Here is a 51,514-nt window from a genome sequence, read left to right as displayed (position 1 = left end):
ATTATTTTTATTTTAATTATCCCTTTTATAATCTATAATGGATTTAATATAAAGATTATTTTAGACAATATCTTTTTTTTAAATATTTTTAATTCAAGTTCAAGTATTGTCATTGTCACATGGTCATTGGTTTACGAAATATATTTTTATATTCTGGCAGGGATATTATATATTTTACTTCCAAATAAAATTACCACAAGTATTCTATTTCTGTCATTAATAAGCATATCAATCCTCTTAATTCATTTTTTTGTTAAACAGCATATCATAGAAGAGCCGATTAGATTTTTAGGTTTCTTTTTTGGCATTCTTTTAGCAAAGTATCATACAAAAATCAATCAATCTAAGTTTTTATTAAAATACAAAGAATTGATTGTTAGTATAGGTTTTTGTATCATCTTTTTTCAAATGTATGGTTGGCAAAACTTTAATTGGGTAGCATTTGTTACAACAAGTAAACTGCATAGTGCATTATTTTATATAACAGTTCAAATAGGTTTTTTCTTGATAATTCTTGGTAATTTAATAAAAGGAAATAGATTGGAATTTTTGCTAGTTAATAGCTTTATGCAATTATTAGGAATGGTTAGTTATTCTTTTTATATTATTCATTGTTTTATAATTACAAAACTAAATCTTACTTCTAAATTGATGATGTATTTAAATATATCTAGTTTTATTTCGATGCTTTTAGAATATGTAATATTATTTTCCTTTGCCGTTGTGTTGTCAATTTATATCTATAAATACTTAGAAAAACCATATTTTAATAAAATTAAAAAATGAGAATACCACTAATGCGAAAAGCATTTCTTAGAGAAGAACAAACTAAAAAAGCTTTGGCTGATTTCATCCTTAATGCAGACAGATTGAGTATGGATATTGAATGCAAAAAATTTGAAGATAAATTTGCTCAGTACCAAAAGTGTAAACATGCTGTGCTATATAATAGTGGCGGTAGCGCAAATCTAGCTATGCTGCAGGCGTTAAAGAATTTAGGAAAACTAAACGACGGTGACAAAGTAGCTTTTTCAGCATTAACCTGGTCGACTAATACAATGCCAATTATTCAATTAGGAATGATTCCTGTAGCTTTAGATTGTGAGCCTGATACATTGAATACCATGTCGTATCATCTTATCGAAAGATTAAAAACGACGGATTTGCAAGCTTTATTTATAACAAATATTTTAGGTTTTACAGGAGATATAGAGGTTATAAAAGAAATTTGTGAGGAAAGAAATATTATTTTAATTGAAGATAATTGCGAATCCTTAGGTACAGAACTCCCTCAGGGAACTACGGGCAATTTTGGAATTGGAGGAAGCTTTTCTTTTTTTGTTGCACACCACATGTCAACTATAGAAGGCGGAATGGTTTGCACCAGTGATGATGATTTTGCCGAAATGCTTAGAATTGTAAGAGCCAATGGATGGGATAGAAATCTTAGTACTGAGCAACAAGAAAAATGGAGAGGAAAATTTGATATTCAATCAGAATTTCAGGCCAAATATACCTTCTATGATTTAGGATATAATTTTAGACCTACAGAAATTACAGGTTTTCTGGGGCAATATCAAATGCAGTTTTTAGAAGAAAACATCAATAAAAGAGAGCAGAATTATTTACGTATAGAAAATATTATAAAAGAGAACTCAGATTTTGTATATCTAAAACACAATCATATCAATAGATTGTCTACGTTCGCATTTCCGTTTGTTTGCAAAACACCAGAATTAAGACAATATTATCTGGATAAATTTACACAGGCAGGAGTCGAAATAAGACCTATGATAGCCGGAAATATGCAGGAACAGCCTTTTTATAAAAAATATGTAAAAGAATTGTATGATATGCCAGGTGCAGATATGATGCATGCAAATGGTTTTTATTGCGGTAACTATCCAGAACTTCTTGAAGAAGATTTAGTAATCATTGAGAATTTATTGAAAAAATAAATGATTGTAGTTCAGCTAATAGGTGGTTTAGGAAATCAATTATTTCAATATGCAGCAGCTAAAGCTTTGGCATTAGAAACCAAGCAAAAGCTTTATCTTGATGTATCACAATTCGAAAGTTATAAATTACATAATTATGCTTTAAATCATTTTAATGTTATTTCAAAAGCATACAAAAAGCCCAATAGATATTTAAGAAAAATAAAAAGTTTCTATCAAAAAAAAACTTCTTATAAAGAAGTCGATTTTGGATACAACCCTGATTTGGTTATTTTAAAAGGAGATGCGATATTTCTGGAGGGTTATTTTCAGTCAGAGAAATATTTTATAAAACACGAAAAAGAAATCCGGAATGATTTTGAAGTACGAACACCATTTAAAAAAGAGACTATAGATGCAATTGAAAAAATTGAATCTGTAAATTCTGTTTCAATACACATCCGAAGAGGAGATTATTTAAGCAATGCATTACACAATACAAACAAAGACGAATATTATAACAAAGCACTTGAAATAATAGGAAGTAAGGTTATTAATCCTGTGTTTTTTATTTTTTCGGATGATATGGATTGGGTTAAAGCAAATTTTACAACAAACCATGAAATTGTCTTTATTGACTTTAATGATGCTTTTACAAATTTTGAAGATTTAATATTAATGTCAGCGTGTAAACATAATATTATCGCAAACAGTAGTTTTAGTTGGTGGGGCGCATGGCTTAATAACAATCCTGATAAAATTGTAATTGCTCCAAAACTTTGGTTTAATGACGATTCAATAAATACTAATGACATAATCCCGACAAGCTGGGTTAAAATATAAAAAATGAAAAAAGCATTAATAACCGGAGTTACAGGTCAGGACGGAGCTTATTTAGCAGAATTTTTATTAGAGAAAGGCTACGAAGTTCATGGTGTAAAAAGAAGAGCATCATCTTTTAATACACAACGTATAGATCATCTATTTAGAGATCTTCACGAAGAAAATGTTCGATTTATTCTTCATTACGGGGATTTATCTGACGCTACCAATTTAATAAGAATAATTCAGGAAGTACAACCAGACGAGATTTATAATTTAGGGGCAATGTCTCACGTAAAAGTTAGTTTTGATACCCCTGAATATGTTGCAAATGTTGATGGATTAGGAGCAATGAGATTATTAGAAGCCGTTAGAATCTTAGGTCTGGCAGAAAAAACCAGAGTTTATCAGGCTTCAACCTCAGAGTTATACGGCTTAGTACAAGAAGTACCACAAACCGAAAAAACACCATTTTATCCTCGTTCACCATATGGCGTGGCAAAAATTTATGCCTATTGGATCACCGTAAACTATCGTGAGGCATACAATATGTTTGCCTGCAACGGGATTTTATTTAACCATGAATCTCCTTTGCGAGGAGAAACATTTGTAACAAGAAAAATCACGATGGCAACGGCTAAAATTGCTTTAGGCTTGCAGGATACTTTATATATAGGAAATTTGAATTCACAACGAGATTGGGGACATGCAAAAGATTATATAGAAGCGATGTGGCTAATTTTGCAGCAGGACAAACCAGAAGATTTTGTTATTGCGACTGGTAAAACGACTCCCGTAAGAGAATTTGTTCGAATGGCATTTTTACAATGTGGTATTGAACTAGAATTTGAAGGAGAAAACGAAAACGAAGTTGGAAAAGTTAAATCATGTTCAAATCCAAAATATCAATTAGAAACAGACAGAGAAATTGTAAAAGTAGATCCCGCTTATTATAGACCAACAGAAGTTGATTTGTTAATAGGAGATTCTACAAAAGCAAGAACAGTTTTAGGATGGGAACCAAAATTTAATTTAGATGATATCGTAAAACAAATGGTTACAGCGGATATAGAATTATTTGAAAAAGAAATAAAATAATGTCTCCATCCCCCAAAATAACGGTTTTAATGCCAGTTTACAATTGCGAACTTTATGTAAAAGAAGCAATCGAGAGCATTTTAAATCAAACCTTTACAGATTTCGAATTTATATTAATAGACGATGCCTCTTCAGATTCGACAGTATCAATTATAAAAACATATCAGGATTCAAGAATACAGCTAATAGTTAAACCTCAAAATTCAGGTTACACCAATAGTTTAAATTACGGATTAAGTATTGCAAAAGGAGAATATATTGCAAGAATGGATGGTGATGATATAAGCTTGCCGGAACGTTTTGCAAAACAAGTTGCTTTTTTAGACACAAATCCTGAAACAGTACTCATTGGTACTTTCTTTAATATTATTGGCAGGGATAAAATTATTACCGTTCCGGAACATCATGATGCTATAAAATTAGCAATGCTTAAGGATTGCTGCATAGCACACCCAACGGTAATGATCAGGAAAAGTTATTTATATAAATTCTCTTTAATTTATGACGCAAAAAAAGAACCGGCAGAAGATTATGATCTTTGGACAAGATTATTAGCAGTAGGAAAATTACATAATTTACAAGAAGTTTTGCTTCATTATCGCGTTCATAGTTCGCAGGTATCTCATAAAAGGAATGAACAACAAAGAAATATCGCATTAGAAATAAAAATTAATTTATTGAATAATCTCGGTTTTGAAAAGAACGATCAGACACACGATTTTTTAAAGAAAATAATAGCACGAAGAGAATCCTTTTCTTTTATAGAAATGAATCAGTTTGAAGATTTAAAAAGCAAATTACTTTTAGCCAATCAAAAGTCCTTTTTTGAGCAACAAGGTTTTGAAAAATACCTGTTTGAGATTCAGAACAATCTATTTAAAGATTACTTTTTAAAAAGAGAAAGATATTCACCGATAATTTATTTTCAATATTTGAAAATTAAATACAATTGGCAAATTAAATTAAAGGCATTGCATGAAATTAAATTATTTGCGAAATCAATAATTTTCTACAGTAAAAAATGAAAGACGCAAAAGTTTCAATAATAGTTCCATGCTACAATCAGGCTCAATATCTTGATGAAGCTTTGCAATCTGTTTTAGATCAGACCTATAAAAACTGGGAATGTATTATTATTAACGATGGCAGTCCTGATAATACAATGGAAATTGCAGAAAATTGGATTGCAAAAGATAAAAGATTTAAATACTATTATCAAGAAAATGCAGGAGTTAGCAGTGCAAGAAATTTAGGTATTACAAATGCTCTTGGAGAATATATTCTTCCAATAGACGGAGATGATAAAATTGCTAAAGATTATATAAATCATGCAATAGAGGCTTTTGAAAAGGACATTTCGTTGAAAGTAGTTTATTGTAAAGCAGAAAAATTTGGAGACGAAAATGGCGAATGGAAATTGCCTCCCTTTTCACTCCAGTCATTAGCATTAGATAATATGATTTTTTGTTCTGCATTATATAAAAAAACAGATTGGGAACGAGTTGAGGGTTATGATAATCGTATGCTTGACGGACTCGAAGATTGGGAGTTCTGGATTGCAATATTAAAAAATGGAGGAAACGTTTTACGATTAGATATAACAGGTTTTTATTATAGAATAAAACTAATATCAAGACAAAAAAAATTAGAAGGTGCAATAAAAAAGAACCTGTTTAATTATTTAAGCATAAAACATGCTGATTTTTTTGTCGAACAATTAGGCTCTTTTGGAGCTCTAAATGATAATTTGAAAAAAGAAATAGACTGTTTTTATGCTAAACTAAAAAGCGAAAAATTTGTAATTGATTTGTTTTGTAAAACTTTTTTTGGATTTACAATTTTCGGAAAAATAAATAAGAAATAAATGTTGGCGATAGTTATACCATATTACAAATTGTTTTTTTTTGAAGAAACTTTAAAATCACTATCCAGCCAAACAGATAAAAGATTCAAAGTATACATAGGCAATGATGCCAGCCCTGAAAATCCGTCGTTGCTTTTAGAAAAATACACAGGCAAGTTTGATTTCTCTTATCAATCCTTTCAAAACAATTTAGGCAGCATATCATTATCGCAACATTGGGATAGATGTATTGCTTTTACGGGCGATGAAAAATGGATTATGATTTTGGGCGATGATGATTACTTAGATAAGAATATCGTAAAATTATGGTATGAAAATTTTGATGAATTCAACAACAAAACCCACATTGTAAGATATGCGACTAAAAGAGTAGGCGAAAGAAACAATAATAACACCAACTTTTATACTCATCCGGTATTGGAAAAAGCATCCGATTCTTATTTTAGAAGAGTAAGAGGAGAAACAAGAAGTTCCTTGTCTGAATATGTTTTTAGCAAAGAAAGTTATTCAAAATATGGATTTAAAAGTTATCCATTAGCTTGGCATAGTGATGATAAAGCATGGTTAGATTTTTCGGATAAAAAAAGTATTTACAGTATAAATGAAAGTAATGTTTTTGTTAGAATATCAGATTTTAGCATAAGCGGGAAAACAGATAATGAAGATTTAAAGCATAAGGCTTCAGAAGATTTTTATAAAGATATTTTAATTCAGAATTTAGATATTTTTGATAAAAATCAGCGTTTACATTTATTATTCATGTATGAAGTTGCAATAAAAAAAAATAGAAATCTAAAATTAAAAGATTGGTTATTTTTGATCAAATTGTATTTAAAAAACTTTAAAATTGTCCCGTTTTTTAAATGTATTAGAAGATTTTTAATTAGTGTCAAATAATGCAACCATTAGTCTCAATTATTATTCCAACCTATAATAGGGCAAGCCTTCTCAAAGATACAATTGATAGTGTCATGTCGCAAACCTATGACAATTGGGAGTGCATAATCGTCGATGATAGTTCTACAGATTCAACCAAAGAACTTGTAAATGAGTTCGTGATAAACGACAGTAGGTTTTTGTTTACTACAAAACCGGACGGAATTGTTAAAGGAGCCAGTAGTTCAAGAAATCTTGGACTACAATTGTCAAAAGGAGAATATATCCAGTTTCTTGATTCAGATGATATATTGGCTCCAAATAAAATAGAAAAACAAATTGCAGTTTTATCAGGCGAAAGCAACTTTACGATTTCAACCTGCAAATGGGGGAAATTTACTCAGCTTACTGATCCAATAAATTTATTTGAAAACAATCATGACTATAAAAGATTCAGTCATTCAAAGGAATACTTTGACTTGATAGGGCTACATGGAGGCTTTTTTCCATGTCATAGTTTTTTAATACATAAAGAATTAATAAATCTTTCTGGATACTGGAACGAAAATTTAACTATAAATGATGATGGTGAGTTTTTTTTTAGAGTAGTATTAAATTGCGATCAAATAATTTTTGAGCCTGAGACTTATGTTTTGTACAGGCAAAATATTTCTAATGACAATTTAAGTTCTTTAAAAACAGTAGATAAAGCTTTGAGTCTTGTTGATAGCTGGAAAATAATAGAAGCCTTGTATCATGCAAAATACAAAGATTTTAATTCAGCGTTTCTAAACAAAAAAAAGCTTAGTGTTTATTTTGAGATAAAAAGAACATTTCCTGAAATTATTTCAAAAAATAAAACTTTCTTTAAACAACAGATCAAGAATGATACGTTTGCTCTAAAACTAATGAAGCTAAAGAAAAGAGTTTTTCACAGACTAAAAATTATATTTAATAAATAAGATGCGAGTAGGTTTTAATCCACATAAAGATGAGCCACAACAAAATTCTGAGTTTACGCATCAGGTTATAATTCCTGTTTATATTCCAATTCAGGAAGGATATTTTAAAGATAGTTTTGCAATTTTAAAGATCTGTTTAGAATCTTTATTTGCTACAATTCATAAAAAAACATTTATTAGTATAGTTAATAATGGAAGTGATATAATTATTCGCGAATATTTAGATTTACTATTTAAACAAGGTAAAATACATGAAATAATTCATACCGGTAATATTGGTAAACTTAACTCGATATTAAAAGGTTTAGCAGGTAATACTATAGAACTGGTTACGATTTCAGATTCAGATGTATTGTTTTTATCCAATTGGCAAAGCGAAACAGTAAAAGTATTTTCTCATGTTTCTAATGCCGGAGTTGTGGGTATAGTTCCTCAATTTAAAATGTATGAACATTATTGTGGTAATATAATTTTTGATAATTTTTTCAATAAAAATCTAAAATTTATTCCTGTAAAAAATAGAGAAGCTTTAATCAAATTCTATGATAGTTTGGGTTGGGATAGAGACTATAATCAAGATTATTTGAACTATAACCTGGCATTGAAAATTAATGAGAATCTTAATGTTCTGCCAGGTTCCGGGCATTTTGTAGCAACTTATAAAAAAGAGATGTTTGGGGAATTACCATCTTATATAGGTTATAAAATGGGCGGAAATTCTGAGAGCTATCTTGATAAATTACCCCTTGATAAAGATTACTGGAGAGTTACAACTCAGGAAAATTATGCCTATCACATGGGAAATGTTATTGAAGATTGGATGCTAGAGAAATCCAATCAAACTGAAAGAGAAAATGTAGTTTTTAGACATGATTTTAAGAAAAGAAGAAAAACTAGCAAGATATTATATTTCATAAAAAACAGAGTATTTGTGAAAATTTTTTCAATTAAACGGATAATGAAAATATTTTTGGTTAATAAAAAATTGCCTAAACACATGATTAGAAACTATTAAATAAATGCAGGCTGAAAAAAGATTTTCTATCCTTATTACAACTAAAAACCGCAAAGATGATTTGGATTTTACACTACAAAAAATCCAGTATTTATTAGATCGGGAAGATGTAACGTGTATTATTTGTGACGACGGCTCGACAGATGAAACTTATTCATTTATTCAGGAGAATTATCCCGAAATTCAATTGATACAGAATAAAAGAAGCAAAGGATTAATTTATAGCCGAAATAGATTAATGGATTTAGTAACATCTGAGTTTGCCATTTCTATTGATGATGATTTACATTTTGTTACCAAAAATCCTTTAGAAATTTTAGAGAAAGCTTTTACTGAAAATTCTAAAGCAGGATTGTTCAGTTTTAGGATTTACTGGAATTTAGAAGAGCCAAAAACAACTAATTGTAATGAAGTTTTACATCAAACGAAAAGTTTTGCCGGTGGAGCAAATGTTTGGCGAATGTCGGCTTGGCGAGATATTCCAAATTATCCTGCATGGTTTGTTTTTTATGGTGAAGAAGATTTTGCTTCCTTTCAGATGTTTAAAAAGAAATGGAATGTATACTATTTACCTGAAATTTTAGTGAATCACAGAGTAGATTTAAAATCCAGAAAAAAAAATACAGATTATAGCTTGCGTTTACAAAGATCATTGCGTTCCGGCTGGTATCTGTATTTTTTGTTTTATCCACTTTCGGTTATTCCTAAAAAGTTAGGATATTCACTAATGGTACAATTTAAAACCAAAGTTTTAAAAGGAGACTTAAAAGCTTTAAAAGCTATCTTTTTTGCCTTGATAAATTTGTTTCTTTCTACTCCAAAAATCATTAAAAATACAAATAGATTATCAATGCAGGAATATAAGAAATATCAAAAATTAGAAGATACAAAATTATACTGGAAACCAGAAGATAAATAATTTATATGAAAACTATAGCTATTATTCCGGCTCGGGGAGAATCAAAACGATTGACTAATAAAAATGTACTTTTATTAGATCAGATTCCATTATTGGCACATAGTATTTTATATGCTAAAGCAAATAATAAGATGATAGACGAAGTATATGTCTCGACAAATGATAAAAAAATAAAAGAAGTTGCTTTAGCGTTTGGAGCAAAAGTTATTGATAGACCAGAGGAAATTTCAGGAGATTTTGAACCCACTATTTCCGCAGTGAAACATGTTCTTCAAAATATTGATTCAGATGTAGAAAATATAGTATTGCTTCAGCCTACCAATCCACTCCGGCCAAAAAACTTATTAAAAGAAACGTTTGACTTATACGAAAAAGAAAAGTATGAAAGCTTATTTACGGTTACGAGAAATCATAGGAAATTTGGAAAAATAATAGATCAGAAATTTGTTCCGTATAATTACGAAATAGGTCAAAGAAGCCAGGATCTTGATCCTCTGTATTTTGAAAACGGTTTATTATATATTGCAAAAGCCAGATTAGTTTTTGATGATATAATTATTTCTAAAAATGCTTTTCCTTTCGAAATAGATCATATTTTTGCCAATGTTGATATTGATACACAAGCCGATTTTGACTATACAGAATATTTATACCATAAACATTTAAAATCGTAAAATCTACTTTATGAATTCATATATAGAAATTGCAGGAAGAAAAATTGGACCGGATTTCCCTCCTTTAGTCATTGCCGAGATTGGGATTAATCATGAAGGCTCTTTGCAAGTTGCCAAAGAAATGGTTGATGCGGCAAAACGTGCAGGTGCTGAAGTAGTAAAACATCAAACACATATTGTAGAGGACGAGATGAGTGGAGCTGCAAAAAAAGTGATTCCCGGTAATTCTGATGTTTCTATTTACGAAATCATGGAGCGTTGTTCTCTAAATGAAAATGAAGAATTAGAACTTAAAAATTATGTCGAAAGTAAAGGGATGATTTTTATCTCGACACCATTTTCCCGTGCTGCAGCAGAACGATTAAAGAAATTTGATATTCCGGCCTATAAAATTGGTTCCGGAGAATGTAACAATTACCCGTTACTGGAACATATCGCTTCATTCGGGAAACCGGTAATTTTAAGCACTGGTATGAATACGATAGAAAGCGTTCAAAAAGCAGTTGCTATTTTCGACAAATATAATATTCCCGTAGCATTGTTGCATACGACAAACTTATACCCAACACCAATTCATTTAGTACGTTTTGGTGCAATGATAGAATTACACGAAGCATTTCCCGATAAAATATTTGGTTTAAGTGATCATACCTTAAACAATAATGCGTGTTTAGGTGCTGTAGCTTTAGGTGCAAGTATCTTAGAAAGGCATTTTACAGATCATATGCAAAGAAAAGGCCCTGATATTGTTTGCAGTATGGATGAAAAAGCTTGTAAGGAATTAATTGTATCATCTGCAGAAATTGCTTTAATGCGTGGTGGAACAAAAAAACCAGCTCTTGAAGAACAAGTTACTATCGATTTTGCATTTGCAACTGTTTGTACAATTAAAAACATAAAAAAAGGAGACGTTTTTACTAAAGATAATATCTGGGTGAAGCGCCCTGGAACTGGCGAAATTCTGGCAGAATATTTTAATGATTTGCTGGGAAAAGTGGCCTTAAAAGATATTGCAAACGATGAACAATTAACCAAGTCGCATTTTGAATAAAATATCTGTTGTAATTAGAAATAAAAATCAATCTGAAGCGTTGGAATTTTTACTTAAAAATTTGCGAGAGCGTTATCAGGAAGATATCGATGAGATAATTGTCATTGATAATATGTCTGATGATGATAGCGAAAAAGTAATCAATAAATACAATGCAAAGCTAGTACAGATTAAAAAATTTAGTTACGGAGGCAGTGCAAATTTAGCAGCAGAGTCTGCCTTAAATGATATTGTGGTCATTTTTAGTGCTCATGCTTATCCAGTTAGTCATGATTTTTTTAAATTGATAATAAAGAAATTTAACGAAAATAATAATTTAGCAGGATTGCGATGTTTGCATAATAAGAATGATTTTAAAAATTACATTAATTCTATTTCTTCAAAAACAGACCCAAATAAATCGGGTTTGATTTTTTGTGGTTCAGCATTCAATAAAGAAGTTTGGGAATTACATAAGTTTAAAGATGATATAACAACAATGGAGGATAAAGAATGGTCAGTGAGAGTTATCAAAAATGGTTTTGATATCGAGTTTTCACCTTCTATTTTTTGTTATGATATTGATAGAAGTCATAGACAAAATTTTTTTAGATTTAAAAATGAAACGATAGGAGGATATCAATTATGGAATACTTCTAATAGTTATAAAAGTGTGATCAAAGGCTTGATAGGATCAATTCTAAAATGGGGTAAAATATTTTTGGTAGAATCATTTTATGCTTTTAAAAGATTCTTTTTTTTGTTGAAATTTTTATCTAATAAACCTGAGAAATTTTGAGTAATTCAGTAAAAAAAGTTCTATTTCTTACTGGCACTCGTGCCGACTTTAGCAAAATAAAATCCCTAATTGAGACTCTTGAAAAGCAACAAGATTTTGAAGTCTATGTTTTCATTACCGGAATGCACTTGCAGGAAGTTTATGGTTATACATTAATTGAAATTGAAAGATGTAATTTTAAAAACATACATACTTTTAAAAACCATACACATGAAACGACAATGGATTTGACTTTGGCAAAAACAATCGAAGGATTGTCGATTTATTGCAAAGATGTAAAACCTGATATGATAGTTGTTCATGGTGATAGGGTCGAAACATTAGCAGGAGCCATTGTTGGATCATTAAATAATATTTTAGTGGCACACATAGAAGGGGGCGAAGTTTCAGGTACTGTGGATGAGTTAATTCGTCATAGTGTGAGTAAGTTGAGTCATATTCATTTTGTGTCGAACAAGCAAGCCCAAAAAAGATTGATACAAATGGGAGAAATAAAAGAATCAATCTTTACCATTGGTTCGCCAGATGTTGATATTATGTTTTCAAATCAATTACCTGATTTAGAAACTGTAAAGACTTATTACAAAATTGATTTTGAAAATTATGCAATAGGAATGTTTCATCCCGTTACGACTGAAATCAAGGAAATGAAACAACATGTCGAAAACTTTGTGACTTCGCTATTGCAAGACAATCATAATTACATTGTTATTTTTCCTAACAACGATTTAGGAAGCCAATTTATTCTTGACGAATACAAAAGATTAAAAGAAAATAAAAGATTCCGAATTTTTCCTTCGCTGCGTTTCGAATATTTTTTAACATTACTAAAAAATAGTCAATTCATTATAGGCAATAGCAGTGCAGGAATAAGAGAAGCACCATATTATGGCATTCCAATTATAAATATCGGGACGCGCCAGCAAAATAGAGCAGTTCATGCAGATATAATCAATACAGATTATTCTGAGCAAGGCATAAAAGAAGCACTTTCTGTTATCGATTCGCACAAAGTTCAAAATGTAGAAAATGATTTTGGCGAAGGAAATAGTAATTTATTATTTCTTGAATGTCTTCAAAAAGCAGATATTTGGCAATTGAACCACCAAAAACAATTTAGAGATTTATCTAATTAATGAAAACTAAACTTAAAACCATATATTACAAACTCAACAAAGCAAAACAACGGATTCTATCAGGAAAACCAGTTTTAGTGGTACTGTATCATAGAATAAGTAATGAGGTTAGAAATGAATTAAAATACTTAACAGTTGATCTGGTTAGTTTTGAACAGCAGCTTTGCTATTTCAAAAAAAACTATCAAATTCTTAGACTGTCAGATGATTGGAGTGCATTAAAAAAAACAGGAATAGTTATTACTTTTGATGACGGATATGCTGATAATTTACTAAATGCTTTGCCTCTTTTAGAAAAATATCAAATACCGGCAACTATTTTTGTAACTACATTAAATATAGATAGTAAAAAAGAGTTTTGGTGGGATCGTTTTGTATTTGACTATATGTATTGCGAACCTTTTTTTTATCTTCCGGATACTAAAGAAAAAGTATCAAAAAAAATGCATTCTTATGCCGATATTTCAAATTTTATCAGTAAACTAGCAACCGAGAAAAAGGAAAGATGGTTTTTAGAATTCGAAAAATTAAATAAAATCCCTTTTTTCGATAACGAACATTTTAGATCATTAAGTAATGAAGAACTTAAATATATCTCTAATCACCCATTAATAGATATTGGGATACATACACATAATCATTACCCTTTTAAGAATTTAAGTTATCAGGAACAGAAAGAGGAATTAAGATATTCAATCGAAAAATTAAATAAACTAATTACAAAACCAATATCATATTTGGCGTTACCTCATGGTTCATATAATGACCAGACACTTAAAGTTGTTGAAGAACTAAACTGTTTAGGAATGCTGCTAGCGAATAACAATTACTCAAATTATAGAAATAAATTAAGTAAAAAAATCAATCGGATTTTGATTACTAACATTAAAGGAAAAGAACTCGTAAAACATATGAACAGATTTGACTTTAAAATATGGTAATAAAAATAGAGCGTTATTTCAGTTATCCTGACCTCAAGAGACAGACACCCAATCATACTATGAAATGGGGTGAATATGCATTTACAGAAGATGTTATCGAAGAATGCGATTATCTGGTAATTTTAGAATATCCTAAAAATGATTTTTCTATACAAGTAAATAAAAACAATATTATACATATTTGTTTAGAACCGGCAAATGAGGTTTCTAAATATAGGCAGTATGCAAATAAAAATGTAAAGTGGATTTTTAACCAATTTGAAATAAAAAAAAATAATATTCTTTCTCATGGTGCATTGCCTTGGCATATCGACAAAGATTTTGATTTTCTTAAGGATTTAAAAGTTGAGAGCTTACAGAAAGAAAATAAGATTGTCTGGGTAACAAGTAATCAAAGAACATCAAAGGGACATAATAAAAGAATGGATTTTTTAGACACTATTAAGCCTTTGTCTTTTGTTCATCTCTATGGAAGAGGAATAAAACCTGTTAATGATAAATGGGACGTATTAAATACAGCTAAATATGCCATCGCTTACGAAAATTTTCAAAGTGATTATAATTGGACAGAAAAAATTACAGATTGTTTTTTAAGTTATACGATGCCATTGTATTTTGGCTGTAACAGAATTGAGGATTATTTTCCTGAAAATTCTTTTATTCAGATAGATCCTAATGATAAGCATATTGACTTATTTTTAAAAGAAACTGTAAACTCTAATAAATGGGAAGAAAATCTGGATGCGATCTCAAAAGCCAGAGATTTAGTTTTAAATGAATACCAATTATTTCCTTTTATAGTAAATCAGATAAAGACTTTAGGATTAGATAGACCAGATGCTGTAAAGGAAAAAAAAGACCTAATTCATTTTAAAGGAGGTAATGATTATTTTGATAATTATCCAATTATTATTACCATAGAAAAAGAGATCTTCAAATTTAAAAGAAAAATAGAAAAGTATATTCCAAAATTCTAATCACATTTTCTCAATTTGACTCCAACCATAATGAAATAATAGCCATCATTAATGCTCACCGTTAGTAACTACCATTATATAAGACCTGATTTTAAAACCAATTATCCCAGCATATTTGGGCAAACCCCCAATGAATTTAAAAAGCAGCTATTACTTTTAAAAAATCAGGGAGATTTTGTCAATACAATCGAACTAATAGACAATATTGATCAAATACTGGACTCAAAAGAGAATACTTTATTTATAACCTTTGATGATGGACTAAAAGAACAATTTGATCTTGCCCTGCCTATTTTAGAAGAGCTCGATATCCCGGCTATTTTTTTTGTAAACTCGATTAATCATGAAGAGAAAAAAGTAAGTACCGTTCATAAAATACATTTGTTAAGATCAATTATTTCTTCCGATGAATTTTTAAAGAAACTTGTAGATATTCCATTTTCAGATTTAGAAAAAAGAAATGCACAAGCCATTTATAGATATGATGATGAAAAAAGTGCCATCTTAAAATACATCTTAAATTTTAAACTCAATTTTAAACAGCAGGAACAAATTATAAAAGAATTATTTGATATTCATTTTGATGAAAATAATGTTTTGGAATCGCTTTACATGACGGAGCAAAATTTAAAAGATCTTGCCCAAAAAGGATATTTAGGAAGTCATACACACAATCATTATCCGCTGGGATTATTATCGGAAAACGGCATTAAATTTGAACTTCAAAAAACAAAAACATATTTAGAAAAACTTACCAATTCAAACATAAATGCCGTTTCGTATCCTTATGGTACACTAGAAACCTGTACAGATTTAGTTGTAGAATTTGCAAAGAAAGAAGGTTATAAAATAGGTTTTACAACCAGGAGAGGAATTAATATTTCAGGCGAAAATCCATTATTATTAAATAGATTTGATTGTAACGATTTAATAGGAGGAAAAAATTATAATAAAATATGATAACCAGAGAAGCAACCTTAGAAGATTGGGAAATTTTAGAATCTTTTTTTAAAATAATTTATAGAGAAAATCACCCACTTCACAACAAGGAATTTTGGGATTGGCAGTTTGGGGACAAAAATTATGGACGTTCTTTTATTTGCTTAAACGAGCAAGGAATAGTCGTAGGTCATGTTGGCGCCAATTTTGGAGGTGGACTTGCCTGGATAATCAATGTATTTCTTAATGAAGTATGCCGTGGAAAAGGGGTATTAGGCAAGCTATATGAATTAGCCCGAAATTATTATCCTCTTGCGGCAACTGCGGCAAATGAGGCTGGATTAGGACTGTATAAAAATATGCGTTGGGTAAGGTATTATGATTTAGTTCGCTATGTAAAAATAAATCCTAATCTTATTGAAGCCAGTTTCGATGCAGTTTGTAAAAAAGTTGAGGTAGATGTAGATCATTTAATTAAAAAAGACACGCATTATTTTCAACAGCCTTTTATAAGAGGAATAGTTTTAGAAGACGGATCCAGAGCTATAAGTCAGGAAAATGTTGGCGGACTGAGAATTACAGATATCGAAAATCTGGAAAATCTGGAAAAACAAGCTTGGAAATTAGGTTATTTATGGATAGATTATATTACATCCTGGAATGATTTGAAAACAAAACAATTAGAGAAAAACAACTGGACATTGGATCATAAAAATATCGTACCGTGGAGATTAAATCCTGTTGAGGAAAAATATTTTTGCGATATAACATTCCTTTCAGAAAAACCTCTCGATAATGAATTTATAGTGCATAGATCTTACTCGGATCATGGTAGAATAGGAAGTTTAAAATAAAATTGATGAAAAATTTAGGTGTTGTTATTACTGATGGAGTTGGATTTCGCAATTTTATATTAAGCGATTTTATTTATGAAGCAAAAGCTAATTTTGATGAAGTAATCATTTTTTCATGTTTGCCTAAAAAAGTTTATGATAATTTCAATTTAAACTCTAAAATTATAGAATTAGAAGTTTTTGAAGAATCATTCTATACTTGGTTTTTTAGAAAAGCCAAGGAAGTTACCCATTTACAAATGCATGCAAAAGGCAATTTTGGTATTGCTGATAATTTAAATATTACCCAATCAAAAGCCAAAAATCCAAGAGGTTATGCAACCCGATTTATTCATCAATATACCAAAATATTTCATTCTGAAAATTGGATTCTTCAATACAACAAATGGCAGCAAAAAACCTTTCGGTCTAATGCAATAACAAAGCAATACATAACGCTATTAAAAGAAAATAATATTTCATTATTGTTTTTTACACATCAGCGCCCACCATTTATAGCGCCGCTTATATACGCTGCAGAAAAAGTAAAAATAAAGACTTCCGCTTTTATTTTTAGTTGGGATAACCTTGCATCAAAAGGCAGAATGGCAGGTAATTTTGACTTTTATCTTGTTTGGAGCAATTTGATGAAACAAGAATTATTAAGTTTTTATCAATCTGTAAAGGAAAATCACATAATGGTTGTTGGAACACCACAATTCGAACCTTATGTTTTAAATAAGTACGGCTACAATAAAGATGTTTTTCAGAACAAATTTAGATTAAATCCAGATAAACCAACAATTTTTTTTACCTGTAATGATGCCAGTAGTGAAAATGACCCCATTTACTTAGAAATTTTGGCTGAATTTATAGCGCAAAAAAAATTGGCAAAGGAGGTTAATCTTATCGTGAGAACATCTCCTGCAGAAGAACCAACCCGATTTGAAAAATGTATTGAAAAATATCCTTTTATAGTATGGAATTTTCCAGACTGGAATATTAGTAGAGAAGGACATCAGGAATCTTGGACACAAAGAGTGCCATCTATTGCAGATCTCAACGATTTAAAATCGTTATTGCAACATTGCGACTTATCTATTAATGTTTTGTCAACGATAACATTAGATGCTTTTCTTTTTGATAAACCGGTGATAAATCCTGTTTTTGGAAATGAAACCAATGGATGGTTTGATGATCAAAAGTTTTTAAAATATGAACATTTGTCTAAACTGGTAGATTCAAATTCAACAGATATTGTAAAGAATGAAGAAGAATATCTCGAAGCAATCAATAAAATTTTAAATAATATTGATCTTAAAAAAATAGAAAGAGCCAAATTTATTGAATTGCAAATTGGGGGATTATTACAAAACACAAGTAAAAGAATTGCTGAAATTTTATGCACAATTTAAAACAAATAAATTCTAATAATAGAATAACTATTCTGGATGGCTTTAGAACATTAGCAATAATGTCAGTGATTTTATATCATTATTTTTATCGTTGGAATGACCCTGTGTACCCTTATTTTGGTGGAAACTATTTTCATTATGGCTTTAAGGGAGTTCCTTTTTTCTTCATAATAAGCGGATTTGTAATTTGTTATTCATTAGAAGGAACACAGGATTTTATATCTTTTTGGAAAAAGAGGTTCATTCGCCTATTCCCTTCTATATTGGTTGCTTCTGTATTAACATATTGTTTTTTACTAATATTTGATCATTATAATACATTTCCGGACAACCATTTTAGAAACTTAATGATTAGTATCACATTTTTACCTCCTAATCTTTATAATTTAATTTCAGGTATTCCAAATCACTTTAGCTATATCAACTATGATTACTGGAGTCTATGGCCGGAAATCCAGTTTTATACTTTTGCCAGTATTATTTACTTTTCAAGTAAACAAAATTTTAAAAGAAATTTTATTATAGCTTCTTTTGGAGCTATTTTTTTATATTATGCATTGCTTTTTTCTGGCTTTGATCAATTTGATTATTTTACTAAATTATTTAATCTATTCAACCTTATAAAGCATTTGGTCTTTTTTCTGTCTGGAGCATTGTTTTATATGCTCTATAAAAATAAAGAATACAAACTATACATATTTTTGCTAATAATGAGTTTTTTTATTATTAACTACAATTTTAATTTACCGGATTTTATATCAAGCATAATTATGTTTTTTCTTTTCTTTGGTTTTATATATTATCCTAAAACTTTACATTTTTTAGAAAACAGATTTATTACTAAAGTCGGTTTCTCATCTTACTTTCTTTACCTTATTCATGAATATATTGGAATTGTTTGGATTCGGAATATTGTTACTGTTTTTTATCCAAATAGCTTTATAGTACCAATCTTAATAATAATTGTAATGATTACTTTAAGTATTCTTTATACTCAAAAAATAGAAACTAAGATTAGTAAATACTTGCATAAACGTTTACTAAATAAAACTAATGAGTAAGATAGCCGTAATCTGTAATTATGAATTGCTTCCGGAAAGAGTGGGAGGCATGGATTATTTTTTCTGGGATTTTGATAAAAAATGCAAAGAAAATGGTTTTGAAGTAGATTGGTTTTTTCCTAACCAATGTAATCATGGGGAGTATTCAAAATTAACTATTTATGAGTGTCAAACAGAAAATAATTTTCTCTCTTTTTGCAAACTTAAAACTGAATATTCACATATCATTACTCATTTTGTAGAATTATGTACGCCTTTTTTTTATAAAGTCAAGCAACTTACAGATGCAAAGGTTATTGCAGTTGATCATAATCCAAGACCCTTATACGGATACCCATTCAAAAAAAGAATAAATAAGAGATTAAAAGGAATTTTGTTTTCAAGATACATTGATGTTTTTGTAGCGGTTTCAGAATCTACTAAAAAAGAACTTGTAAGAGATTTTGGATATCACTTAAGGGACAAAATAGAAATCATCTCAAATGGATTAGATTTTGCAAAATATACGAAGAAACAAAATTTTTCTACGTCTAATAAATTTATCGTAGTTTCTCATTTAAGAAAAGAAAAAGGGATTCAGGATTTAATTCTGGCAGTAAATGAAATGGAAGAAAGAAATAGTCTTGATTTTTCATTTGATATTTATGGTAAAGGATATTATAAGGAAGAACTAGAGGAAATGATTGAAAAATTCTCACTTCAAAAGTTCTTTAACTTTAAAGGAAGTGTCTCAAATTTAAATCAAATTTATTCTCATTACGATTTCTTAGTTCATCCTTCTCATGGTGAAACATTTTGTTATGTTGTTCTCGAAAGTTTAATATGCAATTTGCCAGTTGTTACAACTTTAAAAGAGGGAAATGTGCTAGGACTAATTAAAGAAAATGAAAACGGATTTTTATTTCAAGCGACTAAAACAGACCAATTGAAAAGAATTTTGAAAAACATTTTAAATCAAAAATATATTCTGGATAATAATTCAGATATTAATGATAATTTGCACGCTTTTTCATTATCTCAAATGGTTGACAACTATTTTGAGTTAATAATCTAAAATCCATAAATTTAATCTATTTAAAGTTAGACCTCAAATATGTTTTTTAATTCCTTAGCTTTTGCTATTTTTTTACCAATCGTTTTCTTCTTGTATTGGTTTGTATTCAATAAAACGAAAAGCACGCAAAATACTTTGTTAATTGTAGCCAGCTATTATTTTTATTCTTGTTGGGATTGGAGATTTTTGTTCTTACTGGTTTTTTCTACCTTTTTAGATTATTACACCGGAATTCAAATCGAAAAAGGAAAATCTCAAGCAAGCCGCAAGTTTTGGTTTTGGCTTAGTATTTCGGTAAATTTAGGTTTTTTAGGTGTTTTTAAATACTATAATTTTTTTGCAGCTTCCTTCTCAGATTTATTAAATTCAGTTGGCATTCAGGCAAGCCCAATTTTATTAAATGTTATTCTTCCTGTCGGAATTTCATTTTACACTTTCCACGGATTGTCTTATGTAATTGATATTTATCTGAAAAGAATAAAAGCCGAGTATAATTTTATAGATTATTCGTTGTTTGTAAGTTACTTTCCTCTTTTGGTTGCCGGCCCTATAGAAAGAGCAACACATTTGTTGCCTCAGGTAAAAGTCAAAAGAGAGTTTGATTTTGAAAAAGCCAAAGAAGGGATCTGTCAGATTATTTGGGGATTAGTAAAAAAAGTAGTCATTGCAGATACTTGTGCTACTTATGCTAATGCGATTTTCGACAACTATACTTCGATGAATTCTTTCTCACTTATTTTGGGAGCTATATATTTTGCATTTCAAATTTATGGAGACTTTTCAGGATATTCAGATATTGCTTTAGGAGTTTCAAAACTGTTCGGATTAGATTTACTTAGAAATTTCAATTACCCTTATTTTTCGAGAGATATTGCAGAGTTTTGGAGACGTTGGCATATTTCATTATCCTCTTGGTTTCGAGATTATTTGTATATCCCGTTAGGTGGGAGTAAAGGTGGAATCTGGATGAAGATTAGAAATACATTTATCATTTTTGTTGTAAGCGGATTTTGGCATGGCGCCAATTGGACTTATCTGGCTTGGGGATTTATAAATGCTATTTACTTTTTACCATTGCTTTTATCAAATAGTAACCGAAATAATATGGAAGCTATTCAGCTGAAATTTAATTTTAATTCGGCAAAAGTTATAATAAGTATTCTATATACTTTTTCGTTAACCTGTATAGCGTGGATTTTCTTTAGAGCCAAGACAATCACAGATGCGATTTTGTATTTAAAACGTATGATTTTAAGTAAAGATTTTAGTTTTCAATATTTAGATAATGAACGTTATAGCTATGAATTATTAATAATTCTTGGCATTTTTGTTTTGGTCGAATGGAATAATCGCACCAAAGTTGAACCGCTTTCAGGAAAAAGAAATATGCTAAAATTGGCTTTTGCGATAATAGCTATAATGGCATTCGGAACTTTTTCAGATTATAAAGAATTTATATATTTTCAATTTTAATGACACGTTTTTTAATTTATATAACTAAAATTATTGTGGTAATCACTTTGATTGCTGTTGCGCTTGATGGTCTTTACACAGCTATTTTTATGCAATCTAAAAATAGAGGAAAAATAGAAACTGTAATTAACTCAAAAGCACAAAAATATGATGTTATAGTTTTAGGCTCATCAAGAGCTAATAATCATTTTGTTTCTCAGATGTTTGAAAATGTTGGATTAAAAACTTTTAATTACGGTATGAGTGGAGGCCATTTGTTTGAATCGTCATTACTTTTGAAATTAATGATCGAAAGAAAATATAAAATAAAAAATATAATTCTTGAGGCTGATTTAAATCTTTCTAATGATCAGGAATCTGATGGAGTTTCTGCAAAATTTTTGCCTTATATACATAATTCAAACGTTATTAAAGAGCATTTTTCGGGTCAAAAAAATTTCAATGAACTATATTATATTCCGTTTTACAGATATATAAAGTACGATTCGAAAATTGGTTTTAGAGAAATTTTTAAAATTGAAAGTAAGGAAAAAACAAATGCTTTAGATAACTTAGGATTTTATCCATTAAAAAAGCATAAGAATGGCAATATGAAAAATAATATTGTTAATTTAAATCCCTTGCCACATAACAAGTACTATGAAGAAATTAAAAATATCTGTAAAGCTAATAATATCAATTTAATAACTGTAATGACTCCAATGTGTGAAAATGTCGTAGGGATGAATTATTTTGATAAAGTAAAAAAAACGTATCCGGAAATTCACAATTACGAACATGTAGTTGTAGAGAATAAATATTTTTCGTCTTGTGGGCACATGACAGACGCTGGAGCAAGAATATTTACAACTCGAGTCTTAAAAGATTTTTTTAACAAATAATATGAAGATAGCTTTTTTGACACCAGAGTATCCACATTCTGCTACAGGTAATTCTGGAGGAATAGGAACAAGTATTAAAAATCTGGCAATGGGATTGTTGGAGCAAGGAGCAGTGGTCAGAGTTCTTGTATACGGGCAAAAAGAAGATGGTGTTTTTGATGATGATGGTATCATTATTCAACAAATAAAAAATGTAAAAATCAAAGGGTTATCCTGGTTTTTGACTAGAAAAAAAATAGAACTAATCATTAATGATCTTTATAAAAGACAAGAAATTGATTTAGTAGAGGCTCCGGATTGGACAGGTATTACATCTTTTATTCAGCCAAAATCCTGTCCGATAATTATAAGATTGCATGGATCAGATACTTATTTCTGTCATTTAGATAATCGTCCTGTAAAATGGATTAATAGGTTTCATGAAAAAAGAGCATTGCAAAAAGCCGATGGATTTTTGTCTGTGAGTAAATATACAGCAGATACAACAAATAGTATTTTTGACCTTAATAAAAAATTTGTAATTATTGCAAATCCTATCGATACCAAATTGTTTCAGACAAATAATGAAGAACACTATAACGAGAAAACGATATTATATTTCGGAAGTTTAATTCGTAAAAAGGGACTTCTGCAATTACCTTTTATTTTTAATAAAGTCATTGAGGATAATCCTGCTGCTAAATTAATTTTAGTTGGTAAAGACGTCCGGGATATTGTTTCGGGAAGTCTTTCAACCTGGAAAATGATGCAGGAATTGTTTTCTAAGAAAGCTATTCAAAATGTACAATATTTGGGAAGTGTTCCTTATGATGCAATTAAAGAAAAAGTACAGCAGGCAACAGTTTGTGTATTCCCTTCGTTTGCAGAAGCTTTTCCGGTTTCTTGGTTGGAAGCGATGGCTATGGAAAAAGCAATAGTAGCATCAGATATTGGATGGGCTAGTGAAATGATTGATGATGGGGAAAATGGTTTTTTAGTAAATCCTAAAAATCATGTTCTTTTTGCAAAAAGGATAAATGATTTTTTAGAAGATGAAACTTTACGTTTAAAAACCGAAATTTTAGCAAGAAAAAAAGTAGAACAGTTTTTTGATATACAAGTCTTAGCAAAACAAAATATGGAGTTTTATAAATCATTTAATAGTTAAATTTTGATAGTATTATATCATAACGGAACCAGAGCTGTAAAGGTTATTTCAAATGAAAATAAAATTTTGTCTTATGATAAGAATGCAAAACTATCTGTTGTAATGTCTCAACTTGCTTTTCTATATCCCGATTCAAAAATTGTTTGGTGCAATGAAAGGTTCGAATCAAATTTAAATTTAGAAGATATAAACGCAATTTCTCATCATGATAAAATGATGCTGTCTTACAATCCTGGAAAAACTGAATTTTTAGGTCAAAAAATAGGTTATGTTGACGAATCTCCTTTTATCAAAATCAATAAAGATGTAAGTTATCCAACTTGGCAAATGAGTAGTTTAGTAGGGATTATCCATGCATCAGTGCTTTTAGAGATTAGTAAAAAAATAAAACTAGATTCTGACTTTGATTATTATTTAAATTCATTAGCTAAAGTATGTACATCTTTGGGGTTACTTTGTTATTCAGAACCAAAATTGTTATTAAAAAATGAATTGCGTTTAATTTTAAAACCTTCAAATTATACTCTTTTTAGATTCGTAAAACAACATTACAGAATGCGATGGATATTTTTGTTGTTTCTTAATTTTGCTATTTATGAATTTAGATTTCTACTTTTACCATTTTTATATAGCTTTTTTTTTAAGAATAGAAACAATAATAATATTAATCTGGATTTTATTAAGGTTTGTTCTTCGCTAAATGTAACTCATTCCGGAACTATTGATGTTATTATTCCGACTATTGGAAGAGAACAATATTTGTATGATGTACTAAAGGATTTATCTAGGCAAACGTATCTGCCTAAAAATGTTATAATTGTTGAGCAAAATCCCTTGCCGGGAAGCGTTTCAGTCTTAAATTATTTAACATCTGAAGATTGGCCTTTTGTTATTAAGCATACATTTACTCATCGGGCAGGAGCTTGCAATGCAAGAAATGTTGCACTTAATCAAGTAGAAAGTGAGTGGGTATTCCTGAATGATGATGATAATAGATTTGAAGCAAATTTATTAGAAGAAATATTTTTACAAATAAAACAATTTGGGACAAAGGTAGCTATGACTTCCTATCTTCAAAAGAATGAAATTTTAAAATATTGTAATATTCATCAATCTAGAATTTTTGGTTCAGGAAATAGTGTTTTAAAAGCTGAATTGTTAAAATTTGTTTCTTTTGATATGGCATTGGAATTTGGCTTTGGAGAAGATACGGATTATGGCATGCAGTTAAGAAATATTGGTGCGGATATTATTTACTTTCCTAGTCTTTCAATTTTACATTTAAAAGCTCCGGTTGGCGGTTTTAGAGTAAAACCAGTTTTAGCCTGGGAAAATGATTCTATTCAACCCAAGCCTAGTCCAACATTAATGCACATGAAAATGAAGCATAGTACTATAGAACAGCTGTTAAATTATAAAACGATTTTATTTCTAAAAACATTAAAAAACGAATCAATCAGCCATTATTTTATTTTTTTTAAAAAATTTAAACAGAGATGGGAATCAAGTACATATTGGGCAATTAAATTAAGAGATAATGATTAAAATTTTCACAGACAAAGCTTATGTTACAGAAAAATATAGAAAAATCATCTTTCCTTTATTACTTGATCTGTGTTATCTTAAAAATTTAGACATTTCTAAAAGTTATGTACTTGTAGATAAAATCGACGAGTCAGATATTGTGGTAGTACCAGTTGATATTAATTATTTTTTTAAAAACAAAGAAACCAATGTCCTGTTAGATTTCATTGAAAAAGGTAATGTAAATCATAAACAAGTGTGGCTATATAGTGGGGGTGATTTTGGTAAAACTCTAAAAAAAAATGTTTTTACTTTTCGTCTGGGAGGATTTGATAGTAAATTAAATATTCAAACATTTATATTTCCTTCATTTGTATCAGATCCTTATGTCGCATTGAATAAAGCATTTGAAGCTTTGCCAAAAACAAATTTGCCTACCATTGGTTTTGTTGGTCATGCAAATAACTCACCATTGAAATGGATTAAAGAATTATTGCTTTTTTTATTTCATAATCTTAATAGGTTTTTAAAAAGAGAGCATACAGATTACCAGTTTTTTTATCCTTCAGGAAGTAGACGATTTTATTTTTTAAAAAAAATAAAAAAGTCGCCTTTAATAATAACTAACTTTATTTTGAGAGATCAATACAGAGCTGGGGCTAAAACTATTGAAGAGAAAGAGGGAACAACCTTAGAATTTTTAAAAAATATAAATAATTCTCCTTATACTTTTTGTTTAAGAGGAGCAGGTAATTTTTCAGTACGTTTTTATGAAACGTTAGCAATGGGAAGAATTCCTGTAGTGGTAGATACTGATTTTAGGTTGCCTTTGAACGATCTAATTGATTGGAATAGTCATTGTTTAATCGTTTCGGGTAAAAATATTGTAAATGAGTTAATACAATTTCATGCGAATATAAATGAAAAAGATTTTATAAAGATGCAAATTTCAAATCGAAACTTATGGCTCAATACTTTAAATAGAGTTTCTTATTTTAAAATTTTTCATGATTTTTTTAAAAGCAATAGTTTCGTATGAAATTTTCTTTAATTATTTGTACTTACAAACGCCCTGAACCATTGTTGAAATTATTGCAATCAGTTAATAATCAATGTTTATATCCTGATGAAATTTTAATTATCGATGGATCTTTCGATAATAAAACGGAAATTATTTTAAATGAGAATCAATTTAAAAACTTAAAGTATTTTTTTGTTGATGATCAGAATCGCGGTCTTACAAAACAAAGAAATTTTGGAATTAAAAATGTAAAAAACAATATTGATATTGTTTGTTTTCTTGATGATGATACCATTCTCGAAGATAACTATTTTAAAGAATTAATAAAAACGTATGAAATTTATCCTGAAGCTTTAGGAGTTGGTGGTTATATTACTAATGAAACAAAATGGGAAAAGGTTAATGCTGATTATAAACCTTCAATATATGAGTTTTACTTTGACGGATGGAAACGCAAAGATGGCAGCAGGTTTGTTTTGCGTAAAAAACTTAACTTAGACAGTAATACTCCTCCGGGTTTTTCGCCTCTGTTTTCTCATGGCAGAAGTATTGGTTTTTTACCACCTAGTAATAAAATATATGAAGTAGAACAATTAATGGGTGGAGTTTCTTCTTTTAGAAAATTAATTTTTGAAACATTTTCGTTCTCAACTTATTTTGAAGGATACGGTTTGTATGAAGATGCAGATTTTACATTAAGAGTCGCAAAAACAGGTAAGTTATATCTAAATACAGCGGCAAAGTTAAGCCATTTTCATGCCAATTCCGGAAGACCAAATCAATATAAATATGGAAAAATGGTAGTTAAAAATGGCTGGTATGTTTGGCGTATTAAGAACCCAAACCCAATTTTTGAAGATCATTTAAAATGGAATTCGATTACGATTCTCTTAATTTTAATTCGTTTTACAAATGTTTTCACTGAGCAAAATAAAAAAGCTGCATTTACTGAAGCTTTAGGAAGAAGTATTGGTTATCTGAGTTTATTTATTGCCAAACCAAAAATGAGATAATGAGATTTGCAATAATTACGCATGTTAACCATCTTCAGTATGTAGATCAATATTTTGGTTATGCACCTTATGTCCGCGAAATGGACATTTGGTTTAAATATATTGATGAAGTAGTTATAGTTGCTCCATTAAAAAATACAAAACCAACAGAAATTGATATTCCTTATGATCGTAACAAGATTGATTTTCGCCCGGTTCCTGATTTCAATCTGACTAATTTTAAGAATGTTTTAGGTTCAGTTTTTAAATTACCAATAATTTTTTGGAAAGTATTTTTAGCAATCAAAAATGCTGATCATATTCATTTACGTTGCCCTGGCAATATGGGATTAATAGGTTGTTTGGTTCAGGTTTTATTTCCTAACAAAACAAAAACAGCAAAATACGCTGGAAATTGGGATTCTCAAAGTAAACAGCCTGTTACATATAAAGTGCAAAAATGGATTTTAAGCAATACTTTTTTAACACGAAATATGACTGTTTTGGTATATGGAGAATGGAAAAATCAATCTAAAAATATAAAACCTTTTTTTACTGCTACTTATTCAGATTCAGAAAAAGAAATTATATCAAAAACAGGTTTTGATAGCACGATTGACTTTATTTTTGTTGGTAGTTTGGTTTCAGGCAAAAATCCTCTTTACGCAATAAAAATAATGCAACATTTAATAGAAAAGGGATTTAATGTAGTTTTTAATTTATATGGAGAAGGCCCTGAAAGAAGTACTTTAGAAAACTATATTCAAAGAAATAAGCTCGAAAACTATATTGTTTTACACGGAAATCAAAATAAGGAAATCTTAAAGAAAGCGTATCAGGAAAGCCATTTTGTTATTTTACCTTCTAAAAGCGAAGGTTGGCCAAAAGCTATTGCCGAAGGAATGTTTTGGGGTTGCGTTCCTATTGCAACTAAAGTTTCTTGTTTACCAACTATGCTGGATTATGGTAATAGAGGTGTTTTGTTAGAAATGGATTTAGATAAAGATGTAAAAATGATAAAGGAAATAATAAGTGACGAACAAGCATTTTTAACTAAAAGTAGTTTAGCCATTCAATGGTCGCAAAATTACACGACAGATCTTTTTGAAACTGAAATCAAAAAACTATTGATCTAATGAGAATTGTACAAATTATAGATTCTTTAGAAACAGGTGGAGCGGAGCGTATGGCAGTAAATTATGCTAATGCATTATCTAAAAAAATAGAATTTTCAGGGTTAATTGCATCTCGTAAAGAAGGATTATTACTCAATCAGATTGATAAAGACGTTTCTTATCTGTTTTTGAAAAAAAAGAAAAAAATAGATTTTGTAGCAGTTTTTAGATTGCGAAAATATTTAAAAAATAATAATATTGATATAATTCATGCCCATAGTTCTTCATTTTTTATTGCAGTTTTAGTAAAAATGATTTTGCCAAAAATTAAAATTATTTGGCATGATCATTACGGGATCTCACAGGATTTATCTTCTAGGAAAAATATAAGTTTAAAAGTTAGCTCACTCTTTTTTACTGGAATTATTTCAGTAAATTCAGATTTAAAAAACTGGGCAAAGTCTTATTTATTGTGCTCCAATATTATTTATTTACCGAACTTCATACTGGATTCTTCTGTTTCAAGTGAAAAGGTACAACTAAATGGATTTGAGAGTAAAAGAATTATTTGTGTAGCAAATCTGCGTCTGCAAAAAAATCATATATTATTGATTGATGCTGCTAATGTTTTAAAAGACAAATTCCCGGATTGGACTTTTCATTTATTCGGAAAAGACTTTAATGATTCTTATTCTCATCAATTAAAGAAAAAAGTTAACGATTTACAACTTCAAAATACAGTATATTTTTACGGAACAACAAATAATATAAGTTCTTCATTATTACAATGTCAGATAGGTGTTTTGCCTTCTGTTTCAGAGGGACTTCCGCTTGCAATTCTAGAATATGGATTGAATAGACTGCCTGTAATTGCCACAAATGTAGGGGAAATTTCAAAGATTATTAGTTCTGAAAAAGAAGGGGTAATAATAGAATCCAACAACCTTAACGCGCTTGTTGCAGCGATTGAAAAATTGATTGAGTCAGAAAAATATAGAAATGAAATAGGTTTGAATTTATATAATAAAGTTCAAAAAGATTTTAGTGCTGAGACTATTGTTTCCAATTATCTTTTATGGTTGAAATCTTTAATTACTTTTACGGCTTAAAAAATATTAGATGAAGATGAAAAATACAAAATTGTCTTATAGCTTTCTGCTTGTACTTCATGCAGTAATTGCTTTGGCTGTTTTTGCAATACCTCTTTTGTCGAAATTATATGCGCTATTTATTCCAATTGCCGGTTTTTTTATTGTTTATAGAACAAAAAATGCAAATAACGAAGTACTTTATATCGCCGCTTATTTAGTTGGCGTGGAGGTTTTTTTACGAATGACGGGAGGTAATTTTAATAATGAATTTGTAAAAGTCAATGTTATTTTTTTCATGCTCTTAGGCATGATATATAGTAATTTTTCGACAAATGCATTTCTATATTGGTTCTTTCTGATTTTATTAATCCCGGGGATTTTAATTACAGCTACAGTTTTTAACCCTTCGATAGATATTAAAAAATCATTGGTTTTTAATTTGTCAGGTCCGTTTTGTTTAGCCATATCTTCTATATATATGTTTAAAAGAAGAATTCTATTTTCTGATTTACAAAATGTAGTAGTTGCGATGGGATTACCAATAGTGAGTACGACAGTATATTTGTTTTTATTCAATCCTAGTGTCAGAGATGTAGTGACAGGAACACAATCTAATTTTGAAACTTCAGGAGGATTTGGCCCAAATCAGGTTTCTACTGCATTAGGTTTAGGAATGTTTGTCTTTTTTACACAATTAGTACTGTTCTCAAAATCAAAAATGACAATTTTTATAAATAGCTTTTTACTACTCTTTATTACTTACAGAGGTATTGTTACTTTTTCAAGAGGAGGAATTATAACAGCAGTCGTTATGATTGTTTGTCTGTTGTTTTTGTTGTATAGATTTTCTAATGCAAAAGGGAAAAGTAAGTTTGTTTTGGTTTTTATTCTGACAGGTTTAATGGCAGTTGGAGTCTGGACCTATTCTTCGTTGCAAACTAATGGTCTTATAGAAAAACGTTATGCAAATCAGGATGCTGCAGGACGAGTAAAAAAAGACCGTTTAGGAGGAAGAGAAGGAATTATGAACGAAGAAATAGAACTTTTTTTTAAAAATCCTCTTTTAGGTGTTGGAGCAGGAATGGGAAAACAAATTAGAAAAGAAGCATTTGGAGAAGAGGTAGCTTCACATAATGAGATTACACGCATGTTTAGCGAACATGGTTTATTTGGTATTTTTGGTCTCCTAATACTTGTTGTAACCCCTTTTATTCTTTATATAAATAACAGACAACATTTGTATTTTTTGTCTTTTTTTGTTTTTTGGCTTTTAACAATAAATCATGCTGCAATGCGAACGGCTGCACCAGCTTTTGTATATGCATTATCACTTCTTTTGGTTCAGGTTAAAATTCCTGAAAAAGCAGAGAATTCGGTAGACTAATATCTGTTTTTTTATAATACATTTGCCTCAAGTTTAAGCCCCTAACAAACTTAATAAATGTTCTCTACTACTAAAATGCATTTCGAAATTTCGGAAAGAAGAATATTACTTCTTTTCTTTGATGCTGTTTTTATTTTATCGGCATTATATATATTAAGCCTAATATTTAATTATAATTACTTTGTATTTGATAGAAATAATTTTACAAGCATAATTTTACTTGTGAGTTATGTATACGTTTTCGGATTAATATTCGAAATGTATAATTTGCAGGTTGCAAGTAATCAATTGCAAATTCTTCAGAGTGTAATATTTACCGGAACTGCTTCTAGTGTGGCTTATTTATTTACGCCTGTATTATCTCCGGAATTACCAAAACAGCGTTTGATTATATTTATTTTTTATTTTACAATAATCGGGACATTATTGTTATGGCGTTTGTTTTATGTTTATTTCCTGGCATCACAGCGATTTTCTCAAAATGTTATTTTAATATGTGATCAAAATCAGGTTGAAGAATTGGTTTTAGGATTAGAGAATGTCGACCCTCACTATAAAATTGTTGGCTTTGTAAATTCAGATTCTATATCAGAGGAAAATTCAAATTTTCACTATGTAAAAGAAATTAAAAAGAAAGACTTAGAAAGTTTTGTCCTTAAAAATCAAGTTTCTGAAATTGTGATTGCTTCTCAAAAAACAGACGGAATTACTGCTGATCTATACCAGCAATTACTACACTTATTAGAATCCGGAAACGTGATCCGTGAATATACGCAGGTTTATGAAAGCAAAACACAGCGAATTCCAGTACATTATATAGCAAGGGATTTTTACAGGTTTTTCCCTTTTAGCAGAAGTAATAGTAACAGACTTTACTTGTTTTTGGTGCGTTCTATGGAGTTTTTGTTTTCTTTTATAGGTCTATTGGCTTGTCTTATTTTTATTCCTCTCATTTATATTGTAAACCTTTTTGCAAACAAGGGATCACTATTTTATACTCAGGAACGCGTGGGCAAAAACGGAGTTGTTTTTGAAATTTATAAGTTTAGAACAATGGTTGAAAACTCTGAATCGAACGGAGTTGTTTTTGCCACTTCAAATGACAGACGTATAACTCCATTTGGTAAAATGATGCGTAAATCCAGAATAGACGAATTGCCGCAGTTTTTCAATGTTTTAAAAGGCGATATGGCTGTTATTGGACCAAGGCCGGAAAGACCATTTTTTGTTGAGGAAATAGCACGTGTAATGCCTTTTTACGAAACAAGACATGTTATAAAGCCAGGACTTACAGGCTGGGCTCAGGTAAACTATTCTTACGGAGAGTCTATCGAAGAAAGTTTGGTAAAACTGCAGTATGATTTATATTATATAAAACATCGAAGTATATTTCTTGATTTGAGTATTACTTTCAAAACAATCACTACAGTTTTATTTTACCGCGGACAATAATTTAGATTATAATCGGAATACGCTTTTTGTTTCGAATAGCAACTCTCACTAAAACAAACCCGCTTGTAATAATCATGGGCAAAACAATCAGGAAATGTGCTTTATTAATTAGAAAAATAGCATAAACTACTAAAAATAGTAAGTGTAAAACTGCAAATCGATACGTCCATCTTTTGTTTTTGATAACTGACAAAAGAAGTAAAATCAACAATAATGGGCTAAATAAAAGCACATTATAATTCATCGCCAGTTCGTGGTGAAATGAATAAAATCCCATAAAAACAAAAAAGGTTCCTATAAGAGATAAAATCAAAAGATAGATTTTATCCACTATTTTATTATGTGCCAGAACTATAAAGGCAAGTATAAAAAGATAAGTATAAACGTTGTTCCACCATGAACTCGGGGTTTCTTTTTCAAAGCTAAGTAGAGTGTTACTTTTAGCAACTAATGATTGGTTCTGATAAGTAGTTTTCTCTAAACTATTTTTCAATTCAAAAGGCAAAAATATTTTAGTTCCCAATTGATCTACTTTTGTTCCAAAAATGATACTTGTTCCTAATTGATCATAAAAATGACCATTGAAGTATGGGAATAAAATAGATCTATAAGTGATATCTTTATCTCCTTTTTTTGTAATAACAGTACCTTTCAAACTTTTATTGATAATATCTACCACCATCGAAGTACAGTTTTTATCAATAAATTTATAAGTGTAAAAACGATCTTCAGAAGCTAATGTGGTATTTAAATTATCAAAAAGCCTTTGTTTTGCGTCCTGAGCAATAAGAAGTTCTTGTTCGAATACACTTCTTTTCTCATTATTATATTCTTCAATAAACTCCGGAAACGAATGTACAATTACAAAATACTGTAAATCTCCTTTTGCAAATTTTGCAACAAAGTTTGGCGTTCTAAAATCAAAGGCACCGTAATTATACACAACATCAATATTATTTCCAGGGTCAGCAACTCGTATTGCGGTATGTCCAAAATAAGAATAGGTTTCATTACCTAATCCGCAAGTGAGGACGCTTATTTTTGCGTCTTTAGATAAAGGTAAATTTTGACTAAACCCAATAAAACTTAGTAATAATAGTAAAATAAAAAGTGTTTTTTGAAATATAGATTTTTTCATGAGTTCATTCTTTAATTGGTCTTAGAGCCTAAAATATTATACTTTTTAAAAATCATATTTAAAGTATTAAAACACATAATTTGTCCATCAAGTTGTTCATCTAAATCTAATATTATTTTTAAAACTTCATTAGCTTGAATGCTTCCGGCAATAGTGCAGGTTGTATTTATAATCCCGGCTACTTCGCAACTGGAAGTATTGCTTTCAAGAAGTGATTTTTCGCTAAATATATCTTCTAAATTAATTTTGTTTTTATGATGTAAAATCGAAACGTATCCTTCCCAGTCTTTTACGGCTGCATATACTAATGGTAGATGGTTCTCTTGACAAAAATTATTGATAAGGATTCTACTTTGTCCATTATCTGTACAATCACAAATAATGTCAAAGTTAGTAAAAGTTTTTTGAATGTTTTTCTCTGTAATAAAGTAGGGAAAATTCACAAATTCTGTTTCCGGATTTTGTTTGCTTAGTTTTGAAATTATAACATCAGTTTTTAAAAGTCCTATTTCTGTTTCGTAATATAAAAATTGTCTATGAAGATTACTTTTGTTAATGCTATCTCCATCTGCAATTCCAATTACTCCAACTCCCATAGTTCCCAATAGTGTAGCGACAGGGGTTCCTAAGCCTCCTGCACCAATTATTAGTACTTTTGTGTTTTTGAGCTTGTTCTGGCCTTTTTTACCTATTTCAGAAACAGTAATCTGTTGTAAATATCTAGACACTACTTTTGGTTAATTTGAGATGTTATAGTGCTATCCGTTATTTTGTCATCATCAGCTAATAAAAATGCTTTTGATAAAATAATAGACAATCCGCTATCCCCTTCAAAAGGTAAAAACAAATTATCGGTATGATTTTTAGCACTTCTGTCAGGCACAATACATAAATATTGATCATTAGGTTCCATCAAAATATTAGTACTGCCAATATGAATTTTATAGGTTCGTAGCTTTCCTTGTACAACCAGAAATTTATCTTTTACTTCGGCAATTTTATTGATTTTCAATCTTGGAACTAAATTAGTCAAAATGTCTTTTCTCATTTTTGCAACTTCAGAGAGATCTCCAAAAGAGTAGGACTGCCAGTAATCTCTGTAGGCAGGAACTCCACCAGTATCTTGCCATGTAGGATCATTGCCCACACTTGCGACCCCAACAAAAAGATCGACATCTCTCATTATTTCAGAAAAAACCCGGGCAGGGACATTTATTAAATCTATAGGTTCATTATTTGCTAAGTTTTCAAACCGAACCTGATCTGTAGCAACATAATTCCAAATTCCTGCATCGTTAAACTGATTGTCAGCATTTACTTCGCTAACCCAGAATTCGGCTCTTAAGTTATGCTCTTTTAATATAATTTCGGCAGACTCATTCTCTCTGCCATCATCATAACTTCCCATCAATGAATATTTCCAACCTCTTGTTTTTGCCAATATATTAAATTGATGTTGTTTTAATATATGGGCTGCCATTCGGTTACTGTAATTTTTGGTATTGATTTCGGCTTCCGTTAAAAGATAAACTTCACGGAATGCTTGTTTTATAGGTTGTTGGATTTTATTTTCGATTAAAAAATTTCTCCAATCTGTTACATCTTTTATTGTTTCAAGAGAAGGATGCCATAGAGAAACAAAAGAGTTTTTAGAAGGATTAAGAACTTCATTTGCAGAGTTTCTCCAACTATTATCGATCCAAATTGCCGAAACGGAAGTGTCATTTTCAGTAATAATCCAGATTATTTTTTTAGCAATAAAAGAAATTAATCCGTGAGAAAAGTAGTAAGTGTCAAAATGCTGCCAGGGCATTTTTCTTCCTGATCGAAACATTCTGTCTATTCTGTCTCGTTGCGAAGAACTATTTTGTTCAACTTGTTTTGCTATATTTTTGAGTGCAGTAAATTCTGCTCCAAATTTTTCTTTAACAAAAGTTGGAACAGTTTTTTGTAGCTTTTCATCTGGCTTAATCCATTTTGTTTCTACTTTTCCAATATTCAAAAGAGAAATTTCTGCTTTGTAGTCATCAAATAGCCAGGTTCTTTTTCCATCTGATAAATCAAAATCGTCGGCAGCTAAATCTTCGATTTCATAAATCGAAATACCTTGTTCTTCTGCTGCTTGGTACAGATACTTTTCAATTAAAGTCTGAGTATTATTTTGTTTGATTCTTAATTTTAAACGTGATAACTGACTTATTCCTTCGAGCCCTTCTGTTTTATAAAGTGTAAATAAACACGCGTTTCCTAAACCAGCCGCAGCGGGACCTTTATTTGGTATTTTTTGATAACAACGTTCAGCTAATTTTGAAATTTTGTAAATCGTTTGACTGTCATTAAAATGAGAACACATCCAGACTAAGCCTTTTAGCATATCTGTATTTTGAAGCGAAAGGGTAAATGTACCTACAAAATATTCTTGTTCTGGAATTTCATCTTTGGACTGTATGGTTACAGTCATCCATTCATTTAATAATTGTTTGAATTTTTCAATACTAAGCTGATCCAGAATGTTTTTGGTTTCTTTTAGAAATTTATCAGATGGTTTGGCTCCTGTAGCTTTTCTTGCTTCTGTCAATATTTTATACCATAAGATTTTTTCCTCTTCAGGCAGATTCTCTATTTGTAAATTGGCATAATCTGAAAGTACATCACTTTCAAAAAAAAGAACTGGTTTTACAGAGTCAGATCCATTTTCGGATTCAAATAATAAAGAATCTATTTTTTCAATGATTTTGAATTTCGCTTTATCATAATATTGTGCGTTAATAAGATTTGAATCGTTTTTTAAATCCTCAAGAACTGTTTTTAAAATATAATTCAGTTCTTTTCCTTTGTATTGCGAAGCTACTTTAGTAACAAATTGATTTACTGACCAAAAAATAAAAGCAGGTAATTCTCCATCTTTGTTTTTGTGGGTAATAAAGGCAGTTATAATATTATAAATATCCATTTCGTCATAAGATATCTTTTCTTTTACTAAAGAAGTAATTTTATCGTTTATGATATGAGTTAAACGAAGTTCTGCTTTTAAAAATTTTTCATGTTGATGCTTTTTTTCGATTAAAAATAATATTATTTCTACTTTTTGCTTATAATTAAATTTTAAAATTTCCTGATAAGTAGATAATTTTTTAAAATCTACAGAATAATAAGTTTGATTATTTTTTGCAATATCAGTGATTAGTTTCCAAAACAAATCTTCATTGGGATCAACTTCACTTTTTTTGTTTATTATGTTTTTTATTTTATCTAAAAAGCTCATAATTATCCGCCAATTAAAGGTGTTAATTTTACAAAACTAATGGTAGTGTTTTTTGTAAGAGTAATTTCTTGTTCTAAACTTTCGGCTTGAAGATTATCTACCAAAATAAAATAACCATTTTTTAAGAAGGCATCTAGTGCAATGTAAATCTGCTTTTCGGCGTCGATGGTTTTTTTAGGTTTTAATTTATAGCCGTTTAATGTTTTTTCGGCGTCATTGGGTTCGATTAATCCATTAAAAAAACCGCTCAGTTTTTGGTTATAGTTTTCTACCTCTTGCGAAACCCTCTGTTCTATAATATCTTTTATAGTTGCTGACTCAGACTTGAAGTTCAAATTTAATTCGTTTAAAACCTTTCCTGCAAAGGTTTCGTCTTTAATAGTTATAATCATTATAATCGGTTTTTTTGTAAGAATATAAAGATAGTTAAAGAAATGATTTTTATGTTGAATTTGATAAAAAAGTAAATTTATCTAAAGATACCTAAATCTACTTTTAAAGAAAAAATATTTGAGTACAAAGCGGTACTTTGGTTTCCTAAGTCAGTCAAGGCGTAATCAATCTGAATGCCTTTATACTTAAAGCCCAGACCAATATTAGGTTGGAAATTCAATTTTTCAGTATTGTCTAATTGTGTTACATTCTGAAAATTTCCTGCTCCGGCTCTTAAAAATACTAGATTGGTATATCCAAATTCAAATCCTACAGCAGGATCAATACTTACTACTTTAGATGAAATAATATCATTGGTTTGTTCAAAACGCATATTCAGGTTAGTAGCAACCAAAAGGCTATAGTCATTATGAAAATCGAACGTTCTCGAAACTCCCAATTGTGCCTTTGGTAAAGTAATTTCGGTACTTTCAGGTAATTCATTATTTTCTCCCGGAATTGCATTGGCAATTTTCGCATATTCTTCTTCATCAATATTCCAGACATTATAAGTTGTTGTAATATCGCGAAGCATTAAACCGAATTTCCAGTTATTGCGTTCAAACTGAAGTCCAACATCAAAACCAAATCCCCAGGCATTTGCAAATTTCCCAATAATTCGTCGAATAATTTTTGCATTTACTCCATACTGAAATCCGTCAACAGGCAATTTTCTGGCATACGAAAAAGTAAAACCATAATCAGCAGTCGAAAACAAACTAATTCGGTTATAATCAATATTTCCCTGATTGTCGATTAACTGAGTGGTGTCCATAATATCATCGACACCAAAACGAATCATCGAAATTCCCCAGGCACTTTGGTCATCAATTGGGCTTGCGTAACCTATATAATCGTATTGAGCAATATTCGCAAAATAATTGGCGTGCATTAATGAAATTTGGTGATCTTCAAGATTGGTTAAACCCGCCGGATTCCAATAAACAGAGTTTACATCATTTGTAGAAGCGGTAACCGCACTCGACATTCCTAATGCAGCTGCATCGACTCCAATATTCATAAATTCATTCGAATATTTTCGAACAGTTTGTGCATATTGTAACGTACAATTCCAACAAAATAAAAGCAGCAGGATTTTCTTCAACGGATATTTTTTTGCAGATCTGAGTCTGTTTTAATTTTTACCAAAAATATAATATTTTACTCAGCAAATTTATTCCTTTTCATAAATATTGCGAAAGTCAGAATTTCAAATTAAAAACTCTTGAAAAAACGCATTCTACATACAGTTATTATGCTAAATTTGCTGTTCACTATTTATCAAAATTTATAAATCATGAATATCAAAAAGCACATTCCTAATTTAATTACATTAATCAATTTGTTTTGTGGTTGTATAGCCGTTGTTTTTGTTTCACAAGGCGATTATTTAATGGCTTTTTATATGGTTTGTTTAGGAATCTTTTTTGATTTTTTTGATGGTTTTTTTGCCAGACTCTTCAAAGTTTCAAGTCCGCTTGGATTACAGTTGGATTCTTTGGCTGACATGGTTACCAGCGGAGTTGTACCGGGATATATCATGTATACAATGTTTGCTAAAAGCGCTAATCCTCATGAAGTTATTGGGTCGGTTTTTATTCCTTTCTTAGGGTTTATTGTAACCTTGGGTTCTTGCTACAGATTAGCAAATTTTAATATCGATACGCGCCAGACAGATTCTTTTATTGGTTTGCCAACACCGGCAAATGCGCTGTTTATCTTAAGTCTTCCTTTAGTTTTAGAATATTCAGATTCTTTGGCTGTATTCGAAATCCTGACTAATCAATGGGTTTTGTTAGCTATAACATTATGTAGTGCTTATATTTTGAATGCCGAAATTCCTTTATTTGCTCTAAAAATCAAGAAATTTACTGTAAAAGATAATGTGCTTCAAATAGTATTTTTGTTGGTTTCGTTGTTTTTATTAGTAGGGTTGCAATACATGGCAATTCCTTTAATTATCATTTTTTATGTATTATTATCAGTTGTTAATAATATGTTTTTGAAAAAGTAGTTCTATCTGAATGGCAAGAAAAACGACTACCCGAAGAACTTCTTATTCACGAAAATCGAAGCCCCAAAAATCGATTTTCACAAGAGTAATTCGCTTTATTATTTATTCTTTTTTTGTATTACTTTTCTTTTTTGCAGTTTATCATTATCGTGATGGACTGGCATATTATCTTGGCTTTAAATCAAACAAAGTTTTAGATGAAGATGCTGTAGATAAACATTTATCTGATGTTAGAAATATTAAGGTTCTTGAAAATCATAAAGGAAAAGTAATAGGAATTGATGTATCTGAATTTCAGGGAAAAGTGCAATGGGATGAAGTTGAGGTTTTAGAAGAAAAATATCCTGTACAATTTGTTTTTGTTCGCGCAACTGCAGGCAATGACAGAGTTGACAGACAGTTTAAGAAAAACTGGGAAGGAGCAAAAGAGCATAAAATCATACGTGGAGCTTACCATTATTATCGCCCAAATGAAAACTCTATAGAGCAGGCCAATCTTTTTATTAAAACCGTAAAATTGCAAAAAGGTGATTTACCACCAGTTTTAGATATCGAAAGATTGCCTAAAAATCAACCTTTGGATAGTTTGAAAAAAGGATTGAAGCGTTGGTTGAATAAGGTAGAAGCACATTATCAGGTGCGTCCTATAATTTATTCAGGTGAACGTTATTATAGTGATTTTTTGAAAGAAGAATTTGGAGAATATTTATTTTGGATAGCCAATTACAATTTTTATAGAGAAAAAATCGAAGACGATTGGCTTTTTTGGCAGTTTACAGAAAAAGCATCTTTGCCAGGAATCAAACATCGGGTAGATGTAAATATTTATAACGGAGATTTACAACAATTGCAGTTTATAACCGTCGAATAAGTTTTCAGTCGCGGTTTTCAGTCTCAGTTTGAAAACTGAAAACTGCGACTGAAAACTGTATACTTTCTTAAAATTCAAGTTTCTTTTTACGAAGTTCGAAGTTTTGACCTAAGTAAACACGACGAACCATTTCGTCCTCTACTAGCTCTTCCGGAACTCCGGCTTTCAAAATTCCACCTTCAAACATTAAGTATGTTTTGTCTGTAATTGCCAAAGTCTCCTGAACGTTGTGATCGGTAATTAAGATTCCGATATTTTTATTTTTTAACTGAGCAACAATTCTCTGAATGTCCTCAACCGCAACGGGGTCAACTCCTGCAAAAGGTTCATCAAGTAAAATAAATTTTGGATCTGTTGCCAGAGCACGTGCAATTTCGGTACGACGACGTTCTCCTCCCGAAAGTAAATCTCCACGGTTGGTACGAATATGTTCTAAGCTGAATTCTTCGATTAAGCTTTCCATTTTTGCAATTTGTTCTTCTTTAGAAAGTTTTGTCAATTGCAAAACACTCAAAATATTGTCTTCAATACTTAATTTTCTAAAAACAGAAGCTTCTTGTGCCAAATAACCAATTCCTTGTTGAGCGCGTTTGTACATCGGATAATCGGTAATATTCAAATCATCAAGATAAATGTTACCCTGATTTGGTTTTACCAATCCTACAATCATGTAGAAAGAAGTTGTTTTTCCTGCACCATTTGGACCTAGAAGTCCAACGATTTCTCCCTGGTTTACTTCAACAGAAATTCCTTTTACTACGCTACGACCTTTATAGGTTTTGATTAAATTATCAGCTCTTAATTTCATTTTTAAAGTTTAATCGTTTAAACGTTAGAATCGTTTATTCGGTACAAATTAACGAATAAACGATTCAGCAAATAAACGTATTAACAATTATTTAGTTTCGGCTTCTTCTAAAGCTTCCCAAAATTCGTAAGCTCTTCTTAAATGAGGTACTACAATTGTTCCTCCAACCAGAGTTGCAATTCCCATTGCTTCCATCATTTCTTCTTTAGTAACTCCTTCTTTATGGCTGGTTTCTAAGTGATATTTTACACAATCATCACAACGTAAAACTGCCGAAGCTACTAATCCTAAAAGCTCTTTTGTTTTTACATCAAGAGCTCCGGCTGCATATGCATTCGTGTCAAGGTTAAAAATACGCTTTACAATTTTGTTGTTATCAGCGAGTAATTTTTCGTTCATTTTAGAACGATAGTCGTTAAATTCTTGTACGATATCAGACATTTTCTTTCAATTTATTTTTATAAACAATCCTCGAAATAAGGATACTCACTTCGTAAATAATCAGCATTGGTATTGCTACAATAGTCTGGCTTACTACGTCTGGAGGAGTTACGATTGCGGCTACAATTAAAATAATTACAACGGCATATTTCCAATATTTTCTTAAGAAATCAGGAGTTACTAAACCTAATTTAGTAAGGAAATATATAATGATAGGCAATTCAAAAAACAATCCGCTCGCAAGAATACTTGTTTTTACCATTCCCATATAAGAATCTAATGTAAATTGGTTTTTTACCACATCACTCACAGAGAAAGTGGCAACGAAATTCACAGACATTGGTATTACAACAAAATACCCGAACAATACTCCCAAAAAGAATAGTAATGAAGAAGTGAAGATAAATACCTTGGCATTTTTTCTTTCTTTTTCGTATAAAGCTGGGCTGATAAACTTCCAAAGTTCCCATAAAATAAAGGGAAAACTTAATATGAAACCGGCTAAAAGACACATCCATACAAAAATATTTACCTGTCCTTCCATTTCTGTATTCTGAATAATGAAATTCAGTTCGGTAATACAAATGCTATCGGCAAAACCAAGTGCATGAGATAAATCGCAAAACCAGACATAAGTAAAAAAGGTAGGTCTTATGGGGCCTAAAATAATCTGATCAAATAAATAATCACTAATAAAATAAGTGAAAAAAGCCATAACGCATATTGCAATTGTGCTTCTAACTAATAACCATCTAAGTTCTTCAAGATGGTCTAAAAATGACATCTCGCCAAGGTTCTTTTTTGCCATTATACGATTCCTTCTTTTAAAATGTCATGTAAATGTAATACTCCTTTGTACTCTCCGTTATCTGAAACGATAAGCTGCGTTATCGAAAAATCTTCTAAAATATTTAAAGCATCAACCGCCATAGTTTCTGAAGATACCGTTTTAGGATTTATTGACATAATATCTCTTGCAGTTAAGTCAGCTATAGTATCTACGTCATTTAGCATTCTTCGGATGTCTCCATCGGTAATAATTCCAATTATTTTATCATCTTCGATTACCGCTGTAACGCCCAATCGTTTTTCAGAGATCTCAAAAATAACTTTTTTAACTGATGTATCCGGCGTAACCATTGGTTTTAACGAATGTTCAATCATATCTTTTACGCGAAGCAATAATTTTTTGCCTAAAGCTCCGCCTGGGTGATATACAGCAAAATCTTCAGGTTTAAAATCGCGCATTTCCATCAAACAAACTGCAAGAGCATCGCCCATAACAAGTTGTGCTGTGGTACTGTTTGTTGGCGCTAAATTTATTGGGCAAGCTTCCATTTCAACGGTTGTGTTCAAAACATAATCAGAACCTTTTGCTAAAAATGAAGTTACATTTCCTGTTATGGCAATTAAGGTGTTTCCAAAGCGTTTTAATAACGGAACCAAAACTTTAATTTCAGGACTGTTACCGCTTTTAGAGATGCAAATAATAATGTCCTCATTTTGTATCATACCCAAATCTCCGTGAATAGCTTCTGAGGCGTGCAGGAACATAGAAGGGGTTCCTGTAGAGTTAAAAGTCGCTACCATTTTTTGAGCAATGATGGCGCTTTTTCCGATGCCTGTAACGATCAATCGGCCTTTAGTTTCGTAAATACGTTGGACAGCTTCGTAAAAATTTTCGTCTAAAAAATCAATCAGCTTTGTAATTGCTTCACTTTCAGAGAGTATGGTTTTCTTGGCAATCGCCAATATATTTTCTTTTGTAATCAAAACAGGATATTTTAAATTTGTATGTATAAAAGAAAGTTGTATCTTTATGTGTTGCAAATTTATACAAAATATCCATTAATATAAAGAATGAATTCAAACGAAATTGAAATACACAAGGAATTAAAGAAGTATTTCGGCTTTAGCCAATTTAAGGGTTTGCAGGAGCAAGTCATTACGAGTATCTTAGGAAAAAAGAATACCTTCGTAATCATGCCTACTGGCGGTGGAAAGTCTCTTTGTTATCAATTACCCGCTTTAATTCAGGACGGAACAGCTATCGTTGTTTCTCCCTTAATTGCTTTGATGAAAAATCAGGTTGATGCAATTCGAAGCCTTTCTTCTGAAAACGGAATTGCGCATGTGCTAAATTCCTCTCTTACCAAAACAGAAATCGCACAAGTAAAAAAAGATATTACTTCTGGCTTGACCAAACTTTTATATGTAGCGCCGGAATCTTTAACCAAAGAAGAATATGTAGCTTTTTTACAAAGCGTGCCTATTTCGTTTGTTGCTATTGATGAAGCACATTGTATATCAGAATGGGGGCACGATTTTAGGCCTGAATACCGAAATCTGAAAAACATTATAAAACAATTAGGGCAAGTACCAATCATTGGATTAACGGCAACTGCAACTCCAAAAGTTCAGGAGGATATTCTTAAAAACCTGGACATGTCTGATGCAAATACTTTTAAAGCATCTTTCAACAGACCAAACTTATACTACGAAGTTCGTACGAAAACTAAAAATATAGAATCGGATATCATTCGATTTATCAAACAACATAAAGGCAAATCAGGGATTATTTATTGCTTAAGCCGTAAAAAAGTCGAATCGATTGCCGAAGTTTTACAAGTAAACGGAATCAGTGCGGTTCCTTATCACGCAGGTTTAGATGCTAAAACACGAGCAAAACATCAGGACATGTTTTTGATGGAAGATGTAGATGTGGTTGTAGCAACAATTGCCTTTGGGATGGGAATTGATAAACCAGACGTTCGTTTTGTAATTCATCATGATATTCCAAAATCACTCGAAAGTTATTATCAGGAAACGGGTCGTGCCGGTCGTGATGGAGGCGAAGGACATTGTCTGGCTTATTACTCTTATAAAGATGTAGAAAAGCTGGAGAAATTTATGTCAGGGAAACCAGTTGCCGAACAAGAAATAGGTTTTGCTTTATTGCAGGAAGTGGTGGCTTACGCCGAAACCTCAATGTCGCGCAGAAAATTCTTATTGCATTATTTTGGTGAAGAATTTGACAGCGAAACCGGTGAAGGTGCAGATATGGATGACAACGTTCGTAATCCTAAAACTAAAGTCGAAGCAAAAGATCAGGCGGTCAAATTGCTTGAAATTGTTCGCGATACCAAACATATATATAAGTCAAAAGAAATTGTCTTTACTTTAATAGGTAGAGTTAATGCTGTAATAAAAGCGCATAAAACAGATACGCAATCCTTTTTTGGTTCAGGATCAGACCATGACGAGAAATACTGGATGGCATTATTGCGACAAGTTCTTGTAGCTGGATATTTATCTAAAGATATTGAAACCTACGGAGTGGTAAAAATCACCAAAGAAGGTTTGAACTTTATTAAAAAACCAGTTTCATTTATGATGTCTGAAGATCATGAGTACAATGAATCTGAAGATGAGGCAATCGTTACCGCAGCAAAATCATCAGGAACTGCTGATGAAGTTTTAATGGGAATGTTGCGAGAACTGCGTAAAAAAGTAGCTAAAAAATTGGGAGTTCCTCCGTTTGTGGTTTTTCAGGATCCTTCTCTTGAGGATATGGCTTTAAAATACCCCATTACTTTAACCGAATTATATAATATTCACGGTGTTGGTGAAGGAAAAGCCAAGAAATATGGTAATGACTTCGTAACTCTTATAAATCGTTATGTAGAAGATAATGATATTATTCGTCCAGACGATTTAGTCGTAAAATCTACCGGAGTAAATTCAGCCAATAAATTATATATTATCCAAAATATAGATCGAAAATTATCCCTAAATGATATTGCATCTGCAAAAGGACTTTCGATGGATGCTTTGATCAAAGAAATGGAACAGATTGTTTATGCAGGTACAAAACTAAATATCAAATATTGGGTTGATGACATGCTTGACGACGATCAGCAAGAAGAAATTCACGATTATTTCATGGAATCAGAATCGGATAAAATCGAAGACGCTCTTAAAGAATTCGATGGCGATTATGATATTGATGAATTACGTTTAATGCGTATTAAGTTTATTAGTGAAGTAGCGAACTAGAATATTTATGAAGTTTTTAAAAGCTCTTGTTGTCTTTTTCGTGTTAATATCAACGAAGTCGTTTGCAACCGCTCAGGTTCCGGATTATTTGATTGTTGATAAAGATACGTTGCAAATTCAGTCAAATCCTTTACAAGAATATTTTAAGATACATCCTATTCCTGAAAATTTAACAACTACCGTTTCGACTGGAAATTGGAGAGGTTATATTGCCTTTTTTAAATTTCTGGATGGAAAGCTGGTTGTTGAAAATATATATAAGGAAAACTATAAAGAGAACGGTAAAGGTGAAACAGATTTTTTCCTGACGTCTATCTATAAAGATGTTTTTGGAGAAAAATCTAATTTTGAATGCAATTTTTATTCCGGGTTGTTGATATGTGCTTCAGGAAATATAGTTGAATATGTTCATATGGGTTATAGTTCTCTTTATGAAAATTATAATCTTATAGAAATAAAAAACGGAATCAATATTAAGTCGAAAAAATTTACGACAAAGGAATTTCAGAAATTTAAAATTGATTATTTTAAGTATTATAAAAGAACTGAAGAGTATAAGCTTAAAGTTAAAGAACTTAAAGACGCAACAGAAGGTGAAACAGGAATCTCAAATAGTGTCTTTTTGATTGAAAATCCTGGTACCGGAAAAGAAAACAAATCACTAAAGCAAAAGGAAGCTGAATTTAGAGCAGATAAACAAATAGATTCTTTTATGTTTGTTTTTTTAAATGATTATATGAAAACAATAGAAATCCCAACTAATTAATTGTATGAAAAAAATATCTCCGTTATTTAAAATAATTGCCTTGGCAGTATTTTCAATTTTAATATTTAGTTTTTCAATCGATAAAAAAGAGAATGACACAAAATTAGTGGGTATTTGGAAAGGTTTTGAGAAAGACGCCCAAATAGAAGGAGTTGAAAAACACTGGATACAACAAAGATTTGCAGATGGTACTTACATGATAATGTTTACTGCAAAAGAAGATTGCGAAGTTCAGACTTTTACTGAAAAAGGAAAGTGGTGGACAGAAAATGGTAAGTTTTATGAATCACCATCGAGTTCTAAAGATATAGATGTTTATAGTTATCAAGTGAATGGTGAAGAATCTGTTGAATTTAAAAGTATTAAGTTATTAGGAAAAGATAATAACACCTATACATTTAGCGATTATAGACTTGATTTGAAATAAAGAGCAGGAAAACAATATTTAAATTCCAATTCGTTGGAAAATTCCAAAATAAAAAATCCCAAATTCCAACTTTACAATAGTTTGGGATTTGGGATTTAATTTTTAAATATTCTATTTTTTGGAATTTAAAAAATTTGGAATTTACTCCGTATATATTTCCCCGCGATGCGGTTTCAAAGCATCTCTTACGGGAATCATATTTTCATCAGTTACCACCATAAAAGCGGTTGCATGCATATCGTTTATAATTTTAAAACCCGTTATATTTAATGGAAGTTTTTCTATAGCGATATATTCTTTTAGGTGAATTTCGTGATGTTCAGCTGTTTTTGCCGAAGCAGGTCCACGGAAATCCCAAATTAGTTTTATTTTTCTAGACATTTTTTAAGGTGCAAAGGTTGAGAGGCACAAAGGTACAAAGTCTATTTTACGAAGAAGGGAAAAGTTGCTACATAATTAACCGCAAAGTGCGCTAAGGTTTTTTTTTTTAGGTGTAGTTTTATAAAACAGAAAGTTCGCAAAGCTTTGTGTTGATCTAGCTTTGCGAACTTTGTGTTTTCTATGCGCAAAGTAAAATTAAATCTTAGCGCACTTTGCGGTTAATTGTATAAAGTCATTTCAAAATGTTATTTTTGCATGTTCTTTTCATAAATAGAAAAGCTAATTGAATAAATAAAATAAAATGCCAAGAGAACTTTTACTTCAGGTAACGCCGGAAATAGCTGCAAACGAATTGCTGCTAAAAGACTATTTGTCTAAACAAATAAAGGTTTCTCCAAAGGAAATTCAACATGTTTCTATTTTAAAACGCTCTATAGATGCGCGCCAAAAAGCGATAAAAATCAACCTAAAAGTGATTATCTATCTGCAAGGCGAAGCCTTTCAGGAAACTAAAATAGAGCTACCTATATATAAGGACGTTTCTTCGGCGCAGGAAGTGATTGTTGTTGGCGCAGGTCCTGCCGGGCTTTTTGCGGCTTTGCAATTAATAGAATTAGGCTTAAAGCCAATTGTAATCGAACGCGGAAAAGATGTTCGCGGGCGTCGTCGTGATTTAAAAGCAATCAACGTAGATCATTTGGTAAACGAAGATTCTAATTATTGTTTTGGTGAAGGTGGAGCAGGAACTTATTCTGACGGAAAATTATATACACGTTCTAAAAAACGTGGTGATGTAACCAGAATTCTGGAACTTTTGGTAGCTTTTGGAGCTTCAGAAGATATTCTGGTAGAAGCACATCCTCATATTGGAACTAATAAACTGCCTAAAATTATAGAAGATATTCGAAATAAAATCATCGAGTTTGGTGGTCAGGTTTTATTTGATACACGAGTAACTGATATTCTGGTAAAGAACAATGAGGTCGAAGGAATCGTTACTCAAAACGGAGACAAGATTCTGGCTAATAAATTGATCCTTGCAACAGGACATTCGGCGCGTGATATCTTTGAATTATTAGATAAAAAGAAAATTTTTATAGAAGCAAAACCTTTTGCTTTGGGAGTTCGTGCAGAACATTCACAAGAATTAATTGATAGTATTCAATATAGCTGTGATTATCGTGGCGAACATTTGCCTCCCGCACCGTATTCTATTGTAAAACAAGTCAACGGCCGCGGAATGTATTCGTTCTGTATGTGTCCTGGAGGTGTAATTGCACCTTGCGCGACAAGTCCGGGTGAAGTGGTTACAAACGGCTGGTCGCCATCTAAACGTGATCAGGTTACGGCAAATTCAGGAATTGTAATTGAATTGAAATTAGAAGATTTTAAACCTTTTGCAAAATTTGGTGCTTTGGCCGGAATGGAATTCCAAAAAAGTATCGAACAAAAAGCATGGCATTTGGCTGGAGAAACGCAGAAAGTTCCGGCACAGCGAATGGTCGATTTTACTCAAAATAAAGTTTCGGCAGATATTCCGAAAACATCTTATGTGCCGGGAACAACTTCGGTCGAAATGGGACAGGTTTTCCCAGGATTTTTATCTCAGATTTTACGCGAAGGATTTAAAGAATTCGGAAAATCGATGCGAGGTTATTTGACCAATGAAGCTATTTTGCATGCGCCGGAAAGCAGAACTTCGTCTCCGGTTCGTATTCCTAGAGATCCCATTACTTATGAGCATTTGCAAATAAAAGGTTTGTATCCTTGCGGAGAAGGAGCAGGATATGCAGGCGGGATCATTTCTGCAGCAATTGATGGTGAAAAATGTGCTTTGATGATTGCTGAAACTTTGAAGTAATAAACTGTTTTTTTGTGGTAAAAATAATATTATATTTGAGGTATAAGTTATAGTATTATTGCAGAATTTTCAAAGATGACACTACAAGATATCGAAATAAAATACAAATTTCAATTTCCAAATTTATACAAACAATTAGACATTGACGGAATGCTTAACGTTGGAGAATATGGACCTAAATGGTATGCCGAAGTTTATCCAACATTAAAAGAAAATCCGACTTTGCTTTTGCACTCTTACGATTTTGAATTATTGAATTTGAAATCGGTAGACGAGGAAATTGGAGATTTGACTGATCCTGATGATTATCGACAAATTGATAAAAAATTTAACTTTATTCCGTTTGCAAAAAGTGGAGGTGGAGATCATTATTGCTTTTTTCTAAATGAAGAAAATGAAGGGAATGTGCCTGTTGTTTATGTTTGGCATGATGCGAATGAGGTCAGCTATTTGGCAAAAAATCTCAGTGATTTTATTTTTAGAATGTTATTGACAGATATGTCTAATCAGGATATTTATAATGAGATTTCGGATGAGGAGTTTAGAAATGACATTGAAGCAGTGTTTTAATCGCATAAAAAATATTTAACAGAGCAGCAAAATAATATTCTGGAAGATGTTTTAAAACGTGAAATTTTCGATTACGAAATTGTATTGGGGAGCCAAAAAGAAGCTGCAAGAGGACTCTTGACAGATGTTGAATTGAAAAAGTTACTGAATGAAATAATTCCGTTTGAGAAAATGGATCAGAGCTTTGAGTATTCAAATTAATAATATTTAAGTCTTTATATTAATCGCCAAAATAAAAATATCATGAGTTTTTTTTCTAATTTATTTGGTCGAAATAACGATCCAAAATCGATTGTGTCATTTGATGTTGTTGATGCTATTTATACTTATTTGTATAATGAGAATAATAAACTGGAGTTTAAGATAAAAGGAATTCATGATACTGTTTTAGTAAATTTATATTCATTTCCCGGTTCATTTAATTATGAAGAGGCCCAAAATGAAATTAAAAAGGCAGGTTTTAAAAATGCTTACGAAGTTTTAAACGAAATCTATAAAAAGATTAATATAGGACCAGTTTCAGAGGAGCAGATGCTTCAGGAATTAGAATACGATTATATTCATATTCAGTTTTATACAGAGCCAACCCCGGAAGCAAAAAAGTATCTGAAACATGTTTTGCATAATTTCGTTATCTTTTTTTGTTGTACGAATAGTTTAGAAACTAACGATTTTAGAATGCTCTATAATAATAGTTTTTTTCTGGATTACACCAAAGGAATATTAGATACGGAATCTATTGATATAAAGGATCCTAAAAATGATACTCAGAAAATAGGTTTCAAAGAGTTTGAGAAGGTTTTGCAGGGAATATGCGAATATGTAAAAATTGAATTACCCAAAGAAATTGAGCTTCCTTCGGCAGAAAGTTTATTGCCTGAAGAAGTTGAAGTTACGCAAGAAACTTTTGAAGAGTTTATAAAATTGGTTTCAAGAGGAGATGTCGATGAAAAATTGGTTCAAAAGCAATCTAAGAAACTTTTAAAGAATTTTAAAAAAGGACATACAGAATATCATGATATCGTGAAAGGACAATGGGACTTTTTTGAAAGTATCGATGCCTGGAACAGCGACTGGAAATTTGATCCTGAAGATGCTGAGTATTTCATTTCAGAAATGATAGGCGAAGATCTTAATTTCGATTATCCTGAAGAAACCTATAGTCATGATTTGTTTCCTTACATTCAATCGGCTTTAGAAAAAAGAGGTCTTGAATTGATGAGTTACGATACTCACGGAGATAATTATTTGTTTTTTGTGGCGAATAAAAATGATGTTGCCCGAATTTTACAATTGTCTGAATTGACAAAAATTGAGGTGGATAGTTTGTAGAATTGGATTGAATGATTTGGATTGAATTTTACCGCAAAGCTCGCAAAGGTTTATGTGTATTTCGCTTTGCTTTGAGATCGCAAAGGGATTGTGGAAACTAAATAAAGTACGAGGTAAAACGGATTCGCTTCGTAAAACGGAATTCTATGCTCATTTTGTGTCATCCCGAACGAGGGATCTCCGCAAGAAACTCCGTAATCAAAATCACTAATCTTTGTAGCGCTACTAACGGGGATCCCTCGTTCCTAGGGATGACAAAATTGCACTGAAAACCGAGACTGAAAACTGAAAACTGATGACGCGTGAGGGATAGAGCTAAGCTACCGAAGTAGCAGTGAAAGCCCGACAGCAATAAAAAAAGGGGCGACTATGCGATTGCAATAGTCAGCCCCTTTTTTTATTGGTGGCACGCCCAGATTATTATTATTATTTATTTCAGCAGATTGATTTTAAATCCAGATATGAATAAATCTGCGTGAAAAATAATTCGTGGCAAAAAATTACGGGATCAATATTATCTTTCCGGTACTTTTTCGGCTTTCCAGATAATCGTGGGCTAGTTTGCCTTCGGATAATTTGAAAGAGGTGGGTTCTGAAAGTTTGATTTTTCCTTCGGTAATCCAGTTGAATAATTGGCTGGATCTTTTGATTCTTTCTTCTTTCGAATTTAAATAACTCCATAAATCGCCTCCGGTTAAAGTTTTTGAAGTATCCATTAGC

The 51,514-nt window shown here is 30.8% G+C and carries 50 protein-coding genes (1 of these 50 cut by a window edge); 39 read left to right on the top strand and 11 right to left on the bottom strand.

The window, feature by feature from the left end:
• The 31 genes from ACIDC4_RS11745 to ACIDC4_RS11595 form a co-directional block, all read left to right on the top strand.
• A partial coding sequence (locus ACIDC4_RS11745; protein WP_488381141.1) for an acyltransferase family protein occupies positions 1–786 on the top strand: 786 nt, incomplete at its 5' end.
• A complete protein-coding gene (locus ACIDC4_RS11740; protein WP_412043745.1) occupies positions 783–1,958 on the top strand; it encodes a DegT/DnrJ/EryC1/StrS family aminotransferase in 1,176 nt (391 codons plus the stop codon). The genes ACIDC4_RS11745 and ACIDC4_RS11740, both read left to right, overlap by 4 nt.
• The gene (locus ACIDC4_RS11735; RefSeq protein WP_412043746.1) at positions 1,959–2,780 is read left to right on the top strand and encodes an alpha-1,2-fucosyltransferase; all 822 of its coding nucleotides are present in this window, start codon (positions 1,959–1,961) and stop codon (positions 2,778–2,780) included. It begins immediately after the preceding gene.
• 3 nt (positions 2,781–2,783) lie between these two features.
• On the top strand, positions 2,784–3,857 hold the full coding sequence (gene gmd, locus ACIDC4_RS11730) for a GDP-mannose 4,6-dehydratase (RefSeq protein WP_412043747.1): 1,074 nt from the start codon (positions 2,784–2,786) through the stop codon (positions 3,855–3,857).
• Positions 3,857–4,882, top strand: coding sequence for a glycosyltransferase family 2 protein (locus ACIDC4_RS11725; protein ID WP_412043748.1), 1,026 nt, complete (start codon positions 3,857–3,859; stop codon positions 4,880–4,882). Before gmd ends, ACIDC4_RS11725 begins: the two co-directional genes overlap by 1 nt.
• Complete coding sequence (locus tag ACIDC4_RS11720; RefSeq protein WP_412043749.1) at positions 4,879–5,721, top strand: glycosyltransferase family 2 protein; 843 nt, start codon at positions 4,879–4,881, stop codon at positions 5,719–5,721. The genes ACIDC4_RS11725 and ACIDC4_RS11720 overlap by 4 nt, the downstream gene beginning before the upstream one ends.
• On the top strand, positions 5,722–6,618 hold the full coding sequence (locus tag ACIDC4_RS11715; RefSeq protein WP_412043750.1) for a glycosyltransferase family A protein: 897 nt from the start codon (positions 5,722–5,724) through the stop codon (positions 6,616–6,618).
• Positions 6,618–7,559: a glycosyltransferase family 2 protein gene (locus tag ACIDC4_RS11710; protein ID WP_412043751.1), complete on the top strand. Its 942-nt coding sequence runs from the start codon at positions 6,618–6,620 to the stop codon at positions 7,557–7,559. Before ACIDC4_RS11715 ends, ACIDC4_RS11710 begins: the two co-directional genes overlap by 1 nt.
• Position 7,560: 1 nt before the next feature.
• Positions 7,561–8,574 (top strand): glycosyltransferase family A protein, encoded by a 1,014-nt coding sequence (locus tag ACIDC4_RS11705; protein WP_412043752.1) that lies wholly within the window; start codon positions 7,561–7,563, stop codon positions 8,572–8,574.
• Between the two features lie 4 nt (positions 8,575–8,578).
• Positions 8,579–9,493: a glycosyltransferase family 2 protein gene (locus ACIDC4_RS11700; RefSeq protein WP_412043753.1), complete on the top strand. Its 915-nt coding sequence runs from the start codon at positions 8,579–8,581 to the stop codon at positions 9,491–9,493.
• Between the two features lie 5 nt (positions 9,494–9,498).
• Entirely contained in the window at positions 9,499–10,167 is a 669-nt protein-coding gene (locus ACIDC4_RS11695) for an acylneuraminate cytidylyltransferase family protein (protein WP_412043754.1), read from the top strand.
• Between the two features lie 10 nt (positions 10,168–10,177).
• Positions 10,178–11,218 carry an N-acetylneuraminate synthase gene (gene neuB, locus ACIDC4_RS11690; protein ID WP_412043755.1) on the top strand — a complete coding sequence of 347 codons (1,041 nt, stop codon included), beginning with the start codon at positions 10,178–10,180 and terminating at the stop codon, positions 11,216–11,218.
• A complete protein-coding gene (locus ACIDC4_RS11685) occupies positions 11,211–11,996 on the top strand; it encodes a glycosyltransferase family 2 protein (RefSeq protein ID WP_412043756.1) in 786 nt (261 codons plus the stop codon). Before neuB ends, ACIDC4_RS11685 begins: the two co-directional genes overlap by 8 nt.
• Positions 11,993–13,132, top strand: coding sequence for a UDP-N-acetylglucosamine 2-epimerase (neuC, locus tag ACIDC4_RS11680; protein ID WP_412043757.1), 1,140 nt, complete (start codon positions 11,993–11,995; stop codon positions 13,130–13,132). The genes ACIDC4_RS11685 and neuC overlap by 4 nt, the downstream gene beginning before the upstream one ends.
• Entirely contained in the window at positions 13,132–14,073 is a 942-nt protein-coding gene (locus ACIDC4_RS11675) for a polysaccharide deacetylase family protein (protein WP_412043758.1), read from the top strand. Before neuC ends, ACIDC4_RS11675 begins: the two co-directional genes overlap by 1 nt.
• Positions 14,067–15,050 carry a glycosyltransferase family 10 domain-containing protein gene (locus ACIDC4_RS11670; protein WP_412043759.1) on the top strand — a complete coding sequence of 328 codons (984 nt, stop codon included), beginning with the start codon at positions 14,067–14,069 and terminating at the stop codon, positions 15,048–15,050. The genes ACIDC4_RS11675 and ACIDC4_RS11670 overlap by 7 nt, the downstream gene beginning before the upstream one ends.
• A 51-nt stretch (positions 15,051–15,101) precedes the next feature.
• A complete protein-coding gene (locus ACIDC4_RS11665) occupies positions 15,102–16,010 on the top strand; it encodes a polysaccharide deacetylase family protein (RefSeq protein ID WP_412043760.1) in 909 nt (302 codons plus the stop codon).
• The gene (locus ACIDC4_RS11660) at positions 16,007–16,843 is read left to right on the top strand and encodes a GNAT family N-acetyltransferase (RefSeq protein WP_412043761.1); all 837 of its coding nucleotides are present in this window, start codon (positions 16,007–16,009) and stop codon (positions 16,841–16,843) included. Before ACIDC4_RS11665 ends, ACIDC4_RS11660 begins: the two co-directional genes overlap by 4 nt.
• 5 nt (positions 16,844–16,848) lie before the next feature.
• A complete protein-coding gene (locus tag ACIDC4_RS11655; RefSeq protein ID WP_412043762.1) occupies positions 16,849–18,237 on the top strand; it encodes a hypothetical protein in 1,389 nt (462 codons plus the stop codon).
• Complete coding sequence (locus ACIDC4_RS11650) at positions 18,225–19,298, top strand: acyltransferase family protein (RefSeq protein WP_412043763.1); 1,074 nt, start codon at positions 18,225–18,227, stop codon at positions 19,296–19,298. The genes ACIDC4_RS11655 and ACIDC4_RS11650 overlap by 13 nt, the downstream gene beginning before the upstream one ends.
• Positions 19,299–19,347: 49 nt before the next feature.
• Positions 19,348–20,352, top strand: a complete 1,005-nt coding sequence (locus tag ACIDC4_RS11645) for a glycosyltransferase family 4 protein (protein ID WP_412043764.1) — start codon at positions 19,348–19,350, stop codon at positions 20,350–20,352.
• A gap of 39 nt (positions 20,353–20,391) precedes the next feature.
• Positions 20,392–21,825: an MBOAT family O-acyltransferase gene (locus ACIDC4_RS11640; protein ID WP_412043765.1), complete on the top strand. Its 1,434-nt coding sequence runs from the start codon at positions 20,392–20,394 to the stop codon at positions 21,823–21,825.
• The gene (locus tag ACIDC4_RS11635; RefSeq protein ID WP_412043766.1) at positions 21,825–22,706 is read left to right on the top strand and encodes a hypothetical protein; all 882 of its coding nucleotides are present in this window, start codon (positions 21,825–21,827) and stop codon (positions 22,704–22,706) included. Before ACIDC4_RS11640 ends, ACIDC4_RS11635 begins: the two co-directional genes overlap by 1 nt.
• 1 nt (position 22,707) lies before the next feature.
• Positions 22,708–23,853 carry a glycosyltransferase family 4 protein gene (locus ACIDC4_RS11630; protein WP_412043767.1) on the top strand — a complete coding sequence of 382 codons (1,146 nt, stop codon included), beginning with the start codon at positions 22,708–22,710 and terminating at the stop codon, positions 23,851–23,853.
• Positions 23,854–23,856: 3 nt separating this feature from the next.
• A complete protein-coding gene (locus ACIDC4_RS11625) occupies positions 23,857–25,398 on the top strand; it encodes a glycosyltransferase family 2 protein (RefSeq protein WP_412043768.1) in 1,542 nt (513 codons plus the stop codon).
• On the top strand, positions 25,391–26,416 hold the full coding sequence (locus ACIDC4_RS11620; protein WP_412043769.1) for an exostosin domain-containing protein: 1,026 nt from the start codon (positions 25,391–25,393) through the stop codon (positions 26,414–26,416). Before ACIDC4_RS11625 ends, ACIDC4_RS11620 begins: the two co-directional genes overlap by 8 nt.
• On the top strand, positions 26,413–27,411 hold the full coding sequence (locus ACIDC4_RS11615) for a glycosyltransferase family 2 protein (RefSeq protein ID WP_412043770.1): 999 nt from the start codon (positions 26,413–26,415) through the stop codon (positions 27,409–27,411). Before ACIDC4_RS11620 ends, ACIDC4_RS11615 begins: the two co-directional genes overlap by 4 nt.
• Positions 27,411–28,526 carry a glycosyltransferase family 4 protein gene (locus ACIDC4_RS11610; protein ID WP_412043771.1) on the top strand — a complete coding sequence of 372 codons (1,116 nt, stop codon included), beginning with the start codon at positions 27,411–27,413 and terminating at the stop codon, positions 28,524–28,526. The genes ACIDC4_RS11615 and ACIDC4_RS11610 overlap by 1 nt, the downstream gene beginning before the upstream one ends.
• Positions 28,526–29,614, top strand: a complete 1,089-nt coding sequence (locus ACIDC4_RS11605) for a glycosyltransferase family 4 protein (protein WP_412043772.1) — start codon at positions 28,526–28,528, stop codon at positions 29,612–29,614. Before ACIDC4_RS11610 ends, ACIDC4_RS11605 begins: the two co-directional genes overlap by 1 nt.
• 16 nt (positions 29,615–29,630) lie before the next feature.
• Positions 29,631–30,980, top strand: a complete 1,350-nt coding sequence (locus ACIDC4_RS11600) for an O-antigen ligase family protein (protein WP_412043773.1) — start codon at positions 29,631–29,633, stop codon at positions 30,978–30,980.
• Between the two features lie 57 nt (positions 30,981–31,037).
• Positions 31,038–32,432, top strand: coding sequence for an exopolysaccharide biosynthesis polyprenyl glycosylphosphotransferase (locus ACIDC4_RS11595; RefSeq protein WP_412043774.1), 1,395 nt, complete (start codon positions 31,038–31,040; stop codon positions 32,430–32,432).
• Position 32,433: 1 nt separating this feature from the next.
• On the opposite strand, the gene ACIDC4_RS11590 is transcribed toward ACIDC4_RS11595, so the two are convergent.
• From ACIDC4_RS11590 to ACIDC4_RS11570, 5 genes are all read right to left on the bottom strand, one after another.
• A complete protein-coding gene (locus tag ACIDC4_RS11590; RefSeq protein WP_412043775.1) occupies positions 32,434–33,570 on the bottom strand; it encodes a lipoprotein N-acyltransferase Lnb domain-containing protein in 1,137 nt (378 codons plus the stop codon).
• Positions 33,571–33,581: 11 nt separating this feature from the next.
• Positions 33,582–34,298, bottom strand: coding sequence for a HesA/MoeB/ThiF family protein (locus tag ACIDC4_RS11585; RefSeq protein ID WP_412043776.1), 717 nt, complete (start codon positions 34,296–34,298; stop codon positions 33,582–33,584).
• Positions 34,298–36,835, bottom strand: a complete 2,538-nt coding sequence (locus ACIDC4_RS11580) for a DUF4132 domain-containing protein (protein ID WP_412043777.1) — start codon at positions 36,833–36,835, stop codon at positions 34,298–34,300. The genes ACIDC4_RS11585 and ACIDC4_RS11580 overlap by 1 nt, the downstream gene beginning before the upstream one ends.
• Positions 36,836–36,837: 2 nt before the next feature.
• Positions 36,838–37,227, bottom strand: a complete 390-nt coding sequence (locus ACIDC4_RS11575; RefSeq protein WP_230032965.1) for a hypothetical protein — start codon at positions 37,225–37,227, stop codon at positions 36,838–36,840.
• A 77-nt stretch (positions 37,228–37,304) separates the two neighbouring features.
• The gene (locus ACIDC4_RS11570; RefSeq protein ID WP_488381140.1) at positions 37,305–38,372 is read right to left on the bottom strand and encodes a putative type IX sorting system protein PorV2; all 1,068 of its coding nucleotides are present in this window, start codon (positions 38,370–38,372) and stop codon (positions 37,305–37,307) included.
• 192 nt (positions 38,373–38,564) lie between these two features.
• Here ACIDC4_RS11570 and ACIDC4_RS11565 point away from each other — a divergent pair, with 192 nt between their 5' ends.
• On the top strand, positions 38,565–39,281 hold the full coding sequence (locus ACIDC4_RS11565; RefSeq protein WP_412043778.1) for a CDP-alcohol phosphatidyltransferase family protein: 717 nt from the start codon (positions 38,565–38,567) through the stop codon (positions 39,279–39,281).
• 10 nt (positions 39,282–39,291) lie between these two features.
• Positions 39,292–40,152 carry a glycoside hydrolase family 25 protein gene (locus ACIDC4_RS11560; protein ID WP_412043779.1) on the top strand — a complete coding sequence of 287 codons (861 nt, stop codon included), beginning with the start codon at positions 39,292–39,294 and terminating at the stop codon, positions 40,150–40,152.
• Positions 40,153–40,219: 67 nt separating this feature from the next.
• Here the strand turns inward: ACIDC4_RS11560 and lptB are convergent, their stop codons facing one another.
• The 4 genes from lptB to ACIDC4_RS11540 all read right to left on the bottom strand — a co-directional run bounded on the left by lptB (position 40,220) and on the right by ACIDC4_RS11540 (position 43,174).
• Complete coding sequence (lptB, locus tag ACIDC4_RS11555; protein ID WP_029272155.1) at positions 40,220–40,960, bottom strand: LPS export ABC transporter ATP-binding protein; 741 nt, start codon at positions 40,958–40,960, stop codon at positions 40,220–40,222.
• 87 nt (positions 40,961–41,047) lie between these two features.
• Entirely contained in the window at positions 41,048–41,401 is a 354-nt protein-coding gene (locus tag ACIDC4_RS11550; RefSeq protein ID WP_065450930.1) for a carboxymuconolactone decarboxylase family protein, read from the bottom strand.
• A complete protein-coding gene (gene tatC, locus ACIDC4_RS11545) occupies positions 41,394–42,209 on the bottom strand; it encodes a twin-arginine translocase subunit TatC (protein WP_412043780.1) in 816 nt (271 codons plus the stop codon). Before tatC ends, ACIDC4_RS11550 begins: the two co-directional genes overlap by 8 nt.
• The gene (locus ACIDC4_RS11540) at positions 42,209–43,174 is read right to left on the bottom strand and encodes a KpsF/GutQ family sugar-phosphate isomerase (protein WP_412043781.1); all 966 of its coding nucleotides are present in this window, start codon (positions 43,172–43,174) and stop codon (positions 42,209–42,211) included. The genes tatC and ACIDC4_RS11540 overlap by 1 nt, the downstream gene beginning before the upstream one ends.
• Positions 43,175–43,261: 87 nt before the next feature.
• Here ACIDC4_RS11540 and recQ point away from each other — a divergent pair, with 87 nt between their 5' ends.
• Genes recQ through ACIDC4_RS11525 form a run of 3 tightly spaced genes read left to right on the top strand, consistent with a single transcriptional unit; the run spans position 43,262 to position 46,650 of the window.
• On the top strand, positions 43,262–45,457 hold the full coding sequence (gene recQ, locus ACIDC4_RS11535; RefSeq protein WP_412043782.1) for a DNA helicase RecQ: 2,196 nt from the start codon (positions 43,262–43,264) through the stop codon (positions 45,455–45,457).
• Between the two features lie 7 nt (positions 45,458–45,464).
• Positions 45,465–46,223 carry a hypothetical protein gene (locus ACIDC4_RS11530; protein ID WP_412043783.1) on the top strand — a complete coding sequence of 253 codons (759 nt, stop codon included), beginning with the start codon at positions 45,465–45,467 and terminating at the stop codon, positions 46,221–46,223.
• A 4-nt stretch (positions 46,224–46,227) separates the two neighbouring features.
• On the top strand, positions 46,228–46,650 hold the full coding sequence (locus ACIDC4_RS11525) for a hypothetical protein (RefSeq protein ID WP_412043784.1): 423 nt from the start codon (positions 46,228–46,230) through the stop codon (positions 46,648–46,650).
• A 141-nt stretch (positions 46,651–46,791) separates the two neighbouring features.
• Here the strand turns inward: ACIDC4_RS11525 and ACIDC4_RS11520 are convergent, their stop codons facing one another.
• Positions 46,792–47,031 (bottom strand): hypothetical protein, encoded by a 240-nt coding sequence (locus ACIDC4_RS11520; RefSeq protein ID WP_412043785.1) that lies wholly within the window; start codon positions 47,029–47,031, stop codon positions 46,792–46,794.
• 301 nt (positions 47,032–47,332) lie between these two features.
• Here ACIDC4_RS11520 and ACIDC4_RS11515 point away from each other — a divergent pair, with 301 nt between their 5' ends.
• The 3 genes from ACIDC4_RS11515 to ACIDC4_RS11505 all read left to right on the top strand — a co-directional run bounded on the left by ACIDC4_RS11515 (position 47,333) and on the right by ACIDC4_RS11505 (position 50,794).
• The gene (locus ACIDC4_RS11515) at positions 47,333–48,892 is read left to right on the top strand and encodes an NAD(P)/FAD-dependent oxidoreductase (RefSeq protein WP_412043786.1); all 1,560 of its coding nucleotides are present in this window, start codon (positions 47,333–47,335) and stop codon (positions 48,890–48,892) included.
• A 75-nt stretch (positions 48,893–48,967) separates the two neighbouring features.
• Positions 48,968–49,462, top strand: coding sequence for an SMI1/KNR4 family protein (locus ACIDC4_RS11510; RefSeq protein WP_412043787.1), 495 nt, complete (start codon positions 48,968–48,970; stop codon positions 49,460–49,462).
• 243 nt (positions 49,463–49,705) lie between these two features.
• On the top strand, positions 49,706–50,794 hold the full coding sequence (locus ACIDC4_RS11505; protein ID WP_412043788.1) for a DUF6630 family protein: 1,089 nt from the start codon (positions 49,706–49,708) through the stop codon (positions 50,792–50,794).
• A 500-nt stretch (positions 50,795–51,294) separates the two neighbouring features.
• On the opposite strand, the gene ACIDC4_RS11500 is transcribed toward ACIDC4_RS11505, so the two are convergent.
• Positions 51,295–51,514, bottom strand: the final stretch of a protein-coding gene (locus ACIDC4_RS11500; RefSeq protein WP_412043789.1) for a quinone oxidoreductase family protein. 740 nt of this gene lie beyond the right edge of the window; only the last 220 of its 960 coding nucleotides appear in the window; the start codon falls outside the window, past its right edge; its stop codon occupies positions 51,295–51,297.

Source organism: Flavobacterium sp. C3NV (assembly GCF_046825355.2).
In the GTDB taxonomy this organism is placed as follows: Bacteria; Bacteroidota; Bacteroidia; order Flavobacteriales; family Flavobacteriaceae; genus Flavobacterium.
Note: the sequence above shows the minus strand (reverse complement) of the source record. Positions and strands in the feature narration are given on the sequence as shown.

Excerpts from the sequence above, each read along its gene's own strand:
- ACIDC4_RS11740 (WP_412043745.1), top strand. The coding sequence starts at position 783 with ATGAGAATACCACTAATGCGAAAAGCATTTCTTAGAGAAGAACAAACT.
- ACIDC4_RS11735 (WP_412043746.1), top strand. The coding sequence starts at position 1,959 with ATGATTGTAGTTCAGCTAATAGGTGGTTTAGGAAATCAATTATTTCAA.
- gmd (WP_412043747.1), top strand. The coding sequence starts at position 2,784 with ATGAAAAAAGCATTAATAACCGGAGTTACAGGTCAGGACGGAGCTTAT.
- ACIDC4_RS11725 (WP_412043748.1), top strand. The coding sequence starts at position 3,857 with ATGTCTCCATCCCCCAAAATAACGGTTTTAATGCCAGTTTACAATTGC.
- ACIDC4_RS11720 (WP_412043749.1), top strand. The coding sequence starts at position 4,879 with ATGAAAGACGCAAAAGTTTCAATAATAGTTCCATGCTACAATCAGGCT.
- ACIDC4_RS11715 (WP_412043750.1), top strand. The coding sequence starts at position 5,722 with ATGTTGGCGATAGTTATACCATATTACAAATTGTTTTTTTTTGAAGAA.
- ACIDC4_RS11710 (WP_412043751.1), top strand. The coding sequence starts at position 6,618 with ATGCAACCATTAGTCTCAATTATTATTCCAACCTATAATAGGGCAAGC.
- ACIDC4_RS11705 (WP_412043752.1), top strand. The coding sequence starts at position 7,561 with ATGCGAGTAGGTTTTAATCCACATAAAGATGAGCCACAACAAAATTCT.
- ACIDC4_RS11700 (WP_412043753.1), top strand. The coding sequence starts at position 8,579 with ATGCAGGCTGAAAAAAGATTTTCTATCCTTATTACAACTAAAAACCGC.
- ACIDC4_RS11695 (WP_412043754.1), top strand. The coding sequence starts at position 9,499 with ATGAAAACTATAGCTATTATTCCGGCTCGGGGAGAATCAAAACGATTG.
- neuB (WP_412043755.1), top strand. The coding sequence starts at position 10,178 with ATGAATTCATATATAGAAATTGCAGGAAGAAAAATTGGACCGGATTTC.
- ACIDC4_RS11675 (WP_412043758.1), top strand. The coding sequence starts at position 13,132 with ATGAAAACTAAACTTAAAACCATATATTACAAACTCAACAAAGCAAAA.
- ACIDC4_RS11670 (WP_412043759.1), top strand. The coding sequence starts at position 14,067 with ATGGTAATAAAAATAGAGCGTTATTTCAGTTATCCTGACCTCAAGAGA.
- ACIDC4_RS11665 (WP_412043760.1), top strand. The coding sequence starts at position 15,102 with ATGCTCACCGTTAGTAACTACCATTATATAAGACCTGATTTTAAAACC.
- ACIDC4_RS11660 (WP_412043761.1), top strand. The coding sequence starts at position 16,007 with ATGATAACCAGAGAAGCAACCTTAGAAGATTGGGAAATTTTAGAATCT.
- ACIDC4_RS11655 (WP_412043762.1), top strand. The coding sequence starts at position 16,849 with ATGAAAAATTTAGGTGTTGTTATTACTGATGGAGTTGGATTTCGCAAT.
- ACIDC4_RS11650 (WP_412043763.1), top strand. The coding sequence starts at position 18,225 with ATGCACAATTTAAAACAAATAAATTCTAATAATAGAATAACTATTCTG.
- ACIDC4_RS11645 (WP_412043764.1), top strand. The coding sequence starts at position 19,348 with ATGGATTATTTTTTCTGGGATTTTGATAAAAAATGCAAAGAAAATGGT.
- ACIDC4_RS11640 (WP_412043765.1), top strand. The coding sequence starts at position 20,392 with ATGTTTTTTAATTCCTTAGCTTTTGCTATTTTTTTACCAATCGTTTTC.
- ACIDC4_RS11635 (WP_412043766.1), top strand. The coding sequence starts at position 21,825 with ATGACACGTTTTTTAATTTATATAACTAAAATTATTGTGGTAATCACT.
- ACIDC4_RS11630 (WP_412043767.1), top strand. The coding sequence starts at position 22,708 with ATGAAGATAGCTTTTTTGACACCAGAGTATCCACATTCTGCTACAGGT.
- ACIDC4_RS11620 (WP_412043769.1), top strand. The coding sequence starts at position 25,391 with ATGATTAAAATTTTCACAGACAAAGCTTATGTTACAGAAAAATATAGA.
- ACIDC4_RS11615 (WP_412043770.1), top strand. The coding sequence starts at position 26,413 with ATGAAATTTTCTTTAATTATTTGTACTTACAAACGCCCTGAACCATTG.
- ACIDC4_RS11610 (WP_412043771.1), top strand. The coding sequence starts at position 27,411 with ATGAGATTTGCAATAATTACGCATGTTAACCATCTTCAGTATGTAGAT.
- ACIDC4_RS11605 (WP_412043772.1), top strand. The coding sequence starts at position 28,526 with ATGAGAATTGTACAAATTATAGATTCTTTAGAAACAGGTGGAGCGGAG.
- ACIDC4_RS11600 (WP_412043773.1), top strand. The coding sequence starts at position 29,631 with ATGAAAAATACAAAATTGTCTTATAGCTTTCTGCTTGTACTTCATGCA.
- ACIDC4_RS11595 (WP_412043774.1), top strand. The coding sequence starts at position 31,038 with ATGTTCTCTACTACTAAAATGCATTTCGAAATTTCGGAAAGAAGAATA.
- ACIDC4_RS11590 (WP_412043775.1), bottom strand. The coding sequence starts at position 33,570 with ATGAAAAAATCTATATTTCAAAAAACACTTTTTATTTTACTATTATTA.
- ACIDC4_RS11580 (WP_412043777.1), bottom strand. The coding sequence starts at position 36,835 with ATGAGCTTTTTAGATAAAATAAAAAACATAATAAACAAAAAAAGTGAA.
- ACIDC4_RS11575 (WP_230032965.1), bottom strand. The coding sequence starts at position 37,227 with ATGATTATAACTATTAAAGACGAAACCTTTGCAGGAAAGGTTTTAAAC.
- ACIDC4_RS11565 (WP_412043778.1), top strand. The coding sequence starts at position 38,565 with ATGAATATCAAAAAGCACATTCCTAATTTAATTACATTAATCAATTTG.
- ACIDC4_RS11560 (WP_412043779.1), top strand. The coding sequence starts at position 39,292 with ATGGCAAGAAAAACGACTACCCGAAGAACTTCTTATTCACGAAAATCG.
- lptB (WP_029272155.1), bottom strand. The coding sequence starts at position 40,960 with ATGAAATTAAGAGCTGATAATTTAATCAAAACCTATAAAGGTCGTAGC.
- ACIDC4_RS11550 (WP_065450930.1), bottom strand. The coding sequence starts at position 41,401 with ATGTCTGATATCGTACAAGAATTTAACGACTATCGTTCTAAAATGAAC.
- tatC (WP_412043780.1), bottom strand. The coding sequence starts at position 42,209 with ATGGCAAAAAAGAACCTTGGCGAGATGTCATTTTTAGACCATCTTGAA.
- recQ (WP_412043782.1), top strand. The coding sequence starts at position 43,262 with ATGAATTCAAACGAAATTGAAATACACAAGGAATTAAAGAAGTATTTC.
- ACIDC4_RS11530 (WP_412043783.1), top strand. The coding sequence starts at position 45,465 with ATGAAGTTTTTAAAAGCTCTTGTTGTCTTTTTCGTGTTAATATCAACG.
- ACIDC4_RS11525 (WP_412043784.1), top strand. The coding sequence starts at position 46,228 with ATGAAAAAAATATCTCCGTTATTTAAAATAATTGCCTTGGCAGTATTT.
- ACIDC4_RS11520 (WP_412043785.1), bottom strand. The coding sequence starts at position 47,031 with ATGTCTAGAAAAATAAAACTAATTTGGGATTTCCGTGGACCTGCTTCG.
- ACIDC4_RS11515 (WP_412043786.1), top strand. The coding sequence starts at position 47,333 with ATGCCAAGAGAACTTTTACTTCAGGTAACGCCGGAAATAGCTGCAAAC.
- ACIDC4_RS11510 (WP_412043787.1), top strand. The coding sequence starts at position 48,968 with ATGACACTACAAGATATCGAAATAAAATACAAATTTCAATTTCCAAAT.
- ACIDC4_RS11505 (WP_412043788.1), top strand. The coding sequence starts at position 49,706 with ATGAGTTTTTTTTCTAATTTATTTGGTCGAAATAACGATCCAAAATCG.